The 57,671-nt window shown below is 57.5% G+C and carries 49 protein-coding genes (1 of these 49 cut by a window edge); 31 read left to right on the top strand and 18 right to left on the bottom strand.

Going from position 1 to position 57,671, the window contains the following annotated elements; genetic code table 11:
* Window positions 1-1,043, top strand: the 3' portion of a protein-coding gene (locus O3S85_RS01375) for a phosphoenolpyruvate carboxykinase (GTP) (protein WP_269537242.1). Its footprint begins 769 nt before the window's first position; only the last 1,043 of its 1,812 coding nucleotides appear in the window; the start codon falls outside the window, past its left edge; it ends in the stop codon at window positions 1,041-1,043.
* Between the two features lie 129 nt (window positions 1,044-1,172).
* Here O3S85_RS01375 and O3S85_RS01380 read toward each other — a convergent pair whose 3' ends face one another.
* The 3 genes from O3S85_RS01380 to O3S85_RS01390 all read right to left on the bottom strand — a co-directional run bounded on the left by O3S85_RS01380 (window position 1,173) and on the right by O3S85_RS01390 (window position 4,410).
* Window positions 1,173-2,357 carry a hypothetical protein gene (locus tag O3S85_RS01380; protein WP_269537244.1) on the bottom strand — a complete coding sequence of 395 codons (1,185 nt, stop codon included), beginning with the start codon at window positions 2,355-2,357 and terminating at the stop codon, window positions 1,173-1,175.
* Between the two features lie 555 nt (window positions 2,358-2,912).
* Entirely contained in the window at window positions 2,913-3,467 is a 555-nt protein-coding gene (locus O3S85_RS01385) for an AlkZ-related protein (RefSeq protein ID WP_269537247.1), read from the bottom strand.
* A gap of 106 nt (window positions 3,468-3,573) precedes the next feature.
* The gene (locus O3S85_RS01390) at window positions 3,574-4,410 is read right to left on the bottom strand and encodes a thymidylate synthase (RefSeq protein ID WP_269537250.1); all 837 of its coding nucleotides are present in this window, start codon (window positions 4,408-4,410) and stop codon (window positions 3,574-3,576) included.
* A 138-nt stretch (window positions 4,411-4,548) separates the two neighbouring features.
* On the opposite strand from O3S85_RS01390, the gene O3S85_RS01395 reads away from it, so the two are divergent.
* The 14 genes from O3S85_RS01395 to O3S85_RS01460 all read left to right on the top strand — a co-directional run bounded on the left by O3S85_RS01395 (window position 4,549) and on the right by O3S85_RS01460 (window position 18,900).
* Entirely contained in the window at window positions 4,549-5,268 is a 720-nt protein-coding gene (locus O3S85_RS01395; protein WP_269537251.1) for a hypothetical protein, read from the top strand.
* A gap of 17 nt (window positions 5,269-5,285) precedes the next feature.
* Window positions 5,286-6,320, top strand: a complete 1,035-nt coding sequence (locus O3S85_RS01400; RefSeq protein WP_269537252.1) for a hypothetical protein — start codon at window positions 5,286-5,288, stop codon at window positions 6,318-6,320.
* A gap of 444 nt (window positions 6,321-6,764) precedes the next feature.
* Entirely contained in the window at window positions 6,765-7,418 is a 654-nt protein-coding gene (locus tag O3S85_RS01405) for a cytochrome c3 family protein (RefSeq protein WP_269537255.1), read from the top strand.
* Window positions 7,415-10,909, top strand: coding sequence for a TAT-variant-translocated molybdopterin oxidoreductase (locus O3S85_RS01410; protein ID WP_269537256.1), 3,495 nt, complete (start codon window positions 7,415-7,417; stop codon window positions 10,907-10,909). The genes O3S85_RS01405 and O3S85_RS01410 overlap by 4 nt, the downstream gene beginning before the upstream one ends.
* Window positions 10,910-10,942: 33 nt before the next feature.
* Complete coding sequence (gene nrfD, locus O3S85_RS01415; protein ID WP_269537258.1) at window positions 10,943-12,439, top strand: NrfD/PsrC family molybdoenzyme membrane anchor subunit; 1,497 nt, start codon at window positions 10,943-10,945, stop codon at window positions 12,437-12,439.
* Window positions 12,439-12,975, top strand: a complete 537-nt coding sequence (locus O3S85_RS01420; RefSeq protein WP_269537260.1) for a DUF3341 domain-containing protein — start codon at window positions 12,439-12,441, stop codon at window positions 12,973-12,975. Before nrfD ends, O3S85_RS01420 begins: the two co-directional genes overlap by 1 nt.
* 1 nt (window position 12,976) lies before the next feature.
* The gene (locus tag O3S85_RS01425) at window positions 12,977-13,633 is read left to right on the top strand and encodes a c-type cytochrome (RefSeq protein WP_269537262.1); all 657 of its coding nucleotides are present in this window, start codon (window positions 12,977-12,979) and stop codon (window positions 13,631-13,633) included.
* Window positions 13,630-14,940 (top strand): cation-translocating P-type ATPase, encoded by a 1,311-nt coding sequence (locus O3S85_RS01430; protein ID WP_269537263.1) that lies wholly within the window; start codon window positions 13,630-13,632, stop codon window positions 14,938-14,940. Before O3S85_RS01425 ends, O3S85_RS01430 begins: the two co-directional genes overlap by 4 nt.
* 12 nt (window positions 14,941-14,952) lie before the next feature.
* Window positions 14,953-15,282: a hypothetical protein gene (locus tag O3S85_RS01435; RefSeq protein ID WP_269537265.1), complete on the top strand. Its 330-nt coding sequence runs from the start codon at window positions 14,953-14,955 to the stop codon at window positions 15,280-15,282.
* 36 nt (window positions 15,283-15,318) lie between these two features.
* Entirely contained in the window at window positions 15,319-15,549 is a 231-nt protein-coding gene (locus O3S85_RS01440) for a hypothetical protein (protein WP_269537267.1), read from the top strand.
* A 3-nt stretch (window positions 15,550-15,552) separates the two neighbouring features.
* Window positions 15,553-17,049, top strand: coding sequence for a cbb3-type cytochrome c oxidase subunit I (locus tag O3S85_RS01445; RefSeq protein ID WP_269537270.1), 1,497 nt, complete (start codon window positions 15,553-15,555; stop codon window positions 17,047-17,049).
* Between the two features lie 3 nt (window positions 17,050-17,052).
* On the top strand, window positions 17,053-17,682 hold the full coding sequence (locus O3S85_RS01450) for a cbb3-type cytochrome c oxidase subunit II (RefSeq protein WP_269537272.1): 630 nt from the start codon (window positions 17,053-17,055) through the stop codon (window positions 17,680-17,682).
* Between the two features lie 3 nt (window positions 17,683-17,685).
* Window positions 17,686-18,348, top strand: coding sequence for a c-type cytochrome (locus tag O3S85_RS01455; RefSeq protein ID WP_269537274.1), 663 nt, complete (start codon window positions 17,686-17,688; stop codon window positions 18,346-18,348).
* 93 nt (window positions 18,349-18,441) lie between these two features.
* Complete coding sequence (locus O3S85_RS01460; RefSeq protein WP_269537276.1) at window positions 18,442-18,900, top strand: FxLYD domain-containing protein; 459 nt, start codon at window positions 18,442-18,444, stop codon at window positions 18,898-18,900.
* 85 nt (window positions 18,901-18,985) lie between these two features.
* On the opposite strand, the gene cyoE is transcribed toward O3S85_RS01460, so the two are convergent.
* Both cyoE and O3S85_RS01470 read right to left on the bottom strand, forming a co-directional pair.
* Entirely contained in the window at window positions 18,986-19,918 is a 933-nt protein-coding gene (gene cyoE, locus O3S85_RS01465) for a heme o synthase (RefSeq protein ID WP_269537279.1), read from the bottom strand.
* A complete protein-coding gene (locus O3S85_RS01470; RefSeq protein WP_269537282.1) occupies window positions 19,915-20,955 on the bottom strand; it encodes a COX15/CtaA family protein in 1,041 nt (346 codons plus the stop codon). Before O3S85_RS01470 ends, cyoE begins: the two co-directional genes overlap by 4 nt.
* Before the next feature lie 56 nt (window positions 20,956-21,011).
* Here O3S85_RS01470 and O3S85_RS01475 point away from each other — a divergent pair, with 56 nt between their 5' ends.
* Both O3S85_RS01475 and O3S85_RS01480 read left to right on the top strand, forming a co-directional pair.
* Window positions 21,012-21,845: an SCO family protein gene (locus O3S85_RS01475; protein WP_269537284.1), complete on the top strand. Its 834-nt coding sequence runs from the start codon at window positions 21,012-21,014 to the stop codon at window positions 21,843-21,845.
* Window positions 21,842-22,714 carry a hypothetical protein gene (locus O3S85_RS01480; protein WP_269537287.1) on the top strand — a complete coding sequence of 291 codons (873 nt, stop codon included), beginning with the start codon at window positions 21,842-21,844 and terminating at the stop codon, window positions 22,712-22,714. The genes O3S85_RS01475 and O3S85_RS01480 overlap by 4 nt, the downstream gene beginning before the upstream one ends.
* On the opposite strand, the gene O3S85_RS01485 is transcribed toward O3S85_RS01480, so the two are convergent.
* Both O3S85_RS01485 and O3S85_RS01490 read right to left on the bottom strand, forming a co-directional pair.
* On the bottom strand, window positions 22,711-23,022 hold the full coding sequence (locus tag O3S85_RS01485; RefSeq protein ID WP_269537291.1) for a type II toxin-antitoxin system RelE/ParE family toxin: 312 nt from the start codon (window positions 23,020-23,022) through the stop codon (window positions 22,711-22,713). The genes O3S85_RS01480 and O3S85_RS01485 overlap by 4 nt on opposite strands.
* Window positions 23,022-23,327 carry a plasmid mobilization protein gene (locus tag O3S85_RS01490; RefSeq protein WP_269537294.1) on the bottom strand — a complete coding sequence of 102 codons (306 nt, stop codon included), beginning with the start codon at window positions 23,325-23,327 and terminating at the stop codon, window positions 23,022-23,024. The genes O3S85_RS01485 and O3S85_RS01490 overlap by 1 nt, the downstream gene beginning before the upstream one ends.
* A gap of 46 nt (window positions 23,328-23,373) precedes the next feature.
* Between O3S85_RS01490 and O3S85_RS01495 the strand changes: the two genes are divergently transcribed.
* Entirely contained in the window at window positions 23,374-23,712 is a 339-nt protein-coding gene (locus O3S85_RS01495) for a phasin family protein (RefSeq protein ID WP_269537297.1), read from the top strand.
* Between the two features lie 3 nt (window positions 23,713-23,715).
* Window positions 23,716-25,404 carry an ABC1 kinase family protein gene (locus O3S85_RS01500; RefSeq protein WP_269537299.1) on the top strand — a complete coding sequence of 563 codons (1,689 nt, stop codon included), beginning with the start codon at window positions 23,716-23,718 and terminating at the stop codon, window positions 25,402-25,404.
* A gap of 344 nt (window positions 25,405-25,748) precedes the next feature.
* Here O3S85_RS01500 and O3S85_RS01505 read toward each other — a convergent pair whose 3' ends face one another.
* The 3 genes from O3S85_RS01505 to O3S85_RS01515 all read right to left on the bottom strand — a co-directional run bounded on the left by O3S85_RS01505 (window position 25,749) and on the right by O3S85_RS01515 (window position 28,440).
* Window positions 25,749-26,321 carry a response regulator gene (locus O3S85_RS01505; RefSeq protein ID WP_269537301.1) on the bottom strand — a complete coding sequence of 191 codons (573 nt, stop codon included), beginning with the start codon at window positions 26,319-26,321 and terminating at the stop codon, window positions 25,749-25,751.
* Window positions 26,322-26,448: 127 nt separating this feature from the next.
* The gene (locus O3S85_RS01510) at window positions 26,449-27,693 is read right to left on the bottom strand and encodes a DUF1343 domain-containing protein (protein WP_269537302.1); all 1,245 of its coding nucleotides are present in this window, start codon (window positions 27,691-27,693) and stop codon (window positions 26,449-26,451) included.
* A 6-nt stretch (window positions 27,694-27,699) separates the two neighbouring features.
* Window positions 27,700-28,440: a DUF2062 domain-containing protein gene (locus O3S85_RS01515; RefSeq protein ID WP_269537304.1), complete on the bottom strand. Its 741-nt coding sequence runs from the start codon at window positions 28,438-28,440 to the stop codon at window positions 27,700-27,702.
* Between the two features lie 232 nt (window positions 28,441-28,672).
* Here O3S85_RS01515 and O3S85_RS01520 point away from each other — a divergent pair, with 232 nt between their 5' ends.
* Window positions 28,673-29,878, top strand: a complete 1,206-nt coding sequence (locus tag O3S85_RS01520) for a PEP-CTERM sorting domain-containing protein (protein WP_269537305.1) — start codon at window positions 28,673-28,675, stop codon at window positions 29,876-29,878.
* A 74-nt stretch (window positions 29,879-29,952) separates the two neighbouring features.
* Here O3S85_RS01520 and O3S85_RS01525 read toward each other — a convergent pair whose 3' ends face one another.
* Complete coding sequence (locus O3S85_RS01525; RefSeq protein WP_269537307.1) at window positions 29,953-32,502, bottom strand: DEAD/DEAH box helicase; 2,550 nt, start codon at window positions 32,500-32,502, stop codon at window positions 29,953-29,955.
* A gap of 187 nt (window positions 32,503-32,689) precedes the next feature.
* Between O3S85_RS01525 and O3S85_RS01530 the strand changes: the two genes are divergently transcribed.
* Window positions 32,690-33,430 carry a DUF4339 domain-containing protein gene (locus tag O3S85_RS01530; protein WP_269537310.1) on the top strand — a complete coding sequence of 247 codons (741 nt, stop codon included), beginning with the start codon at window positions 32,690-32,692 and terminating at the stop codon, window positions 33,428-33,430.
* 1 nt (window position 33,431) lies between these two features.
* Here O3S85_RS01530 and O3S85_RS01535 read toward each other — a convergent pair whose 3' ends face one another.
* Both O3S85_RS01535 and O3S85_RS01540 read right to left on the bottom strand, forming a co-directional pair.
* Entirely contained in the window at window positions 33,432-34,178 is a 747-nt protein-coding gene (locus O3S85_RS01535) for a class I SAM-dependent methyltransferase (protein WP_269537313.1), read from the bottom strand.
* Between the two features lie 56 nt (window positions 34,179-34,234).
* On the bottom strand, window positions 34,235-35,206 hold the full coding sequence (locus O3S85_RS01540) for an acetyl-CoA carboxylase carboxyltransferase subunit alpha (protein WP_269537316.1): 972 nt from the start codon (window positions 35,204-35,206) through the stop codon (window positions 34,235-34,237).
* Window positions 35,207-35,662: 456 nt separating this feature from the next.
* Here O3S85_RS01540 and tig point away from each other — a divergent pair, with 456 nt between their 5' ends.
* The 3 genes from tig to clpX all read left to right on the top strand — a co-directional run bounded on the left by tig (window position 35,663) and on the right by clpX (window position 39,033).
* The gene (tig, locus tag O3S85_RS01545) at window positions 35,663-37,006 is read left to right on the top strand and encodes a trigger factor (RefSeq protein WP_269537317.1); all 1,344 of its coding nucleotides are present in this window, start codon (window positions 35,663-35,665) and stop codon (window positions 37,004-37,006) included.
* A gap of 17 nt (window positions 37,007-37,023) precedes the next feature.
* On the top strand, window positions 37,024-37,617 hold the full coding sequence (locus O3S85_RS01550) for an ATP-dependent Clp protease proteolytic subunit (RefSeq protein WP_269537319.1): 594 nt from the start codon (window positions 37,024-37,026) through the stop codon (window positions 37,615-37,617).
* Window positions 37,618-37,692: 75 nt separating this feature from the next.
* Window positions 37,693-39,033 (top strand): ATP-dependent Clp protease ATP-binding subunit ClpX, encoded by a 1,341-nt coding sequence (gene clpX, locus O3S85_RS01555; RefSeq protein WP_269537320.1) that lies wholly within the window; start codon window positions 37,693-37,695, stop codon window positions 39,031-39,033.
* Window positions 39,034-39,081: 48 nt separating this feature from the next.
* On the opposite strand, the gene O3S85_RS01560 is transcribed toward clpX, so the two are convergent.
* The 3 genes from O3S85_RS01560 to O3S85_RS01570 form a co-directional block, all read right to left on the bottom strand.
* A complete protein-coding gene (locus O3S85_RS01560; protein WP_269537321.1) occupies window positions 39,082-41,793 on the bottom strand; it encodes a family 78 glycoside hydrolase catalytic domain in 2,712 nt (903 codons plus the stop codon).
* 130 nt (window positions 41,794-41,923) lie between these two features.
* Window positions 41,924-42,445: a HugZ family pyridoxamine 5'-phosphate oxidase gene (locus tag O3S85_RS01565; RefSeq protein ID WP_269537322.1), complete on the bottom strand. Its 522-nt coding sequence runs from the start codon at window positions 42,443-42,445 to the stop codon at window positions 41,924-41,926.
* Window positions 42,446-42,533: 88 nt separating this feature from the next.
* Complete coding sequence (locus O3S85_RS01570; RefSeq protein ID WP_269537323.1) at window positions 42,534-43,241, bottom strand: pirin family protein; 708 nt, start codon at window positions 43,239-43,241, stop codon at window positions 42,534-42,536.
* Between the two features lie 144 nt (window positions 43,242-43,385).
* Here O3S85_RS01570 and O3S85_RS01575 point away from each other — a divergent pair, with 144 nt between their 5' ends.
* Window positions 43,386-45,902, top strand: coding sequence for an ATPase, T2SS/T4P/T4SS family (locus tag O3S85_RS01575; RefSeq protein ID WP_269537324.1), 2,517 nt, complete (start codon window positions 43,386-43,388; stop codon window positions 45,900-45,902).
* Window positions 45,903-46,080: 178 nt separating this feature from the next.
* On the opposite strand, the gene O3S85_RS01580 is transcribed toward O3S85_RS01575, so the two are convergent.
* The gene (locus O3S85_RS01580; protein ID WP_269537325.1) at window positions 46,081-46,527 is read right to left on the bottom strand and encodes a hypothetical protein; all 447 of its coding nucleotides are present in this window, start codon (window positions 46,525-46,527) and stop codon (window positions 46,081-46,083) included.
* A 265-nt stretch (window positions 46,528-46,792) separates the two neighbouring features.
* Here O3S85_RS01580 and O3S85_RS01585 point away from each other — a divergent pair, with 265 nt between their 5' ends.
* Complete coding sequence (locus tag O3S85_RS01585) at window positions 46,793-47,236, top strand: hypothetical protein (protein WP_269537326.1); 444 nt, start codon at window positions 46,793-46,795, stop codon at window positions 47,234-47,236.
* 286 nt (window positions 47,237-47,522) lie between these two features.
* Here the strand turns inward: O3S85_RS01585 and O3S85_RS01590 are convergent, their stop codons facing one another.
* A complete protein-coding gene (locus O3S85_RS01590) occupies window positions 47,523-48,809 on the bottom strand; it encodes a 3-deoxy-D-manno-octulosonic acid transferase (RefSeq protein ID WP_269537328.1) in 1,287 nt (428 codons plus the stop codon).
* A gap of 325 nt (window positions 48,810-49,134) precedes the next feature.
* Here O3S85_RS01590 and O3S85_RS01595 point away from each other — a divergent pair, with 325 nt between their 5' ends.
* The 5 genes from O3S85_RS01595 to O3S85_RS01615 all read left to right on the top strand — a co-directional run bounded on the left by O3S85_RS01595 (window position 49,135) and on the right by O3S85_RS01615 (window position 57,636).
* Window positions 49,135-51,957: a M16 family metallopeptidase gene (locus O3S85_RS01595; RefSeq protein ID WP_269537329.1), complete on the top strand. Its 2,823-nt coding sequence runs from the start codon at window positions 49,135-49,137 to the stop codon at window positions 51,955-51,957.
* A gap of 54 nt (window positions 51,958-52,011) precedes the next feature.
* Window positions 52,012-54,030 (top strand): heavy metal translocating P-type ATPase, encoded by a 2,019-nt coding sequence (locus O3S85_RS01600; protein ID WP_269537330.1) that lies wholly within the window; start codon window positions 52,012-52,014, stop codon window positions 54,028-54,030.
* 46 nt (window positions 54,031-54,076) lie between these two features.
* Window positions 54,077-54,538 (top strand): hypothetical protein, encoded by a 462-nt coding sequence (locus tag O3S85_RS01605; RefSeq protein WP_269537331.1) that lies wholly within the window; start codon window positions 54,077-54,079, stop codon window positions 54,536-54,538.
* Between the two features lie 122 nt (window positions 54,539-54,660).
* Window positions 54,661-56,076: a Si-specific NAD(P)(+) transhydrogenase gene (gene sthA, locus O3S85_RS01610; RefSeq protein ID WP_269537333.1), complete on the top strand. Its 1,416-nt coding sequence runs from the start codon at window positions 54,661-54,663 to the stop codon at window positions 56,074-56,076.
* A gap of 267 nt (window positions 56,077-56,343) precedes the next feature.
* On the top strand, window positions 56,344-57,636 hold the full coding sequence (locus tag O3S85_RS01615; protein WP_269537334.1) for a PEP-CTERM sorting domain-containing protein: 1,293 nt from the start codon (window positions 56,344-56,346) through the stop codon (window positions 57,634-57,636).
* Window positions 57,637-57,671: the final 35 nt, after the last annotated feature.

Consider the following 57,671-nt stretch of genomic DNA (forward strand, 5'->3'; position numbering starts at 1 on the left):
CGTCCGGCAAAAAGACTTACGTGACCGCGGCCTTCCCGAGCGCCTGCGGCAAGACGAATTTCGCGATGCTCATCCCGCCCGAAGGCATGAGCGATTACAAGGTGACCACGATCGGCGACGATATTGCCTGGCTTAAGCCCGGCCCCGATGGCCGCGTGTATGGCATTAACCCGGAGGCCGGCTTCTTTGGCGTGGCGCCGGGCACCTCGGCCGACACCAACCCGAACGCCATGGCCTCCTGCTCGCGCGACACGATCTTTACCAATGTCGCGCTGACCGATGATGGCGACGTCTGGTGGGAGGGCATGACCAAGGAAGCGCCCAAGCACCTGATCGACTGGAAAGGCAAGGACTGGACGCCGAAAAGCGATCACCCGGCCGCGCACCCGAACAGCCGCTTCACCGCGCCCGCCGCGAACTGCCCGGCTATCGACCCGGATTGGGAAAAGCCCGAAGGCGTGCCGATCAAGGCGATCATCTTCGGCGGTCGCCGCGTTACGGATATTCCGCTCGTCTTCCAGTCCTTCAACTGGAGCCACGGCGTTTACCTGGGTGCCACGATGGGCAGCGAGCGCACCGCCGCCGCCGAGGGCAAGCAGGGCGAACTCCGCCGCGACCCGATGGCGATGCTGCCGTTCTGCGGCTACCACATGGGCGACTACTTCCGCCACTGGTTCAACTTCCAGAAGGGCCTCGACCAGACCCCGCGCATCTTCCACGTCAATTGGTTCCGCCGCGACGAGGATGGCAACTTCCTCTGGCCGGGCTTCGGCGAAAACATGCGCGTGCTCAAGTGGGTCGTCGACCGCTCCAGCGGCCAAAGCTTCGCCCAGGAAACCCCGCTCGGCTGGATGCCCCACTACGACGACATCGACTGGCGCGGCTTCGAATACAGCGAAGAGCAATTCAAGAAGGTCATGGCCTACGACCGCCAGCGCACCAAGATGTCACTCCTCCAGCACGAAGAGCTCTTCCTCCAGCTCTCCGAGCACCTCCCCAAGGAGCTCATCTTCGAGCGCGAGCTGCTGATCAGCAGACTCTAAGCAACGGACTCACCGGATTGCGGAGCTGGTGCTCTGTGGTCCGGTTGGGGGCAGTTGTTGTTGGTATAGTTTAATGATCGATGATGGTCGAGACGTGTCGTTTCGCGTGTTAACAGAGCCATCTTGGAATTAACTCTTTAATTCTCCGTCAAATTGGTCTTTGTATACTCCTCTGGCTATTAGGAGGTTGATTGCACTGCTGACTTTAGTATTCGAGAGTTCCATTGCAGTTGCAATTTGTTTATGAATTCCTTTCGGCCAAGGTTGTGCTGGAAGTCTTCTTTCAATTTCGTCGATGACTTGCTCTGGAAGGTCGCTGGGTTTCCCGGTTGAGACATCAGAGATGTTTTGAAGGCGAATTGTTCCCTTTTTCTTTTCATTTCTTAGATGTCTTTTTAGAAAATATATGGATCTGGGGTTTCCAGAGAAATAATACCTGATACCTTTATCTTGTAATACATCTGAGTCCTTCAAGATATCTGATAAGACAACAAGCTCATCATCGGACCAAAATTGAAAGTCGGCTTGTAGGCATGACGGGATTGAATCGCCTAAAAAAGAAACATCCACAATGTAACGTGAGCGCTCAGTTTTTTTATCTGAGACCGTGACTGAAGATATCAGTTTAAATATTTCATGGTGTAACTTCTCTGCGAATTGCTCTACATCTAGGAGTAGAGTGTCAATGTATTCTTGGGAGACGGATATCTTCCTTTCTTCGGTTTCATAGTCTCGTCGATATTTTGTGTCTGTATTGCCTAGGCGATGAACTAAAATATGGCGCCGATCATGGTATTCTCTCATTATTGAGATACCTGGAGTTATTGATCCGATATCTATGTCGAATCGTTTCTTGTAGTATTTTATAATCTCAGAAAAACCACCATTAGAGAGTTTTCTAGTCTCTTTGCTGATGATTCTATTAAAGATCTTCGCAGGATTATTCAGTGCGATGAGTTCTTCTTGTGAGAATTCGTGAGTGACAGATTTGTCCTTGAATGGTGCCTTTGTGACTAAAAATACGTCTTTGATCAGATCAATAAGATAAACCTCAAGTGCTGAAATGGTTCTGATGAGGATAAGCTCTGTTAGTACTTTGTTGGTTCTTCGTTCGAATTTTCTTTTTCGCCTAAAATGATCTGATTGGATCCATTCGAAGTCTTCATGGTTGCGAAGATTTTTGAACTCAACTTTGTTTTTTCCTCTAAAATTGAGCAATGAGGACGTTAGGGCGTATGAGTCCAGTGTGGCATGATAGAAGGACTTCAGGACTTTTACTTCACGCAAGAAGTTCTGGTAGGAAGCGGTTTTCATTTTGTCTTTGAAATTATTCAAACATATGTTGTAAGGGCAAATTGATAGTATCGCTGTTGAGGAAAATGATATTCTCGACTCGCTTCTAGTAACACTGCCCAAACCCACCTCTTGGTTCTGCCATAACCCTCCCCAGGGTTTAGGTGCGAACTAGCAGGTGGTTGTGAGACAACCCTTACTAGGTTTTGGTCGAAGCGTCGGCGACGCTCCCAGGAAGTGTCGGCGATACTTCGAGCTACAGTCGGCGGCGCTGGGTTGCGCAGTCGGCGATACTTCGCGAGCTCTGGGGGCTTCTGGTGGGCCGACTTTTCATGCTGAAAGTATGCCTTTTTGGTCCGCCTTTGGCGAACCTAAAAGGCGGAGGAAAAAGGAAAAAATTAAAGGAAAAAGGGGTAGGCGGCTGGATTGCTTGGAGGGCTACGCTCCGTCGTAGCTGCCTGCATTTCGCTGGATCGTTGGATTAGCGAATTGAGAAAATGCTGACTCCTCAACTGCGGCTACGACAGAGCGTAGCCCTCAAGTGCAGGCGGGGCAGTTCATGACTGCGGGGCCTTTTTAGGAGTCGGCTTGGAGCTCGGGGTGGGCTTCGACGATGTCGAGGTTGGCTTCGCTGAACGGTATCCAGGTGTCGCCGTCGCATTCCGGGTCCATGGAGCGGGCTATATTCAGACTGCTTTGGAGTTTCTTCAGGGCGGTGTCGAAGCGGCTCTTGGTGGTGTTGAATTCGGCAACGGCGTGTTTGCGCAGCGCGGTGGTGGTCCACGGCTCGATGCGCACGCATTCGTAGATTTGCTGGCAGAGCAGGGGAAGCTCGCTGACGGGCTTGAATGCCTGCGGGTAATGCGTGGTGCGCAGGTATTCGCGCTCCATGAGGACGGCGTCGCCGTTGGGCAGTTTGCCGTAGAATATCTCGTCGGGAAAGGTTTCCGGGATGCGCGTTTTCCAATCCCACACGGCGCTGACTCGCGGGCTCCATCCGCCACCCTTGGGCTTGTCGGCTGAGAGGTCGGTATTGTCCCACAGCGAAGGATGTGGAGACCCCTTGCTGCCAAACACCGTGACCACCTTATGCTTGAGCACAAACTCGGTCGCTTCTTCGAAGGTTTTCATTCTTTTGAGCGTTTCGGTTTTACAGCGTTCATGGCGTCATTTGCGCAATGTGACGGAGCGAAGCGGAGATGGCATAGCAAAATTTCTGGGTGCAGCGGCACGCTGCCTAGACGGCAATCGGGGCTTTGATGCCTTTGTGCGGGTCGTAGCCGATGAGCTCGATGTCGTCGAAGTCGAAGTCTTCGAGCTTGGTGATGGCTGGGTTGAGCTTTACCTGGGGGAGGGGGCGCGGGTCGCGGGCGAGTTGTTTTTCCACCTGCTCGAAGTGGTTCTTGTAGATGTGGAGGTCGCCGAACGTGTGGATGAATTCCTTGGGCTTCAGGCCGGTGATCTGCGCGACCATGCAGGTGAGCAGGGCGTAGGAAGCGATGTTGAACGGGACGCCCAGGAAGAGGTCGGCGCTGCGTTGGTAGAGCTGGCAGCTTAGGCCGCCGTCTTCGGAGACGTAAAACTGGAACAGGGCGTGGCAGGGCGGGAGCGCCATTTTGCCTTCGCGGGCGTTATCCTGCGGCGGGCGTGATTCGTCGGGCAGGTCGGCGGGGTTCCAGGCGCTGACGATGTGGCGGCGGGACTGCGGTTTTTTGCGAAGACCTTCGACGAGCTCGTCGAGCTGGTTGATGCGGCGTCCGTCGGCGGTTTGCCAATCGGTCCACTGCGCGCCGTAGACGCGGCCAAGGCTGCCGGTTTCGTCGGCCCACTCATCCCAGATGGAAACGCCGCGCTCCTGGAGCCACTTGACGTTGGTCTCGCCTCGGAGGAACCAGAGCAGCTCGTAGACGACGGACTTCCAGTGCACGCGCTTGGTGGTGACCATGGGGAAATCCGGCGAGAGCGAATACCGGGCCTGCGCGCCGAAGACGGATCGCGTGCCAACGCCGGTGCGGTCGCCGCGGTCTTCGCCGTTTTCCATTACGTGACGGAGCAGGTCCAAGTAAGTCTTCATGCGCTGCGACTATTTCGGGGCAGGGGCGGGGAGTCAAGTTTGGCGAAGGGGAAGGGGAGATTTGAAAAAGATGTCTAACTACTGACGGCTCAAAAAATCATTTTCAGCGCCGCGCTGATGTGATACTTTAATACGTCTATGAATTTTCCCCGCATCAGTTTGTTCGCGCTTCTTGCATCCGTGGCCCTTGCCGCCGTGGCGGACGCCGCGCCGCGCCGCCTGTCCGACCTTGGCAGCAGCAACAATCTGACGGACAAGAAGTTTGACACCAGCACCGTCGAATCACCGCGCGCAGACGAGATGTTTGGCGCGGACAAGGATAAGATCAATTTCAAGGAATGGCACGGCTCGTACTCCAGTATTGGAGACAAGCGCGTGGACGCCCTGCAGGGGCGTGGCGGCAAGGAGTTTGCCACCAGTGAGCTGAATTACAATAACATCCCTCGCCGCGAGGCCCAGATTTCGTTGGAGTCCGACGAGCGCAAGATGGCCAATGTGCAAAATTGGAACCGCCTGCGCGACAACGTGATGTCGCACAAGTTTAGCGGCACGGATCTGAATACGCCCGATGCGCAGCATTTTTCGGAAATGGTCGACGAGGTGTCCCTGCGCGACGTCAACCGCTACCAATTTTGGCAAAACAAGACCGATGACGGCATCCCGGTGCAAACCGCTGGTGGTGACTCCGGCCCGCAGTTGAGTGCTGAGCAGCGCCGGGTGATGGCCCGCATTAACGGCATGGACGTCGAGGTGAATGATTACCGTCAGCAGGACACCAAAGGTGTGGGTGATATGAAGCAGGCTAGCGCGAAGGGTAACGAAGAGCCCGGCTTTTTTGAATCATTGTTTGACTGGTAGGGCTTGCGCTTAAGGGCATGGCCTCATTGGATGGCGGCGCAATGGCTGACCAGACCACTCCTGTCCATCTGCCGCCCCACGTCGTCTTTCCGGCGAATTGGGTGCATGTCGCGACGCACCGTATCGGGCCGTTCATCACGCGCGTCATCCACCGGCTGCCCGATGGTTCGCTGCACGTGTGGTCCTCGCGCCGTCACCGTAAAAAGCGCGGTGCCACGATCCACGACACCAGCAGTGACTTAACGCGGAGCGCCGAGCACGATCAGGCGGCGAAGGTCAATCAACGCGTGCGCACGGGGAAATTCCACTGGCGGCTCTGGGGCTGGCGTCTGCAAAGCCTGTCCTGGTGGATTGGGCTGATCTTCATCATTGGCTCGATTTGCTTCGTGGTCGGAACGGTGCCAGTGGCGTATCCCGGTGTGTTGGAGTCGTTGGGGCTCGCGCCTTATAATTACGCACTCGTGTGCTTCATTGGGTCGGTCTGGTTTACGATTGGTAGTTACCTGCTCTTACTGGAAGCGTTGAATGCAGACTTCGACGCGACGTTACAGCTGAAGGCGCACGAGCTGGAGCGCTACGTGGAGGGCAAGGTGCCGGACCAGCGCACGCGGCCGATTCGTTGGTTTGGCTTTGCGCCGAACCGGCTGGATTTCTGGATCGCCGCCGTTCAGCTAACCGGCGCGATCACGTTTAATATCAACTGCGGCATGGGGCTGGTCGAGGGGATGAACTGGGTGCTCGCCGATATCCTGGTGTGGACCCCGAGCACCGTTGCCTCGTGTTTCTTTGTTACCGCGAGCTATCTGGGCCTGCTGGAGGTGACTCACCGCAAGTGGGCGTGGCTGTGGTGGGATGTCTCCTGGTGGATTAATTTCTTCAGCCTGCTCGGGTCCTTCGGCTTCCTGATCTCCAGCCTTGTCGGATACTTTGGGCAGGGGCCGGTTACTTTGCCGCAATGGTTCGGCAATTATTTCGCTTTAATGATGGGATCGTGGTTTTTTCTCTTCGGAACTTACCTCATGGTTCCGGAGCTCGTGATCGACGATGATTAAGCCGCCGTCACGGCCAGAAATTACCCAATCCGCTGTAGGCCTTTGTTTTAGGTGGCTAGAGGGCATATCGGCAAAACTTAACTAAAGAGCATCCCTAATGCGGCGGACAACGAACCCTAATGATTGCGAACTAATGAAGGAAAGTGACGTTTTGCACTCATTTTGGGGTTGATTAGAAAAACGAATCCGCGTTCTATGCTTCCTTTCTTGCTCATGGCTGACTCGAATACGCATAGGAAAACCTTTTTGCAGGCCCTTGCCGCGATAGCGGCTGGCTTGTTTCTATTGCCCCGGAACTCGGGCGCAGCCCCCACGCGTGACCTTGCGTCGGCTGAACCCGAACGCGCGCGCTTCCCAGTGGAAGCACGCAAAGCACCTCGCGCCGTTGAGCGCGTGAGTCGCTAGCTCGCGCTAACGTAGAAGACGCAGTTTCCGGTTCAAACAATGGCCAACATCTTCCCAAAGTGGAGCAACACAGCGCCGATCAAGATATTGATTTGCTTGTGTCTCACGGTCGGCACCGTCGTTGCCGGCATAACTTATTACGCAACGCCGAAGTATTTGCGCGTCGGCTATCAGCCGATCCAGCCGGTATCCTTCGAGCACTCGCTGCACGTGGATCAGCTTGGGTTGGATTGTCGTTACTGTCATACTTTTGTGGACCGCTCGGAGCACTCAAATGTTCCCGCTGCTTCCACCTGTATGAATTGCCACAGCCTCATCAAGACGGACAGCCCGAAGCTGGCACCGATCCGCAATAGCTATGAGTCGGGCGAACCAGTGCCGTGGGTGAAGATCCACCGCACGCCGGACTACGTTTACTTTAATCACTCGGTGCACATTAACCGCGGCATCAGCTGCGTGCACTGCCACGGCCAGGTCAATGAAATGGAAGTCGTCTCCCACGAGAAGCCGCTCTCCATGGCCTTCTGCCTCGAGTGTCACCGCAATCCCGAGAACTTTATCCGGCCCATCGATGAAGTTACTAACTTGAACTTCAAATACGATAGCCGCGAGGAACAGATCGAGCAGGGCACCAAGTTCGTGCACGATTGGAAAGTCAACCCGCCGCAGAGCTGTTCCGGATGCCACCGATGAAGCGTAAATTCCATCATCCCGAGCCCACTGAACGCGAGCTGGCCGCGCCAAAATACTGGCGTAGCCCGGGCGAACTGGCGAAAACGCCCGAGTTCCAGGAATGGCTGGAGCGTGAGTTTCCCGAAGGCGCCACCGAGGCCAACGAAACCGACCGCCGCAGCTTCATGAAGCTGATGGGGGCCTCTGCTGGCTTGGCTGGCATTGGTCTGGCCGGTTGCCGCATGCCCACGCGTCACATCATGCCGTATTCCAAGCAGCCCGAGCTGATGGTCCCCGGCGTGCCGATGTATTACACGTCTTCGTATCCGGGTTCGGCGGAAAACATTCCTTTGGTCGTCGAGACCAACGACGCCCGCCCGACCAAGATCGAGGGTAACCCCTCGGACCCCGGTTACGGTGGCGGTTCTGACTCTTATGCGCAGGCCAGCGTGCTGGATCTTTATGATCCGGACCGCGTGCAGAAGTCCTTTAAGAAGGGCGGCCAACCGATCGACCAAGCTGCCGTGCGTTCCATGCTGGCAGGCTTGCAGAAGAACTACGCTGGCAGCGGCAAGGGCCTCGCGATTCTGGCACGCCCGTCCACTTCGGACACCCGCCGCCGTCTGGTTGCTTCGCTCAAGAAGCAGTTCCCGGACGCAATCTGGGCCGAATACGAGCCGGTTGATACCTCCGCGCCGATTCGCGCGATGAACCAGGTGTTCGGCCAACCCGCGCGCCCGTTCTATCAGCTCGACAAGGCCAAGCGCATCCTCGCACTCGACAGTGATTTTCTCTCCACCGAGCCCGGCCAACTGCACTACAGCAAGGGCTTCGGCAAGAGCCGCAAGGTCAAGGATTCCTCCGAGGCCGAGAAGATGAACCGCCTTTATGCGGTTGAGTCCAATTTCTCACTGACCGGCGGCATGGCCGACCACCGCCTCCGTGCGGCTACGGCGCACATCCCGGCCTTCACCGCTGCCTTGGCCGCCGAGCTGATGGCTCAGGGTGGTGGCAGCGCTGAGTTGGTCTCCATGCTCAAGGACAAGGCCAAGGGCATTTCCGGCAACGAGCAATGGATCAAGGAATGCGTCGCCGACCTCGTCGCCCACAAGGGTGAGTCGCTGATCATTGCCGGTCCGCACCTTCCGGAAGAAGTTCACGTTCTCGTTTACGCGATGAACGGACTGCTTGGTGCTGATGGACATACCATTAAGTATATTGAGCAGCCGGAACTCGTCGATGCTGGCATTGCCGACATCGTTAGCGGCCTGAACAACAAGTCCATCGAGACCCTCGTGATTCTCGGCGGCAACCCAGTTTACGATGCGCCGGCGGACCTCAAGTTCGGCGAAGCGCTCAAGAATGCCAAGGAAGTTATCCGCCACGGTTACTACGACGACGAAACGTCCGAGCAGGCAGCCGTGACCATCGCCGCCAACCACTACCTCGAAAGCTGGGGTGACGGTCGCGCGATCTGCGGTAACTACGTGCCGGTCCAGCCGATGATCCTTCCGCTGTTCGAAGGCTTCTCGGAAATCGAAGTTATCGCGCTGATGCAGGGTGTCGACCCGGCAGGCGAGGGCTACGACCTCGTGAAGGAAACCTTTGGGAAGGTAACTGGTAAGTCGGACGTCATTACTTTCGAAAAATGGCTCGCTGAAGGTGTCTGGCTCGACGCCCGCTACCCGGCCGTCAAGGCTTCGGGTGCCGCTGTCAAGGCCGGCCAAATCGTCGCCGGTGCCGCTTTCAAGACTCCGGCTGTTTCCGCTGACGCCCTGGAAGTGCGCATCATCCCGAGCACGCACGCCTACGACGGCAGCTTTAACAACAACGGCTGGCTGATGGAATGCCCGGATCCGATGACCAAGCTCACTTGGGACAACGCGATCCTCATTAGCCCGAAGCTGGCGAAAAAGCACGGCATCGATCCGCAGCAGACGCTGCTCAGCGATCCGCCCGAGCTCCTCAAGAAGCAGGCGATCAAGCCGAATGCGAATGACTTCGTCAGCGGCAAGGAGCAAGCCCGCGTTGGCACGCTCGAAGTGGGCGGCCAGAAGATTACCGGCCCGATCCATGTATTGCCCGGCCTCGCCGACAACACCGTGGTTATCACTCTCGGCTTTGGCCGCAAGAAGACCGGCCGCGTCGGCACCGACGTCCATGCACCCAACGTGGGCAAGGGCATTGGTTTTGACGCCTATCCGCTGACCACCGCTGGCTCGATGGGCTTGGCAACCGGTGTTAAGATTTCCGTAACCAACGACCGCTTCCAACTGGCAAACACGCAGGAGCACTGGTCGATGGAAGGCCGCGCGATTATCCGCGAAGCCAACAACACCGAATACGCGGAAGACCCACACTTCGTCGATCACCTTGGCATGGAGTCGCACTCGCCGCCTATTTACGGCACGGCGCGTAAGGATTCCGTTGCCCAAAAGGCGCTCGAAGTGCCGCGTGGTGGCTCGCTTTACGAAACACCGGCTTTCGACAAGCCCGCGCCAAACGTTGACGTTTGGAACACCGAAGAAGGTCTCAAGCAGTTCAAGCCGCCGCAGCAGTGGGGCATGAACATCGACCTCAACACTTGCACGGCTTGTAATGCTTGCGTCATTGCCTGCCAATCGGAGAACAACATTCCGATCGTCGGCAAGGACCAGGTGCTCCGCGGCCGCGAAATGCACTGGATTCGCCTCGACCGCTACTTTGCGAGCGATCCGAACCTGCCGAATACCGAGCTGCCGGAAGACCCGCAGGTCAACTTCATGAGCATGGCTTGCCAACACTGCGAGCTGGCTCCATGTGAATCCGTTTGCCCGGTTAACGCGACCGTCCACGACGAGCAGGGCCTCAACACAATGGCTTACAACCGCTGCGTTGGCACGCGCTACTGCGCGAACAACTGCCCATATAAGGTCCGTCGTTTCAACTTCTTTGATTACAACAAGCGCGAGCGTGGCAGCCTCTACGCCGGCCCACTTGGCCCGAACAAATATAAGTCCGAGGCCAGCCAGCTGACCCGCATGCAGAAGAATCCGAACGTCACCGTCCGCATGCGCGGCGTGATGGAGAAGTGCACTTACTGCGTGCAGCGCATTGAAATGGCCAAGATCAATCAAAAGAACAAGGCCAAGGACTCTGCTAACACGCACATCCCGGATGGCACCATCAAGGTAGCTTGCCAACAGGTCTGCCCGACCGACGCAATTACCTTCGGCGACATCAGCGACCCGGAAAGCGCCGTTTCGAAGGCCAAGGAATCCGACCGCAATTACTCGGTTCTGGGTTACCTGAACATTCGTCCGCGCACCACCTATCTAGCCAAGCTGCGTAACCCGAATCCGAGGATGCCGAAGGCTGGTAAGCCGCTTTCGCGCAAGGAATACGACTTCAAGAGCGGTCATGGCGCTGACCACGGAGGCGGGCATGATTCCCACGCCGCCGAAGGCCACGACAGCCACGCACCCGCCGCAAACGGCCACGATGACCATGGCCATGACGACCACGCTCATTAATTTAAAACCTAGAACCTTTATACTGACCAAACCATGTCCGATTCCACCGCAGAATTGACCCTCAGCCCCGAGGCCGCGCGCCAGCGCGACGAGGTGCTGGCGAAGGTCAAGCCGGTTGAAGTGCCACGCCCCGAGCTGGTAACCGGCGGTCGCGACTTCCACTGGGTCACCGAAAAGATTTGTGGCATTCCCGAGTCCAAAACACCTACGTGGTGGTGGATTATGTTCGTGATTGCTGCTTCGATGGCGACTTTCACGCTGTTCGGCCTGGTCTGGCTTGTCTCGACCGGTGTCGGTGTTTGGGGTTTGGCCAATCCCGTCAACTGGGGTTGGGCGATCGTGAACTTCGTGTTCTGGATCGGTATCGGCCACGCCGGTACGCTGATTTCGGCGATTCTCTGTCTGCTGCGTCAAAAGTGGCGGACATCGATTAACCGTGCCGCGGAAGCGATGACCATTTTTGCGGTGGTCTGCGCGGGTATCTTCCCACTCTTCCACACGGGCCGCGTTTGGTATGCGGTGATGCCGGGTTACCTGGTGCCTGCGCCAAATAGCAACTGGATTTGGCCGCAGTTTCGCTCCCCGCTGGAATGGGACGTGTTCGCGGTGTCCACTTATGGAACGGTTTCGGTGCTCTTCTGGTATATGGGTTTGATCCCTGACCTCGGCACCATGCGTGACCGCGCGCTCAAGGGCGGTCGCAAGATCAAGGCACTGGCCTACGGTCTCTTCGCCATGGGCTGGCGCAACAGCAACCGCCACTGGCGCAACTACGAGATGGCTTACCTGCTGCTCGCCGGTCTTTCGACCCCGCTCGTGCTGTCCGTTCACACCATCGTTTCGTTTGACTTCGCGGCTTCCAACCTCCCGGGTTGGCACACCACGATTTTCCCGCCATACTTCGTTGCCGGCGCCATTTTCTCCGGCTTCGGCATGGTGCTCACGCTGATGCTGCCGGTGCGCGCGATCTACGGTCTGCACGATCTGATTACGCAATACCACATCGACTGCATGTGTAAGATCATTTTGGCGACTGGCTCCATGGTGGGTTACGCCTACTCGATGGAGTTCTTTATCGCCTGGTATGGCGCAAACAACTTCGAAGTCTTCGCCTTCGTGAACCGCGCCTTCGGTCAATACGCTTGGGCCTACTGGATCATGATCGGCTGTAACGTGATTTCGCCGCAACTCTTCTGGTTCAAGAAGATCCGCGAAAACACCTGGCTGGTCTGGATCATCTGCGGCTTCGTCAACGTCGGTATGTGGTTCGAGCGCTTCGTGATCACGGTGACTTCGCTGGCCAACGACTTCCTGCCGTCGAGCTGGGGTTACTACTCGCCGACCATCGTCGACATCTTCACTTTCTTTGGCACATTTGGACTATTCTCCGTTCTGTTCCTGCTCTTCCTGCGCTTCCTGCCGATGATGCCCATGGGCGAAATCAAGGCTGTTATGAAGCAAGGCGATGGCCACGGCCATGGCTCGGGCACTCAGGGCCAGGGCTATGCTGAGGAAGGAGGCCACCACTAATGAGTAAGACAGGCACATACGGTCTGCTGGCAACGTTCAGCAAGACCCCTGAATTCTTCACCGCCACGGGCAAAGTCCGCGACGCTGGCTTTAAAAAGTGGGATACCTTTACACCGTTCCCGGTGCACGGACTCGACGACCAGATGGGCGTCGGTCGCTCGAAGGTGCCGATTTTTACCCTCTGTGGCGGCCTGTTCGGCTTCTGCCTGGGGATGCTGATCACTTGGTATATGAATGGCTATGACTACCCGCTAATCGTCGGTGGTAAGCCATACTGGAGCCCGGTTTTCCCATTCCCCGTCATGTATGAGCTGACCATTCTCAACGCTGCCTTTGGCACGTTGACGGGCATGTTCGTCATGAACCTTCTCCCACGTCACAACCACCCGCTGTTTGAGTTCGAGGACTTCATTCGCAGTGGTGACGATACATTCTTCATTGTGATCGAAAAGGCGGATCCGCAGTTCGATCTCGATAAAACCAAAGCTTTTTTAACTGAAATCGGGGCCGAAGAGGTCCACGTCGTCGAAGCCTAACATGCGCATATTTCTGGCAGTCTGGTTATTTGTGGTCGTCGCGGTGGTTTCCATTCTTGGATTCCGCGGCGAGAAGTTCCGCAAGCCTCCGATCTGGGTGTTCCAAGACATGGACATTCAGGCCAAGTATTTGCCTCAGGGGCAAAATGAATTCTTCGCCGACGAGCGCAATGACCGCCCGATGGTGCCCGGCGCTGTGCTCCGCGGCTACAACTGGGACGTCAAGGAAGTCTTCGACGGCGACTACCAATTCGCCAAGGCTGAGAATCCCAGTGCGTGGACCGGTCAGACCGACGGCGGCGATTTCGTGAAGGACATTCCGGTCGAAGTTACTTACGACCTCGTTCAGCTTGGTCAGAAGAAATACACGATTTTCTGCCAGCCTTGCCACGGTCGGGTAGGGGACGGTAACGGCATTACCAAGAAATACGGTATGGCCGCCACACCGACTTATCACGACGATCGCTTGCGCGACATGGCCGATGGCGAGATTTTCAATACCATCACCAACGGTAAAAACACCATGATGGGCTATGGCATGAAGCTGAACCCCGAGGAGCGCTGGGCGGTAGTCGCCTATGTGCGCGCCCTCCAACTCGCTCAAAATGCAACTGTGGAAGACGTTCCTGAGCAATATCGAAAGGAGCTTGGACTATGAGCAGCGCTAACGCTTCAACCGCTCCTGCCGGCGTCGCATCTACCTCCGGCGGTAAGAAAGACTTTTCAACCATCGCGCTGATCGTTGGCGTGATTGGTATCGTGATCGCATTGGTCGGTCTCGTGATGGACCTGAGCCACGGCTACGGCCGTGTCGGCCAGAGCTGGCTGATTGGCTTTGGCTTCTGGATGGCCATGCTCATCGGCATGCTGTTTCTGACTCAGATCACCTACCTGTTCGATGCGGGCTGGGCGACGATTGTTCGCCGCCAGTGGGAAAATGCATTTTCCGCATTCCCGTTCATGGCTCTGCTGATTGTTCCCGTAGTGGCCTTGCCGTTCTTTATCGGTGAAAATAGCTCCGGCGCAATCTGGAAGTGGATGGACCCAACCTACCACGTGCCCGGCATCCACGATACCACCGTGGCGCACGACGCGCTCTACATCGCCAAGGCACCTTACCTGAACACGCCGTTCTTTATTATACGCTTGGTGGCTTACTTCCTGGTCTTCTGTGGCCTGGGTGCGCTCTTGCGCAAGCACTCCATTGCGAACGATACCGATGGTGATCCCAAGCACTACGTGGCCTGCCGTAAGATTTCCGCGATTGGCATTTTCCTGACTGCTTTCGCCACGACCTTTATGGCCTTCGACCTGTTCATGAGCTTGAGCTATCACTGGTTCTCGACCATGTTCGGCGTATGGTTTTTCGCCGCTTCGATGCGCGCGGGCTTGGCAGGCACGGTGTTGCTTTGCAACTTTGCCGCCGTCAAGGGCTGGCTCCAGGGGTTCTACAACAAGAACCACAATTACTTCCTGGGCTGCCTTTGCCTCGCCTTCACGGTGTTCTGGGCTTACATCAGCTTCTCGCAATACTTCCTGATCTACAACGCGAACATCCCGGAAGAAACCTTCTGGTTCAACATTCGCGAACTGAATCTCGACGGCTCCAAGAGCACTTGGTGGTGGGTCTCGATGGCCTTGATCTTTGGTCACTTCCTGATCCCATTCCTCGCGTTGCTGCGCTATAAGACCAAGGTGGTTCGCCCAGTCCTGATGGGTGTTTGCACTTGGATCCTGCTCTTCACTTTGCTGGACATGTATTGGAATATCCTGCCCAAGCAAAAGAGCGCCGACAACATTCTCGGCTACGATGTGCAGCAATTCATCCCCAATGGTTGGGACCTCGCGGCCATCGTCGGCTTCGGCGGCATCGTTATCTGGGCCACGCTTCGCAGCGCCGCCAAGAACCTGCCCATCCCGATTCGCGACCCGCGCATCAAAGAATCCCTTAACGCTCACCAGTAATTTTTCGACACCATGAGCGACGACCACGATTTACACGGAGCACCCGAAACCAGCCACTCGAACTTCACGCTGTCCGTCATTGGCGCGTTGGGAACGATGTTGCTCTTTGGGCTGCTTATTTATATCGCTTACTATGTGCCCGCAAGTGACCGCGCGCCCGCTAATGCCGAGCTCGTCGAACAGCGCAAGGCAACCTTGAGCGAATTGAAGGCTGCTGAAACCAGTGCAGCGACCAGCTATAAAATGCTCAACAAGGAAACCGGCCAGGTGCAGATTCCGATTGAGCAGGCAATGCAGCTTGTCGTGCCACAGCTTAACGAATCCGCTAAGGAAACGAAATAACCAGCATTCACTGATTTTGCCCACCGACTTGTCTAGATGTTTGAATGGAACCTATACTTGATGATCATTGCTGCGTTTGGCGGAGTATTCTTCGCCTCGGCAGTATGTGCATTGGTATGGTCCGCCAAGAACGGGCAACTTCGTAACTTTGAACAAGGCTCTCGCGTCGTCTTTGACGAAGATGAGCCAGAGGGCGTGCACACCGATTATTTTCCCGGCGAAGCCGCCGAAGCCGCGCGTAAATTGCGGGAGGCTGAGAAACGCTAAACAATGAGTCCACTTCTTTCATTTTTCAGCAAAATCGATCCACAAGGGGAGACGACCGTTTCGCCCAAGGTCGCGTTGAGCGAGGTGGATCAACAGATGCGCCTGCCCGCGATCATGTTTATCACCTGCGCCATCCTCTGGCTGCTGGTGGGCACGTTATTCGCCATCATTGCATCGTTTAAGCTGCACACCCCGGACTTCCTGGCGAATTGGGAATTCCTTACTTTTGGCCGCGCGCGTTCCGCTCACCTGAATGCCATGGCTTATGGATGGTCCAATAACGCCATTTTTGGTGTTGGGCTCTGGATCATGGCACGTCTGTGCAAGGCGAAGATTCGCTACTCGGGCATGCTGATCTTAGCTGGCATTTTCTGGAATCTCGCCGTTGTCATCGGCATTCTGGGAATCCTAACTGGTGGCCTCACTTCGGTCGAGTGGCTGGAAATGCCGCCGCAGGTCGCTCCGCTGCTCGCGTTTTCTTATGTTTTGATCGGTATGTGGGGCATTTTGATGTTCCGCTTCCGTGAGCGCGGCCACGTTTACGTATCGCAGTGGTATATCCTCGGTGCGCTTTTTTGGTTCCCTTGGTTGTATGTCGTTGCGCAAACGATGATCCTTTTCGAGCCCGCACGTGGCACGATTCAAGCCCTGACCAACTGGTGGTTCGCCCACAACGTTCTCGGCCTCTGGATGACCCCGATGGGCCTCGCCACAATCTACTACCTGATGCCCAAGGTGCTAGGCCGTCCGATTTACAGCTATTATTTGTCGCTGCTCGGTTTCTGGTCTCTGGCGCTGTTTTACAATTGGGCCGGTGTGCACCACTTGATTGGTGGACCGATCCCGGTATGGCTGATCTCCTGCGGTATCGTGGCCAGTGTGATGATGGTGATTCCGGTCGTAGTGACCGCGATTAACCACCATATGACCGCCGTTGGTAACGCCCGCGCTTGCTGGTGCAGCCCGACGATGCGCTTCATCGTGTTCGGCGCAATGAGCTACACGCTGGCGAGCTTCTTTGGCTCGTGGATGGCGCTGCGCGACGTAAACGTCGTGACTCACTTTACCCAGTTCACCGTCGGTCACGCACACCATGGCGTCTATGCCTTCTTTGCGATGACGATGTTTGGCGGTATTTACTTTATGATGCCGCGTCTGTTGGCCCGCGAATGGCCGTCAGCCAAGCTGATCAAGGTGCACTTCTGGTGCTCCGGTCTCGGCATCGGTATCATGGTTGTCGGTCTGCAACTGGGTGGCTGGATTCAGGGGCTCAACCTGAACAACGCCGACATCCCGTTCACCAGTTCCGACCCTGAAGCATTGACGATCATGAAGGCACTCGTGCCTTGGTTGTTCTCGCGTTCGGTCTCCGGCATCTTGCTGACGATTGGCCACTTCGCGTTCTTCGTTAATTTTGCCTGGATGTTGATTGGCCCGCGTGCCGTCCGCTACAAGGAAGGCCCGACACTGCTCGGCAAGATAGAAGGGAAGGGTGCCTAAGCGATGAAAAATCTCCCACTTCTCTTTTTCGGAATCTTCTTCATGCTGGCCTTCTCGTGGTCTGGCCTGATTCTCAGCTCCGTGATTCAATTCGGTGATCTGAAGCCGATTGCCTTGAACGAAGGTGAGACCCCAATGCCGATCGCCCGCGTTGGCGTGGCGCAGCAGGGTAAGGAAATTTACATCAACCAGGGTTGCCTGTATTGCCACTCACAGCAAGTCCGCCGCAAGGGCTTTGGTGCCGACTGGGAACGTGGCTGGGGCGATCGCCAAACCGTGCCGCGTGACTACATTTTGCAGGAGCGCGTTCTGCTTGGCACCAGCCGTACTGGCCCAGACCTGATGACCATTGGTCAACGTCAGCCCAGCGCCGACTGGCACCACCTACACCTTTACAACCCGCAGATCACCTCACCGGGCTCGATCATGCCGCCGTTCCGCTATCTGTACAAAACGCAGAAAATCGGAGACGCACCGTCGCCCAATGCGCTGAATATTCCGGACACTTTTGCCGACGAGCAGCCGCCCGAAGGCTATGAAATCGTCCCGACCGAGCGCGCCGAGCAGCTGGTTGAATACCTGTTGAGCCTCAAGCTCGACTATGAACTTCCCGAATCCCGCTTTGCCCAGTAATACATGAGCGACAAAATGAAAGAACGTCTACCCGGCGACAGCGTCCCCTACGAGGATGACGATATCCACGTCATTCACTCGCAGCTGCTCCGCGAAAAAGACGAACCGAGTGAAGGGTTTTCACCGGTGCCGATGCTGTTGCTCTTCCTCTTTGGCGGATTGGTTTTCTGGAGTGGCGTTTATTTGGCGAACTACGGCGGTGAATTCAAATGGGACGTTTATGATCCCGAGTGGAAGCCCGGTATGACCGCTGCGGTTGCGGAGAAGCCACCTTTGATGGTGACCGGCGAGCGTCTCTTTAAGAACAACTGCCAGGCCTGCCACCAAGCCAACGGTGCCGGCGTTCCCGGTGCGTTCCCGCCACTGGCTGGCTCCAGCTGGGTCGTGGGTGACGAGGCGCGGATCGTCAAGATTCTCCTGCGTGGTCTTTCCGGCCCGATTGAAGTCGAAGGCAATTCTTACAACGGCAACATGCCTTCCTACGGTGAAAACGGTGCTGGCTGGAACGATTATCAGATCGCTTCCGTTGCCACTTACGTTCGCGCTTCGTGGGATAATGGTGCGCCGGAAGTTAGCGAAGAAGCTGTGGCCGCTATTCGTGCTGATACCGCCGGTAAGTCGGGTGCTTGGTCCGGCGAGGAAATCCTTGGCGCGCATCCGCTGTAGGGCTTGAGCTGATTTCAGCGAGCATATCGTCCCGCTGGAATCTTGGTTTGACGAGCTTCGTTGTCGTTGGGCAATATCAGGCCCAACGATATCATGAATACCGAGCGTCTAACAGTCATTCAGCTTGTCCGGATTGGATTCTTTGTGGGATTGGGCTTTTCTGTTCCGCTAACGATTTTCACATACGTCCCGATGTATTTCATGGGAAGCTGGGTCGTCGGCGATTTTGAGGAAGAGTGGGGAGATTTCACTGAGTATGACCCGCAAGAATCCGGCTTGGAGGTGGTCATTGAATCCAACAAAGAGACGGAGGATGGCTGGGTGTTTATTGGGCAACTCGTCAATAATGGGGATCAATCCTGGCAGGGTGTCACCATTCAGATTGAGCTGTTTGATGCTGAGGGCCGTTTTATTGATGAGTCAGACGGATATGTTGAGGGAGCCATTGCACCGGGCACGACGCATCACTTCAAACTTCCGTTCTATGACTACGATCTTGGAAGTGACATTAACTTCTCGGATTTCAAAGCGTCCATCATCGGGGCCTACTGATCAGGAGCACAAACTCCTTGCGTTGCTTGGAGCAGAGTCACTTTAAATTCTCTGCCGAGGCCCGAGTCGGTCCGATATCCCGCTTTTACCCAATGAGCCAGCGGTCGATGACCAAGGCACCGAGCAGGAGTGGCAAATACGCAATCGAAGCGAGGAACATTTTCCGCGAGGCAGGGGTGCGCATATCGTTTTCGGCGCGCCAGAATTTGAATGCCGTCCACGCATAGCCCAGGCCGCAAACGAGGGCCGCAGCACCGTAGAGCAGCCAGCTGGCGTAGCCGAGAATGGCTGGCAGCAGGCTGATGCCGAGTAGGAGAATGCTGTGCCCGAGTGACTGGCGCGCGGCGCATCGGCCACTGGGGTCGTTGACCGTGCTCATCACGAAGCCGCCCTGGGCGTAGTCGTCGCGGTAGAGCCAGGCAATCGCCATGAAGTGTGGGATTTGCCAGCAGAAAAGAATGCCAAAGAGAATCCAGCCCAGCGGGTCGATTTGTCCACTGGCGGCAGCCCAGCCGATGAGTGGGGGCAGGGCACCAGGAATGGCCCCGATCAGGGTGTTCCACGAAGTGATGCGCTTAAGCGGCGTGTAAACGAGCAGGTAGGAAACGAGCGTCGCCACGGTCAGGGCACCAGCGAGTGGGTTGGCCCCGAGCCACACCAGTGTGCTGCCGGAGATCCCGAGGATCAGCCCAAAGGCGAGCGCGGCTTGCGGGCTGACGGCTCCACTGGGCAGTGGGCGGTCTTGGGTGCGGGCCATGCGGCGGTCGACTTCGCGCTCGAGCCATTGGTTGAGCGCGCCAGCGGCACCAGCGGCCAACGAGGTGCCAATGAGCAGCGCAAGAAAGACTCCGGCATCACGTTGAGGGTCGGCGGCCATGTAGCCGACGAGTGCCGTGATTACGGATAAAAGGCTGAGGCGCGGCTTGGTTAGCTCCCAGAATTGGCGTAGGGCGAGGCGTTCTGCCAAGGGCGGGGCGCTAACACGTTCGATGCCGGGCGTGCTGGGCGAAGAACTCATTGGGTTAGTGTCGCAGAGGTCGGTTTGGGGGTGTCGTTAGTTTGATCCAAGCTGAAACTACTATTGGTTAAATCACTGGCCGAGAGGCGCAAGCGGAAAGTTTGGATTGTAGCAGTCCAAACATTTGCTAATAACAACGCGCCTACCAGCATGTGGCTGGAGGCCATCACCGGGTTCTTGTGGGTCAAGACCGTGGCGGCACCAAGAAATATCTGCACCGCGAGCAGCGCGGTGGCGGCGATGATCCAGCCCATCAGCGCCTTGCGGGTATTGGCGCGGCCCCAAAGCATACCGAGGAAGCCCAGCAGCGCAACGCTCGCCACGACCGCCCCGAGCCGATGAAGCCAGTGCAGGGTGACGGGGGTGGTCCACGTAGCCGGGAAAATGCCACCTTCGGGCGTGAGGGGAAAAGTCGGAATCGCGAGCCCGGCACCGGCGTGGCGCATCAGTGCGCCGAGCAAAATCTGCACAATGATCGCGACGGATGCCGCGATGCCCCAGGCGCGGACGGACTTCGCGACCGGCTTTTGCAGGCCGCAGTTTTTCTCTCGCCACCAGCGGGACAGGCGCAGGGTGAGTGTGGCCAGCCAGCAAAGCGTGAACTCTGCCCCGAGAGCGTGAAGGATGCGAAAGGTGTAGCCGACGGCGTTGTTTTCCGCGCCGGTGTTGAGCTGGTCAAACATCACGCGCAGCCCGCCGAGCAGGCCCTGGCCAATGACGAGCGCCAGCAGCCCGTAGGCGAGGCGGCGGGTGGTCCGGTTACCCTCGGAGAAGAAGGCCCACGCCGCCAGCACGATGGACAGGAAGCCCAGCTTGGCACCGAGGAGGCGGTGGCTGTGCTCGGCGCGCATATCGATGTCTTCCCACCAGCCTTCCGGCATGACGGAGGAGTTTGACAGCGGCCAGTCGAGGAACACCATGCCGGCCTGAATGCTCGTGGTGTAGGCACCGGCGTAGAGCAGCAGCAGCGACCAGCCGAGCGCAAACAGCGCGAACCAGAACAGGGCGGGGTGATAACGGTCTTGGCGTTGAGGCATGCGTTGGAATATTCTCAGTTGCTAAACGACGAAATTGCGTAAACTGATAGTTAAGCATGCCCCGATCGCAAACGACAATCTTCTTTCACTTTCTTGCCCTTTTGCTTGGTGCCGCGGCGCTCAACGGGGAAACGGTCAAGGTCACCTCCGCCGATCCCGACGCTCAAACGCTGACCCTCGAAGACGGCCGCACGGTCAACGTTGGCCCTGGTGATGCGCGCATTGGTTACGTGGGCAAACAGATTAAAGGGGAACTCGAGCCGATGACCGATCCGCCGACCCTCTACGCGATCTGGCCGGTGGACCCCGTCAACGACAGCATCGAAAAGTCGGTTAACGAAAAACTGCACAACGACACCATTTTGCAGGGCCGCAAGGCGTTTCGCTCGTTGGGCGACTACCTGCCGGACTTTGCACTGTATGATCAGAACGGCGAGATGGTCCGCAAGAATACCTTTCGCGGCAAGAATGTCGTTTATAACTTCATCTTCACGCGCTGCCAGATGCCAAAAATGTGCCCGGCGACGACTGCGCGCACGCTCAAGCTGCAGAAGATGCTCGACGCATCGGACCTCAAGGACGCGCACCTGGTCACCATCACTTTCGATCCGGAGTACGACACGCCGGGCATTCTCAACGAGTATGCTGTCCAGCGTGGCGCGCACTTTGATAATTACTCGCTGCTTACCGGCGACCCCGATGCCATTGAGGACCTGATGAAGCAGTTCGGCATCCTGACGATCGCCGAGGACGGCACGATCAACCACACCATGGCCACCATCATGACGGACGGCAATGGCATGGTCGTTTACCGCAAGGAGGGCTCCATGTGGTCGCCGCAGGATTTCTTTGACCGCCTCTCCGAACGTGAGAAAGGCCAGGGCTCATGAAGCGCGTTGTCCAGTGTGCGCTGATTACGGCGGCGGCAGCAGGGCTATTTGTAGGGCTGCGTTCTTTGCCCGATACCGAGTGCGGCTTCCTGCACTACGACCCGCCCGTGGTCGATGGCGATGGCATCGAATACTGCGGCGACGATCAACCGGTTTTTATCGAGGTGGGTTCGCTTCAGTATCCCGTCGACTTCAAGATCAAACCTGACCGCCAGGAGATTACCACCGGTGAGTCGGTCAAGGTCGTGCTCGAAGTCAGTGCCAAGGGCGGCGATCCGCTATCGCCAATGGACCTCGCCATTACGCACACTGAGCTGATGCACGTGCTGGTGGTCGACCCGTCGCGCGAAGACTATCACCACGTCCATCCCGAGCCGATTGGCGAGTCGGGGCAGTGGGAGTTTACTTTTACGCCAAACCGGCCCGGTGCCTATCAGGTGTTTGCCGAGTTTGTGCCCAACCGCACGAAGCAAGTGGTAATCGCCAGTGGTAACATCGACGTGCAAGGCGAGGCGACCACCAAGACACCGGAGGCCTTGCCATCGGGCTACGTGGCGGAGCTGGTTGTGGAGCCCAAGACACCGGCCACGAACCAGGAGTCGCGGTTGCAGTTAAAGCTTTCCCGCGCCGATGGGGAGGCAGCCGTTTTGGAACCCGTCATGGGGGCCTATGCGCACTTGGTGGCGTTCGACGAAACGGTGTCGGGCTTTGCCCACCTGCACCCGAAATACACCGGTCGCGAAAAGGACGTCGCGCCCCAATTGGAATTTGTGCTCAACACCCACATCCCCGGCGACTACCGCATCTGGGCACAGGTCAAGGTGGATGGGCAAGAGCGCTTCATGCCGTTCAATGTGCGCGTGAATTAACCTTCCAGACGATCGGTGAGTCGGCTCAGCATGTCCATTCGCTCATGCAAAATGGCGACAATGCTGGCAGGGGCCCTTGAGTGCTCCAAATAAAACACGAAGTGGTGCTGACACCGCACTACGTGAAGCTCAGGAAAGCTTTTGGAGAAAGACTTTGCGACCACTCGTTGGTTGGCTATTTCAACGAAGCAGGCCTCCAGTCGGGCCACATATTTTTCTGTCTGCTCATCACCCCAAGTGTCCAAGGTGTAGCGGATGATCGACACTAAGTCTGCATCTGCTTGCCGGGTCAGCCGGTAGCCGACCATCAGTTAGGCGAGCGCACCGCTTGTAGGATGTCCTGTGGAGAACGCGTGGAAAACTGGCCGGTTCGCGCTTCTTCGATACGGGGTGCTAGAAACTCTTCCAATACTGCCATCGCCTGATTGGCAGAGGTATCTTCTGCCAATGCACGATCCAACACAAATTGTTGGACGCTTTTGCCGGACTGGGCCGCGACTGCCTGAATTTTTTGATGCTCTTCTGGTGTCACGTCGATGGAGATCCTATTCATCTTGTTTTGAAGATAGGATTTTTGCGGGAGAATGTCAACTCGGTCGAAGGCTCCAGACACTCAAACATCGGCGTGAATTAAACGCCACAAAAGAGCGAATTGATTTGTGTCTTGGCGCTTACTGGATTTACGTGATTACGCCATGATAGAGCTAATTAAAAAGAGTATGCTAGCCGGGGTGGGTGCCGCCGTGGTCTCCAAGGAAAGCGCCGAGAAAGCCCTGAGCGGTCTTGTTGAAAAGGGTAAGATTTCCACCAGCGAAGCCAGGGAAGTCGCCGATAAAATCGTGGAGGAAGGCCGCGCTGAATACGAAAAGGCGCGCACCGAAATGGAAGGCTGGTTCGAGGACATGCTCCGCAAGGGCAAAGTCGCCACGCAGTCCGATGTTGCAAAACTCGAAGCGCGCGTTGCCGCGTTGGAAGCCGCGCAAAAGACTGCCGAATAAGCTTTGGCCAGTCCCCTCAAGACGCTTGATCTGTTCAGCAACGTCGCCCGTGGCAGAGAGATTGTCACGGTGCTGGCTAGCCACGGCTTTGGCGATATGCTGGATGCGGTCCGCATTCCGAAAGGGTGGATCGAAAAGATCGTGCCCCCGACGGACCCCAACCTCAATGTCTGGCAGCGTCTGCGTCTGGTACTAGAGGATTTGGGGCCGACGTTTGTGAAGTTCGGGCAGGTGCTGAGCACCCGCCCGGACGTCTTGCCGGAGGGGCTGATTACTGAGTTTAAAAACCTGCGCAGCCAGGTAAAGCCGATCTCATTTGAGCTGATCGAGCCGATGCTTTGCGCCGAGCTCGGCTGCGGCAATTACACCGAGTTTTTCGACGACTTCGATACAAACCCGGTCGCCGCTGGCTCCATTGGGCAGGTTTATAAAGCCCGTCTGAAGGACACGGATGAGTGGGTTGCGGTCAAGGTGCAGCGTCCCAATATTAAGAAGGCGATCAAGGCCGATATCGAGATCATTGGCTGGCTGGTGAGGATGCTTCACGACCGCGTCGAAGAGCTGCAGCCGTACGATTTACCGGCGATCGTCGAATCGACTGGCAAAGGAATTCTCCAAGAACTCGATTTTACGATCGAGGCCAACAATGCCGCGCTTTTTTCCGCGCTCAATCCCTACGAGGAGGTTTTTGCGCCCAAGGTCTATGACCAGTTTGCCCACGAGCGTGTAACTGTGTTTGAGTGGGTGGAGGGCCGCCCGCCGTGGGACCCCGCCATCCCGGAAGACGTCCGCATCAAACTGGCCAAGGCTGGCGGCAAGAGCGTCTTTCAGCAGATTGTGATGAGTGGGTTTTTCCATGCCGACCCGCATGGCGGAAACTTAATCGTGACGGATGACGGTCGCCTCTGCTTCATCGACTGGGGATTGGCTGGTCAACTGACCCGCGAGATGCGTTATTTTCTCGCTGACCTTTTTAGCGCGATTGCCAAGAGCGATCCGGAAAAGGTCTGCCGCGTGGCGATGCTGATGGCGCAGGGCAAAACCCGCATCGATCAAACCCGCCTGGAGCAGGAGGTCGGCTTTGTGCTGCGGCAGTACCGCTCGAAGTTCGATCAAAACGAAGCTATCGGCAAAATCGTGATCGACCTGCTGTTTGTCTTCGGCTCGAACGGCATCCAACTCGCGCGCGATTATTCACTGCTCGCCAAGGCGATTATTTCCATTGAAGAAGTTGGGCAGACGCTCGACCCGAAGTTCGACATCCGCGAAGTTGGCAAGCCATTCCTGCGCAAGCTGGAGTGGGAGCGTTGGAACCCACAGACCGTCACCGCGCGGCTTTGGTGGAACATCCAGGGGCACTTGCACAAGCTCCGTGAACTGCCCGGCGACATCCAGCGTTTCTTCCGACATCTTGAAGACGGGGAGATTAAGGTCACCATGAAACACGAGGGGCTGAACGATGTCGGCGACGTGTTTGACATGGGCGTCAACCGTCTGACGATGGCGATTATTACCGCAGCCATCCTGCTGGCGTCCTCCATTGTGATTGGAACGACTGCTCCCAAGGACGCCTCCATGACCGAACTTTACGGCAACACCATCACCGCGCTAGCCGCCTTCGGCTTCAAGCTCAGCATCCTCTTCGGCGTCTGGGTCATCTACGACATCATCCGCCACGGCCGCCACAAATAGCAGCGTCCCCGCCTGGACTGAGCCTGCCGAAGTCCTTGAACCAGAGGGATTTGCACATTGTGAAAATGGCAGACAGGCAAGGGTGGTGTCCGTATACGTAATGAGCGATATGGAGTGCGCCAGCCCTCTGGCGCTTTAGCATTTTCGGATCGAGAAAATCAATTCATACGCAGTCATGCGATTTTCCGTGCGCATTCGTACGCCAACAAAATTTTGAAAGCGCCAGAGGGCTGGCGCACTCCATATCCAACAAACCGCTCAGCAAAAACGAGTTCCTTTAACGTGCGCTGCCCCACAGCCCATTTGCACAATGTGCAAATCTATGGATGCAACCGCAGGTTGCCTTAGGAGCGGGCGAAGAGGCGCGTGAGGCCTTTTTTCTTTTTGGGGGCTTCGTCGGGGGAACCGGGTGGCGGGGGCATGCCTTCGGGGCGTGCGTTAGCCGGGGTTGGTTCGGAAATTTCGTGTTCCTGGCCGCTTTCATCGCTGATGCCAAGCAGGCCGCCGGCTTTCTTGGGCGCAGCATCAGGGACGGGTATCGGTGGCGCGGTTTTTTTGCGCCGTTTGTCGGGGTTGAGGAACGGACGCACCACCTGATCGAGCAGGATGGGCTTTTTGAGCACTTCGATGCCGCACATTTGCAGCTGGTTGTATTCGGAGCGCAAAATGGCGGGGGTCAGCACAACGACATGTAGCTCGGGGTCGGCCGCTTTGGCTCCCATGATGAAGTTCATGCCATCGGACTCATCGGCCTTATGGTCGGCGATGAAGAGGTCGATTGGTGCCTCCTTGTTTTGGAGGGCAGTTTTGCAATCTTCCAGCGTGCGGGCTGGCACGACATTGTGACGCAGCTTCTCGAGTTTTTTGGTAACATTTTCGAGAACGGCGTCAGAATCATCCCAATAAAGAATCTTCACAATTATCAAATGTTAGCACCATCTTGCCCTAAATCAAGTGGACTTTTGCCCCTTGCGGGTATTTACAACTCAATTACAAGGTGAATGCCCTAATGGAACTAAGTGTTTCCCGAATAAAGGGTTAGCGCTATTGGTAAAGCCAATAGGCCCGGCTTTGGCGCTGAAACTCCTCGGCCTGCTGTTTCCAGCGCTCTAAAAACATCTCTACGCGGGCGTTCGCGCCCCGTGTCTGGAGCTCTTCCAGCCAGGCGGGGTCGCCCATATGAATGAGGAATCCGCGCCGCTGGTCGCCGATGTTGACAAAGGGATTTTCCGGGCTCCATTGGCAGGCTAGCCGCATCATGTAGAAGCTGATCGCACACGGGTCGAGACGGTCCCAATCGGTGACGGTCAAATACACGCCGGGAAACTTTTTGCCGGACGCATTTTCCCCCTCCGTCACCTGAAAGCCGAGTCCGGGGATTTGGTAGGCTTCCATGACGCGCTTGACCAGCTCCGGCGAGCGGCCTGGGTAGTAGATCATGCGGAAATTATACTGCGTGCCGACACCGTGACCCCACTTGCCCACGTAGGCACCGAGCCCGGTCATCGAGTAGCCCATTGCGGCGGACAGGTCGGGGATCGCAGGGGAGGTGGCCACCCATTTGAGACCGGTTTGCGGCCAAAGCATGTCGCGATGCCAGCCCTTCATCGGGACGACCATCAGACGGCCGCGGCGGCGAACATCCTCGCTCACGCCGAGTACGCCGGGCTTCTTTTTGCACATGACGGCCAGTTCGCCAATCGTCATGCCGTAAACGTAGGGCACCTCGAATTCGCCAACGTAAGACATCCACTCGGGGTCAAGGCCAGGGCCGTCGACCTTGAGCCCGCCGAGGGGGTTGGGCCGGTCGAGCACCATGACGTCGATGCCTTGCTCAAAGCAGGCGGCCATGGCGTATTTCATCGCGCTGATGTAGGTGTAGCTGCGCACACCGAGGTCCTGCAAATCGATGACTAACACATCCAGCCCGGCCAACATCTCGGGCGAAGGCTTGCGGTACTCGCCGTAGAGCGAATAAGCGGGCAGGCCGGTGGGGCCGTGGGTGGCGTGGCCGACTTTTTCATTGGCCTGCGCCTTGCCGTCGATGCCGTGCTCCGGGCCAAACAAGGCCACGAGGTTGACCTGCGGTGCTTTCTGCAAGACGAGCCAGGACGGGCGGCCGTATTTATCGACGCCAGCGGGGTGGCTCAGCAGCCCCACACGTTTGCCCTGTAGCTTGTCAAAACCGCTCTGGCGTAGGGTGTCGATGCCGAGGTCGATCATGGGCGCAGCGTGAGCGAGCGAAAAGGTGGCGAACAGTATCAGGAGCGTCAGCAGGCGCGAGCGCATACAAAGTCAGGAGTTTTTTGGTTGGATATTTTTCAAGTTCTTGGCGTTCTTCAGCGCCTCGGCTTCGCGCAGACGGACCTTGTGGTATTGGGTCCGCAGGTCAAACATCTTGGCGCTGGCGCGACGTGCGGTGAACTGGTAGGCGAGGCTCAGGAAAAAGCCAATAAAATACCCAATAATCGCGCCGCCAACGAAGGTCGCCTTGAAGCCCAGGCCGACGATTTCGGGCAGCGTCATCCCGGTCTCATCGGCGAGCGTTTCCATGGAATTATTCATCGTGCTGGGCCCGACAATGCTCAGGAAGGCGTCCTTGAGGTTGTGCGCGATTAGCACTGCAAAATCGTAAACTGAGTCCCCGGGTATCTCGAAACCGAACATGCTGAAAACCAACAGACCCACGTAGCATCCAGCCAAATAGAGTGGCCCGGCGGTAATGGGATTCGTCACGAACTGCGTGGCCACCATGACCATCAAATTACTGCGAAAGACTATGGCCAACAGGAAGGCCGTCGGCACCTGGATGCCGTAGATGGGCAGCATCGAGAGGATGCACCCAATGTAAATCGCCGGTACGACGTCTTCCCGGCGAAAAGACCACAAATACGAACGCTTGCGGGCGGCTCCGGCAAACCAGCCGAGCACCGGGTAGCGGTGGATTGTAGCACGGCGGGGCAGGGGGCGCAGCCAACGCTTGGCGCGCCGGATGCGTTTAAAATATTCGTGCCTATGTTTTTCGTCCGCCGTCACAGGGTATTGGGAAAGGGAACACTCTGAAGCGGTTCCCTCAATATTGACAACACTTCTATGTGCTCGGGTCAATTAATTCGCAAAGGGCTGCGCAGAGAATCGCCTTTGATTTTTATCGTAAGATAAATATTCGACTTAATTTATCTATCAATTTAGGCCCTTTTTCTTGCCACATAACGAGTTTTGTGCAAAATCAAGGGTATTCTAACCCCTTAAATACCCTTACCCCCTTATGAAAAAACCGCTTCCCGTTTCGGCAGTTATTTTGTCCTTATCGACAATTTCTCTCAGCGCCATACCCTTTACCTGGGAAGGCGATGATCCGACAAATCCCACTTGGTTTGGCGTGGGTGCCAACTGGTTGGAAGGCTCGGTCCCGAACTTCAACAACTACTATGTGCTGCCCAGTGGTGCGGCCTCGAAAACCATCGAGATGGTCAACGGCTCAGGGGCCAGCCTTTTTCGCACCGGAGTGCAGGGGGTCAACTTCGAGGATGCCGGTTGGGTGATCCAGGACACCGTGGGCGATGGCTCGGGCGGCTGGCGCTATGACTTCAATGGCAGTTCGGGGTCGATCGGCACCCAGCCCTACGGAATCAACTCATCCGGTGTCGGTGTGAACGAAATTCGGGCCCGTTTCCAGATTTCGAGCACCAACAATGCCGACACGGGGCAGCCGATCCGCCCAATCACGGTCAACAGCGGCAACACACTGCTGTTTTCCGGCGAATATGTAGATGGGCAGGCATGGACGCTGCAGGGCGGCGGGACGATGGTCGTTAACAACACCAACGACAACCGTGGGAACAGCTTTAATGCAGGCCTGGGCCTGAACGATGCGACCACCTTGCTCAACCGTGGCACGATGCAGATTGCGTCTTCGTCGCTTTCGCTGACCGATGGTACCATCGGCGGAGACGGTACTTTCTATGGGCGCATGGACGCCACGATTACCTTTGATGGCACGACGCTCGCGCCCGGGGGAGATGGCAGCATCGCGGGTGGCGGTGAAGCTGGCGATCTGACCTGGATGTCCGGCTCCGCAGGCTCTTTAACCCGGGTTGCCATTGGTGCGACCGGCACGTTTGAGGCCTACATCGGTCCCGGCGGCGCAGCGGACAACGCCCGCCTCGTCCTCGACCTTGATGGCGGCACCTTCAACATCGTCTCCGGTGCCACGCTGAACATCGTGGGTTCGACGATTCAAGACGGCACCTATGAGATCATTGTGGATGGTGATGACACGGCCGACTTCACCGGCACGTTCAGCTCGATCCTCTTTAACGGCGCGGCAGCGGATCCGGAGAACTTCAGCGTCAACTACGGCCTCGATTCAATCACGGTTGATGTGTCCGGAATGGTCCCTGAGCCACAGACCTACGCATTGCTGGCCGGCCTCGGTTGCTTTGCCTTGGTGATGGTTCGCCGCCGCCGGTAATTGAGAATCAACGCACTTCTTTGACTCCGGTTGCCTGCAAGCGCCGGAGTTTTTTTTGTGATCTGCGACACTGGCTAAACCGCCATCGTGCCCTCAAAACGCGTACGCTGCGCGGGCGTGAGCGGCGGTAGCTCGGCGAGGCGGATGATGCCGAAGTGGCTTAGGACGTATTGGCGAGCGAGCTCCTTGAAGTCCATCCAGCGGTCCCAATAAAAATCGGGTGCGAAGGCAATGTGGTTCAAGATGCTGCGCCATTCGAGGTTCGCACGCTCGATGTCGCCGGGGCGCAGTTCGTCGCCCAGGTAGCGGTGGGCGGTCTCCGGGGCGTCCTTGAGTGCGGCGATTACCTCAGATGCGCCGTTGCCATAGCCGGGTGGCAGCCCGCCCTCCAGATAGCCCGGTGCGGTGAGGCCGCGGTAGGTCAGGCGGGAGAGGTTGCCCAGGCGGCCGCTGGTGTTGTCAAAGTGCTCGAAGCGGTGCCCGGCGCGCAGGTTGGCTACGTCGAAAAGCAGGTCGCCGAGGTCGTAGGATTCGTCTTCCAACGCGGCGGCGATCGCGAGGCCTTCACCGTGGTTGAAAAAGCTGAAGATGACGCCGCGCCGTGTGGGGCGGCGGTGGTCGTCGATCAGGCCAAGCTGTAGCCAGATCTCGGCCGCCGTGCTCTTGGCGACGGTAGGATCATCCCCGGCGATCTGGGCAAAAGTCGGAAAGGCGGGTGGGACGACTTCGCGCTGCGGCGGGTTGATCAATGCATCGCCGTTGGAGTCGACGCGGGCAAAAACCATGGCTCGTCCGTAGTCGAGGCGAGCCGTTATGGTGTCTCCCTGCGGGACCATTTCCACGAGACGCCCACCTTGCGTGAGGTAGGGCAGCAGCGGCGCGTAAACCTCCTCCAGCCGCTCCAGTGAACAGAGACGGGTGGGGGTGCGGTCGTCCGGGCAGTTTTTGAGAAAGTGGTCCTTGAGCGCGCGGTGGAACCACTTAACCAGCGACACGCGGCCCTTGCGCTCCTCGGTGGGGAAGGTGGCCAGCGGCACCTGGCGGCCATAGCGGCGGCGACCCTTGGCCTTGAGGCGGCAGAGGTTGCCCACCTGCACGCCCTGGAGGGATTCCGGTGCTTCGAGCGCGGGCTTCCAGTCGCCATCCACGTAGAGCATCGCCTCTTCGAGGGGGACTTTGCTGGGTGCCCTGAGGCGCTCCCATTCGCCGAGGGCGTTGCGCATTTCCTTGATTTTCTTGGTGGTCGGCTCGCGGAAATTAAACTCACCCAGTGCATTCTCGAAGACCTCGCCGGACTTGGTGCGCGACAGCTCGTCGGCGGGTATGGCGCGCCGCTGGGCAACGAGTTGAGCACCCGGCTGGGCCTTCTTGCCGGGGGGGGGCAGACGGCGCAGACCGAGGCGCAGGCGGTTCTCGGTAAAGAGGCGCTCGGCGAGCTCGTCGGCGGCTTGGACGGGGTCGTTGCCCGCTTTGTCGGCCTCATGCATGACGGCTAGAAAGCTCGGCCAGTCGACGGTCGATGCGCGCTTGAGGCTCAGCGGGCGGGCCTCGGCCATGCGGGGCTTACCCGGGGCGACGAGCACGAAGCCCTTGTCGTCCAGGCCCCGGCGGCCAGCGCGGCCAAACATCTGCATCAGCTCGTCCGGGCGGACCTGGAATGTCCGGCCGCTGTGTTTGTATTCACGCTCGGTGACGAGCACACTGCGCATGGAAAAGTTAATCCCGGCGGCCAGACCTGTCGTTGCGACGATTACGCGGAGCTGCCCGGCCTTGGCCAGCGGCTCGATCAGGCCGGCGCGCTGCCGGTAGTTGAGCCCGCTGTGGTGAAACGCGATGCGGTTGCGCAGGAGTTTGGCCAGGTCGTCCCCGGCAATCTCGCGCTGCTCATGGGTCAGCTCCAGCCACTCGGGCAGGGGGAGGGCGGCGCTGAGCTTGGCGGCGAGGTTTTCGGCCTCCCGGCGCTGCGGGGCAAAGACCAGGATCGGGCCAAAGTCTTCTGCCAGCGCGCGGGCAATCATCCGTGGCCAAAAGCCACGCACGCTGTTGGGCACGTTGTCGGGGAGGGATTGGAGCAGCACTTCGTCCTGCGGGACGGGGCGCTGGGTGTGCTCGACGAGGACAGCGTCACGGCCAATCGACTGCAGCCAGCCGACGAGTTTTTCCGGGTTGGCCACGCTGCCGGAGAGCATCAGCAGCTGGGTGCCGGGGGGTGCCAGGGCGATGGCGAGCTCGTAGTTAATGCCGCGACGGGCGTCGCCGAGCATCTGGTATTCGTCAATGACGAGCAGGCCTGGGCCCTTGCCCCGAAGAAATTTCGCTTTCTGCGTCTCCAGCGTGGCGACGACGAGTGGGGCATCGAGCTTGTCGGCAACGTCACCCGTGCACAGGCCAACATTCCACCCTTTGGCACGCCATTCGTACAGCTTGTCGTTGGCGAGCGCTCGGGTGGGCACCGTGTAGATTGCCTGACTTCGCAGCCCGCGCTCCACCAGGAGCTCGAAGATGTAGGTTTTGCCTGCCCCAGTGGGTGCATTGACGACGACGTCGCGCCCGGCCACGAGGTGATTTACCGCATCTTGCTGCCAAATATCGGGAATCCGTAGATTATTAGGGATACCTTCCACTCTTAGGATCGAGTTAAACGGTTTCGCGCGGTAAAAGCAAACCCAACTTACCAAATGCCCGGCGCAGAGGATGGCCTCGGTCTAGATTTCATGCAGCGATCAGGCTTGGCGGGTGAAGGGGTCGTTAAAATATTACTTTCTGCCAGCCCATGCTTTACATCGGATGCCCATGTCTCATAGTGGCGGCATGAGCTGGTACTACGTTCACAATGGCGAGACGGTCGGGCCCGTTACGCAGGAGGAATTTGATGAATTGCGCTACTCGGGCGTGCTGAACGACCAGACGATGGTCTGGCAGGATGGCTGGACGGAATGGATGCCGCTTGGGCAGGCCAACTTGGCCCCGGTAGCTTCTCCCGCCGCGCCTGCTGCTGGCCTGAAGCTTGGCCAAAAGCGAGCGCCGATGGAGTCCTACCAGCAGCCGACCGTGGAAGCCTCGCACGCGCAGGAGGTGCCGGTGAATACGGAAGAGATCGCTGCAGGCATCCCCCTGGAGTTTGAAGAAGACGCCGCGCAATTCGTCAGCGGTGCCCGCTGGTTTTACTGGATCGCAGCGTTCTCGGTAATTAACTCCGTGATCGCGTTTTTCCAAGGCGGCGTTTACTTCGTCATCGGGCTGGCCTACACGCAGATTGTTGATCTCATTGCCTTTTCACTTGAGCCGGAAATCGGGAACATTGCGCTGATTGTGGGCCTGGTGATCAACCTGGTCATATCCGGCGTCTTTGCGCTGTTTGGCTTGTTTTCGCTCAAGGGAATACGTGCCCTGATGGTCTGCGGTATCGGCCTGTATGTTATTGATGGCCTGATATTTCTGCTTTCGGCGGATTGGCTGTCCGTCGCCTTCCACGGCTATGCAAGCTTCTGCCTGATCCGCGGTTTCATCTCGCTGAACACGCTGAAAAAGGCCGGCGTCAAGGTGGCGTAGCTCAGCTCTTTTTCCGGGCGGACATGATCAGCGTGCGGCTGGTCATGACGTTCCAGGAGTGATGCTGGGCGGCGAGTTCGTCGCTGATTGCGGAGATCGAGCGCCCCTTGCGGTCGCGGCGTTTCTTGGCGCTGGCGGTGGCCCACTTGGCGATGGGCGCGGCCAGCCAATAGAAGGCAGCGGAAAATTTCTGGGTTTTGCCCGGGTAGTGCTTCACGTTTTCAAAGCCGTTGTCGAGCAGCGACAGCGCGAGGTGGAAGAATGTGATCGGCGAAATGTGGCGCATCCAGGCGTCTTTGCCCATGTCTTCCTTGGTCGAAAGCGCATCGTAAAACAGGAAGAGTCCGCGCGTCATGAAGATGCATCGCGAGCGCAGGCTGAGCATGTTGGGCACGGAGACGAAAAAGATGCCGCCGGGCTTGAGAATACGCTCAATTTCCTGAACGGCGTGGTGGTAATTTTCGATGTGCTCGAAGGCCTCGGTGCACGTGACGACGTCGAAGGTGTTGTCCTCGAAGGGTAGGGTATCGCTGTTGAGATTAGCGGTTTTGCCCGGGATATCGCCCAGATCGGGCATGAGCTCGAAATCGCACGCCTCGGATTGCATGTGGGGGCGCTCCTTGTTCAGGCGGCGGATGAGGTGACCCCAACCGGCGGAAACGTCGAGGTGACGGCGTGGTGTGTCGTCCAATTCGCCCAAAATAGCCTGGGCAACGTAGTCAACGATCATCGGTGGTTCAGAAGACATGGCAGCAGGAAATCAACTGTGAAACTGGCTTAACCGGGCCGGGTGCGGTGCTCTAATTAGGCACCGACTTCGGTAAACTGACCCATTGCGCGGAACTTCGCGTAACGGCCGTCGAGGAGGGCCTTGGTGGACTTCTTCTTGAGCTTGGCGAGGTTCGCTTCGAGTGCGGCCTTCAGGTTTTGCGCAGCCGTTTCGGGGTCCACATGGGCACCGCCAAGCGGCTCGGCAACGATTTCATCGACGACGCCGAGATCGACGAGTTTATCGGCCGTGATCTTGAGAGCTTCCGCCGCGCGGGGGGCATGGACGCGGTCTTTCCAAAGAATCGCGGCGCAGCCTTCCGGCGAAATGACCGAATAGTAGGCGTTGTCCAAAATCAGAATATGGTCTGCCACAGCAATGCCAAGCGCGCCGCCGGAACCGCCTTCACCGATAACGGTGGCAATGATCGGTACGGTCAGGGCGCTCATTTCGCGAATATTGACGGCGATGGCCTCGGCCACGTGACGCTCTTCCGCGCCAATGCCCGGGTAGGCACCGGGGGTGTCAATCAGGGCGATGATCGGCATCTGGAACTTCTCGGCCATCTCCATGAGGCGCAGGGCCTTGCGGTAGCCTTCCGGATTGGGGCAACCGAAGTTGCGCTTCAGGTTTTCCCGAGTGGAGCGGCCCTTTTGTTGAGCGATGATCATGACGGGCTCACCGTTGAGGAAGGCCGGGCCGCCAATGATGGCCTGGTCGTCCATGTAGCGGCGGTCGCCATGGAGCTCTTGAAAGTCTTCGAATATGGCTTCGATGTAGTCCAGCGAGTAGGGGCGCTGCGGGTGGCGCGCGAGCTGGATCTTCTGCCACGGGGTGAGGCTGGCGTGGATGCGTTTGCGCGTGTCCTCAATTTTACCTTTGATGGCCTTGATCTCGTCGGTCACGTCGAGGTTGCTCTCTTCGGACATGCGTTGGAGATTCTCGAGCTGCACTTGTAGCTCGTGGATTGGCTTTTCAAAATCGAGGGTGTGCTTCGGTTTTTCCATAGCGTATAAACCGGTCACTATCTGGGGGCATGCGCGGCAGGTCAAATCCAAAGGTAGGTGTTTGAAACGTCTTTATGGCGTTGGCTGCGTGGACTCATTTTCCATGTATGCGCATTTTGTAACCACGAAGGACACGAAGCGCACGAAGGCCAATGATGCGTTAATAACTCACGCCAAGACCCAAAGACCCCAAGAATGCATTCCTAAAAAAGTAAAACTTTGGATCCTCGGGCCTTGGCGTGAGCTATTAACGCATAACTGGCCTTCGTGCGCTTCGTGTCCTTCGTGGTTAAAAAATCGTCTGCTCAGTCCCCGGGCGAAACTTTCAATCAGTGCTTGATCTTGGCGTCAGCATTCGTTTGGCTGAAAGGCTTTTTACCGCGGAAATCCGCACGACTGCCTTTGGGCCGTTCCTTCGGGGCGGCCTTTCATTAACACCGAAACCACCCAATCCACGTGAAAGTTACCGTCGAAGACGTCAACGATACGCGCAAGAAAGTCCACGTCAGCATCGATGCTGACGAAATTGCCGCTGAATCCAAGAGCCTGCTGGGCCAGTTCGCCAAGAACGCCAAGCTGCCGGGCTTCCGCCCGGGCAAAGCCCCAGTGAACCTCATTCAGGGCAAATTCAAGAACGAGATCAAGAGCGAGCTCAACCGCAAGTTGACCGGCGATGCCTACCAGCAGGGCGTTAAGGAATCCGGTTTGGACGTGTATGCTGTTGTGGAAATGGACGGCGGCGACATTGAGCCCGGTGCACCCGGTGCCGAGCTTTCCTTCACTTTTGACATCCGCCCGACCTTCGAACTGCCCGAGTATAAGGGCGTCGACATTTCCGTGCCGAAGGCTGAGGTGACCGAAGACGAGTTCCGCCAGACCAAGGACTACATCCTCAACCAGCGCGCCGAGTACAACGTGTGCGAAAAAGCCGCCGAGAAGGGCGACTACGTTAAGGTGTCCTATGAAGGCAAAATCGGCGATGAACTCATTGCGGACATCGTCGAGGACAAGAAAATTTACGGCACTCAGACCAACACCTGGGAGCAAGCCGGTGACGAGCATTCACCCGGCGTGCGCGCAGTGGTGGACGCCCTCGTCGGCATGTCCGCAGGCGACAAGAAGGACGTCGAGCAGAGCTTTGCCGAAGATTTCGAAGTCGAGGCCCTGCAAGGCAAGACGGCCACTTATTCGCTCGAAGTGCACGAAGTGCGCGAGAAGAAGCTCCCCGAAATGGACGAAGAGTTCCTGAAGGGCTTCCAGGTCGAAACCGTTGAAGCCTGGGAAGAGCGCATCAAGCAGGACATCAAGAATCAGAAGCTCCAGCAGGCCCATGGCGAAAAGCGCAACCAACTGATCGAGCACCTGACCGGCCTGATCGACATCAAACTGCCGGAAAGCGCTATTAATAATGAGCGCGAGGCGATCCTCCGCCAGCACGTGCAGCAGGCCATGCAGCAAGGTGCCAGCGAAGAACAGCTCGAAGAGCACAAGGAGTCCCTCTTTGCGCAGGCTGGTGATGCCGCCGTCAAGCGTGTGAAGACTCAGATCGTCCTTGGCCGCATTGCTGAAGCCGAGAAAATCAATGTCGAAAACGAAGACTTGCAGCGCGCAATCATGAACCAGGCGATGCAGACCCGCACCCAGCCGGACAAGATCGTGAAGGAGCTTCAGAAGAATCAAGATCAGCTTCGTGAGCTGCAACGCGCAGTTCTTTTTGAGAAGACACTTGATTTTCTGATCGAACAGGCGAACGTTACGGAAGTCGAACCAGAGGCCGAGGCAGCAACCGCTGAAGCCTAAGTTATAGATTTCCCATCATGAGCTATATAATTCCATTTGTAACGGAGCGCGACGGCCGCGGTGAGCGCCGTGACGATATTTACAGCCGCTTGCTGCGGGACCGTATCATCTTTCTCGGCACGCCGATTTATGATGAGGTCGCTAACGCCGTGGTCGCTCAATTGCTCTTCCTGCAGATGGAGGATCCGAAAAAGGATATCCACCTCTACATCAATTCGCCGGGTGGCAGCGTCACCGCAGGCATGGCGATCTATGATACGATCAACTTCATGCACTGCGATGTCGTCACCTATTGCGTGGGCATGGCCGCCAGCATGGGCACCGTCCTGTTGGCCGCCGGCACGAAGGGTAAGCGATACTCGCTGCCCAACAGCCGCGTGATGATCCACCAGCCTACTGGTGGTGCCACTGGCCAGACCTCGGACATCTCCATTGCCGCCAAGGAAATCCTCCGCTGGCGCAATACGATCAACGATATTCTGGCCAAGCATACCGGCAATTCCGCAGAGCAGATCAACCAGGATAGCGACCGCGATTATTACATGACCGCGGACGAAGCCTGCGAGTATGGCATCGTTGACCAGGTAATTAAGCAAAAGCCCAAGGAATAATTGGGCAAATTCGCATCTCAGGCTTTGTATCTTGCCTGATCAGTCGATAAATAGTAGCGTAACGAACTTTTTCCCATGGCTAAGTCCACCAAAATGACCTTCTGCTCCTTCTGCGGCAAATCGCAGAATGAAGTCCGCAAAATGATTGCGGGCCCGGCGGGGGTCTATATCTGCGATTCCTGTGTTAATGTCTGTAAGACGATCATTGACAGAGAGTTGCGGGACGAGCCTGCGAAGGGAACGCCAGCGCCTAGTAACGACTTCGCCGTCAAGTTGGTCAAGCCGTCTGAGATCAAGGCCGGCCTTGACCTTCATATTGTCGGCCAGGAGCACGCGAAAAAGGTTCTCTCGGTTGCCGTTTACAATCACTACAAGCGCCTCCAAAACGAGGAGCAGAGTGAGGATGACGCAATTGCTGAGTTCAGCGAAGTTTCGATTGAAAAGAGCAACGTCCTGCTGGTCGGTCCCACCGGTTCGGGTAAGACTTTGCTCGCCCGCACGCTGGCCGAGATGCTGGAAGTGCCGTTTGCCATTGCCGATGCCACCACGCTGACCGAAGCCGGTTACGTGGGCGAAGACGTGGAAAACATCGTCCTGCGCTTGCTCCAGTCCGCAAATTTCGACGTGAAAAACGCCGAACGCGGCATCATCTACGTCGACGAAATCGACAAGATCGGTCGCAAGACGGACAATGTTTCCATCACGCGCGATGTGTCGGGTGAAGGTGTGCAGCAAGCGTTGCTCAAAATCATTGAAGGCACCGTCTGCAATGTGCCGCCGCAGGGTGGCCGCAAGCACCCGAACCAGGAATACATTCAGGTTAACACTGCGAATATCCTCTTCGTTTGTGGTGGCGCATTCGTGGGCCTCGACAAGCTGATCTCCGACCGCGCCGGCAAGAAGGTGCTCGGGTTTGATTTGACTGGTGAGCGTGCCCACGTGCCACAGCGTGACGAAGTGATGCGCGAAGTTCAGCCGGAGGACTTGGTGAAGTTCGGCATGATCCCGGAATTTATCGGTCGTTTGCCGATTGTATCCGTGCTCAACGAGCTCACCCAGGAAGACTTGGAGTATATCCTGACCGAGCCGAAGAACGCGATGGTCAAGCAATACTCGAAGCTCTTGGCAATGGAAGGCGTCAAGCTGCGCTTCTCCCGTGACGCGATCAGCGCGCTAGCCGAGAAGGCCTTGGAGCTCAAGACCGGTGCCCGTGCCCTGCGCTCAATCATGGAAAAGCTGATGCTCGACGTGATGTATGAGATTCCGCAGGACCGCAATATCGAGGAATGCCTCGTGACCGCGGCCACCGTGCGCCATGGCCACCGTCCGCAGCTCAAGCGCCGTGAAGAAAGCGCGGCGAAAGAGGAGTCCGAGTCAACCTCATCCGACTCGTCGACGAATAACGACGCTGCCTAAGGCATTTTCAGACGCTGAGTCACAGCGTCTGAAAAACCGTGTTCCGCTTTAAGGTAGCTTGCAGCGGAATTTGTAGTTTCCTGCGCCGACTTCGACGACCCGATAGCCGCTGGCGTCGGATTCAGTGCTCGGCACTTCCGCGTCGTCTTCGGTAATGCTGGCGGCGTCCGCAGTTGGCAGGTGGATTTCCGCGCTGGCGTTGCCAGGGATTTCCACCTCGAGTTGGAACGTATCGCCCTCGATCTTCCAATCGCTGCGGATCGAGCCGCGCACGCATTCATGGGTCGCACCGGCGTAGGTGAGACCACCGCCAACACGCGGGCGGATGCGGATTTTGCCAAATGCCACGTCGAGCAGCTCAATGCCGGCCATGTCGGAGAAGAGCCATTCGCAAACGGCCCCATAGGCATAGTGCGCGTAGCTGTTCATGTTGGGATCGCCGGGGCCGTCCTCGTCGTGGTAGCCATTCCAGCGTTCCCAGATCGAGGTCGCGCCGTGAGCGATTTCGTAGCCCCAGCTTGGATAGTCCTCTTTGAGCAGCAGCTCGTAGCAGAGCTCGGTTTGGCCAAAGCGCGATAGCACCGGCAGCAGATACGGCAGGCCGACGAAGCCTGTGCTCAGATGGGTGTCGCGGCTGCGAATGTCAGCTACTAGGTGCTCAACGGCCTTGGCGCGATGTGCTTCGTCGAGCAGGTCGAAATGCAGGGCAAGCAGGTAGCCCGTTTGGCTGTCGCTCTCAATGCTGCGGCCGACGATGCGGCCATCTTCGGTTAAAAACTCACGCTGGAAATCGGTGCGAATGGCGTCCCACTCTTCGGAAAATTTCTCGGCATCCTCGGTCTTGCTAAGGATGTAGGCGGCGTTGCAGCACAGTCGTGTGCTCTCGGCGTAAAAAGCGGTGCGGATGATTTCCCCGGCGGTTTTGGCTTCGACGTTCAACCAGTCGCCAAACAGGGTCGGGGAGATGACGCCTTTGCCCTCGGGTAAATTATCATACTGATAGCCGTACCGCACCTTGCGGCCGGGGACCGTGGTGCGGCGGTAAAAATCAACATAGCGCGTCATCATTCCGTAGTGGCGCTCAAGAACACGGCGGTCACCGTAGCACTTGTAAATCGTCATCGGGCAGATGGTGGTCGCGTCGCCCCAGGCGGCTTCGGCCGTGCCGCGGTTGGGGGAGTTGATCAGCTTTTTGTCGCGACCGCGGCTGCCCGTTGGGGCCACCATCGGCGCACGGCCATCGGGCTCGCAGGCGTCCTCGAGGTCAACGAGCCACTTGTCAAAAAACGCCGACACATCATGGAAGGCAATCGCAGTGCGGAGGTAGGCTTGGGCATCACCCGTCCAGCCGAGGCGCTCGTCGCGCTGCGGGCAATCCGTCGGGACTTCCAGGTAGTTCGAGCGCTGAGTCCAGACGGCGTTACTGGCCAGCTTTTCGAGCATCGGGTTACTGCAGCGCAGTTGGCCGGCCTCGGGGCAATCACTGCCCACGAAGATGCCGGTCAAAACATCTTCGGGCGGTTCACCGGGGAAGCCGCTCAGCTCAACGTATTGGAAGCCGTGAAAGCTAAATTTCGGTGCCCAGGTCTCGTCCGCCTCGCCGGAGGCCACGTAGAGATCGGTCGCCAGCGCGGTGCGGAGATTGTCGACGTAGATTTCCTTGTCTGGAGTGAGCACCTCAGCGAAGCGCAGCCGCAGCGTCGTGCCAGCGGGCACGTTGAGCTTTAGCCGGGCGTAGCCGGAAAAATTCTGTCCGAGGTCAAAGATCCATTTACCGGGGCAGGGCTGCCAGCGGTTAACGGGCTTAAACTCCTTCAACTCGCGGACGGGGACGCCGACGTGGCGCTCGATCAATTCGTCGCCCACGGGTTGCGCTTTGACGTCATACCAGCGCTTTGTGGATTCATAGCCGGGCTGGCTCCAGTCGCCGAGGGTCAGATTGGCGTCGTAGCTTTCGCCATCGAGCAGGCTGGCGCTGAGGGTCGGGCCCGCCGCGCTTTTCCAACTGTCATCGGTGACGACCCACTCCACGCTGCCATCCGGGCGCTCGATACGCAGCATGGCGAGCAGTTGAATCACGCCACCCCAGATACCGTGGAGGCTTTCCCAGGTCATTTTGCCGCGATACCAGCCCTCGGCCAAGATTGCGCCGATGGCATTGTCACCGGATTTCAGCAGCGCGGTAACATCGAAGCAATGGCTGGGCTGGCGAACGCTGTAATCCGTCCAACCCGGCAGTAGTTTGCAGTCGGTGATGGGCTGGCCGTTGATTTCAATATCGGCCAGGCCGCGGGCAGTCAGGTAAAGGCGGGCGTCAGCGATCTCGCCTTTTATGGCGAACTCTTTGCGCAGGTGTGGGCAGGCGCTGAGCGACGACTGAAAATGGGAAATCCACTGGGCGCGCTTCCACTCCTCGCAGTCGAGGATGCCCATGGCAAAGCTCGCCGGTTCGCTCCAGCCGGAGGCGGCGTCTTCGGCATCCCAGAGTTGGACGCGCCATTGGTAGCGGCCATGAGCGGCGAGGGGTTCGCCGGAATAGTGGATGTGCAGTTGGTCGCCGCCAGAGGTTTTGCCGGTGTCCCAGACGCAGTCTTCGTCAAAGGCCTGGCCTTGCGGGGCGACTTGTATTTGCCACGCCGATTGCGCGGCGTTGCGCGTTAGAGCCTGGACTTGCCAGCTAAAGGAAGCCTGGCCGTCTTCGAGGCCGAGGGGGGCATTTTTATGGGCACAGCGGAGTTTTACGGGGGCGATGGAGCTCATAGGGGGAATTCGTTCGAGGGTTCGAAGGTTTGAAGGTTTGGAAGTTCAAACAGATATAACGTGTAATGATCAAGCTCTACCTGAACAAACTTTCCAACCTTCTAACTTTCGATCCTCCGAACGCCCCGTCTTAACCGTGGCCCTTGGAGCCGCTGGCTGCGCGTTGCTCCAGTTGGTCCCAGTTGTCACCGGTCACGCGGAAGGCGGCGGCAAAGCCGAGCACCACGCGGCCGCTGGTCGGCTTGAGGCGGATCATGTGGAAGTCCTTCATGCCGGCGAGCATGTCGATCATCTGGCCGAACTTGGCGCGGAAGGCGTCGAGCTGCGTTTGGCAGTCTTCGCTGTCGCGGGGAAGTTCTTCCGGCTGGACGGTGAAGGTCGCGCGGCGGCGGGCAAAGATCTGCTTCGCCTTGGCTTCGTCTTCGATCAGCATAACGCTGGCGTTGCCGCCCTTGCGCAGGTTGATCGTGTGGCGAGCCATCTCGCTGACGAACACGTAAAAATTGCCCTGAGCGTCGCGCACGTGCGGCACGTAGGAAGCCTCGGGGGTTGGCGATTCGCCACCGGAGGCAAGGATCAGGGTTTGCGTTTCTTCGAGCAGCTGGGCGTAGTCGGCCTCGGCTGCGGCAATAGCGTCTTCAGTTACTGGCATAGCCGCTGATCGTGACGCTTTTTGCCGCATTGAAAAGATGAAAACGAGTTTCTGTCTCGATTTTCTACCGCCGAGGGACTGGCCGGGCTTATTTTAAGTCAAACAAGAGCCCTTCGATGGCTTCGTTGGCCGTGATGGTCAATGCTCCGGAAGCCTCTGTAGCAAAGGCGTCGCCAGGATTCAGGGTGGCGTCGCCGAGCTGCGCCTGGCCGGATATCAACTGGAACCACGCGCCGCGACCCGGAGCGACCTCATGAGACAGGGACTCACCCGCTGCCAGCTTGACGCGATAAACATAGGCGTCCTGGTGGATGACGGCAGAGTCCTCGCGACCATCTGGCGAGATCAGCAGTGACTTGGCGGCGTCTCTCCGGGACTCCCAATCCGAGTAGCTGGGGGTGAGCCCGCGCTGCGCCGGCTGAATCCAGATTTGCAGCAGGTGCAACGGGTTTTCGCTGGAGGGATTGAACTCCGAATGCGTGATGCCGGTGCCCGCGCTCATTAGCTGGACGTCGCCGGGGCGCAAGGTGCGCTCGTTGCCCATGCTGTCCTTGTGCGCCATCTCGCCCTGAAGCACGTAGGAGAAGATTTCCATGTCGCGGTGCGGGTGCGTGGGGAAGCCGCCGCCCGGGGCGACGATGTCTTGGTTGATCACGCGCAACGAGCGAAAGCCCATGAACGCGGGGTCGTAATAACTGGCAAACGAAAACGTGTGCCATGACTTCAGCCAACCGTGGTCGGCGTGACCGCGCTGCTGAGAGCGACGGATGTGGGTGTTGCTGGAGGTGTGTTGCATGTTATGTTTGTCTCGATATCAAGATAAACCTTGCAGCTTATTTTTCAAGGGTAAGTGTGCGATTCTACTAGGGCGGCGGCTCAATTAACCGATTGCCATGTTTGATCCGAGGGTTACAATCCATTGAAATTATATTTTCCTGCTATGGCTGACACTGAACTCTCTGCACCGCTTCGTCGTACCCTGCTGCTTAAAATTATCTCCAATAAGGAGCCACAACCAGAGGATGTTGATGACATCATCGAACTGACCTCGAGCAAGATCGTTGAGCTACTTCAGGCGCAGTCGATGACTTTCTACCTCGTGCAGGGGAACAAAATTCGCTTTAAGCACGTTTACTACTCGCCTTCGCTTTGGGGTGATAACCAAGCCAAGGCCAAAGATTTTGCCGAAAAGGAAGTGAAGCTCAAGGAGCTGGAGCTACCGGTAGGCACTGGTATCGTGGGTAAGGTGATTGAGCGCGGTGAACCAGCGTTTTTCTCGCTGTCCAAGGAGAACACGCGGCCGATGTTCAACATGGCCAAGGACACCGGCTTCGACGTCAATTCGATGGTCACCGTGCCACTGATCGGCAGTAAGTGCATTGGCGCGATCCAGGTGCTCAACAAAGAGCCTGATGCGATCCACCCGGAGTTCCGCCGCGACGATTTAAAGGTCCTTGAGGAAGTCGCCGAATACACGGCACCGCTCATCCAGCGCCTCATCGACCCGAAGTATGAGATGCCGGATGAGAAGCTCGCGATGTATATTGCGAAGTTTACCGACTCCCATCTGGTGCTGGATAAGGCCGAACTGGAGATCGACGAAAAGCTACTCGAAGTCGTTGGCGAGGACATCATTAAAAAGACGGGCGTGGTCCCGACCAAAAAGCTGACCCCGACCAGTGTCGCCGCGGTCATGGTCAACCCCTACGACTACAACTCCCGCGAGGAGTTTGAGCGGGTTTCCGAGCTGCACTTGGAAGAGGTCATGGTCGCCCCGGAGTCGTTGATCAATTCCCTGTTGGGTGAGTATTTCCAGTCGGCAGCTGCGCCGGAGATGAGAGCCTCGGACGACGAGGAAATTTCCGGTCTGGTGGACGTCATCGGTGCCGAGATGGAGTCGGGGGCCGAAGCCGGCGGCGGCAAGGATCTGGAAGACGAAGACTCCGCGCCGATCATTACTTTGGCCAACCGCATTGTCGAAGACGCCTACGTCCTCGGCGCGTCGGACATCCACGTGGAGCCGCAGGAAAACGACCTGATTGTCCGCTACCGTATTGACGGCGTTTGCCAGGAAAAGCTGCGCCTGCCCAAGCAGGTGGCCGGCGCCTTGAGCGCGCGCTACAAGATCATGTCGGAGCTCGATATTGCCGAAAAACGCCTCCCGCAGGACGGCCGTATCGTCTTTAAGAAATATACGAAGAAGAACATCGATATCGACCTGCGCGTGGCCACCGGCCCGATGAACTTTGGCGAGAAGATCGTCATGCGTATTCTCGACAAGACCAAGAGCGCCTTGCCGATCACCGCGCTGGGTTTCTCGGAGTATAATTTGTCCAAATACCGCGACTGTATCCGCCAGCCTTACGGGATGATCCTGCACTGCGGGCCGACCGGTTCCGGTAAGTCGATGACGCTGTTCTCCGCCTTGCGCGAAATTGCCACGCCGGACATCAACATCCAGACCGCGGAAGACCCGATCGAATACACCATCCCGGGCATCAACCAGATGCAGATGCACAAGCAGATCGGGCTGACCTTTGCCCGCGCGCTGCGTGCTTACTTGCGTATGGACCCGGACATCATTCTGGTGGGGGAAATTCGTGACCAGGAAACAGCGGAAATCGCCGTCGAAGCCGCGCTTACCGGTCACTTGCTGCTCTCCACGCTCCATACCAACGATGCGCCATCCACGGTCGCGCGTTTCACGGACATGGAGATCGAGCCGTTCATGATTTCCGCCTCGCTGCTCGTCGTCTGCGCCCAGCGTCTGATGCGCCGCGTCTGCAAAAGCTGTAAGGAGGAATACATGCCCGAGGGCAACGAATTGGAAATCCTCAAGCGGGCGATGCCAGACTGGGAGCCGCACCCGATTTTCCGCGCCTCCGAAGGCGGTTGTAAAGCCTGTGGCGGCAATGGCATGAAAGGCCGCGTCGGCATCCACGAACTCATGCAAAACAGTGATGAGCTGGTTCGCGCGATCAATGAAGGCCGCGAGACGGCTGACCTGAAGCGCATCGCCATGGCCACCGGCATGTATACGCTTCACCAGGACTCGATGCTGAAGGTCACCGAGGGCGTCACGACGATTCTGGAAGGCGTGGGCACCGTGCCGCCTGATATTACCGCCGCGGATGCCGAGATCGCCCAAAAGCAGCAGGAAAAGCACCATCAGGATGAGGAGCGCATGAAGGAGCAGGAGGCAATGGACATTCGCAAGAAGGCCCAGGCAGCCGAAGAGGGCGCTAAGCCCAAGCCAAAGACTCCGGCCGAAGACGACGAAGAAATGGCCGCCCTCAAGAAGCTTGCCGAGTCCGCCGCCGCCTCCACCGACGAAGACATCATGTCGGACATGGGCATGTCGCTGGACGATGACGACCTCAGCGAAGAGCCCAGCCCGAACAAGTCCTCGACCTCTGACGACGACGACGACCTCGATAGCTTCTTGCCGAAGGGGTAATGGCGAGCAGCAAGAAACGACGTTCTTTGGTTTGGGCATTCGTAATTTTTGTCACAGTTAGCGTTGCGTTAACTTTCGAAGTTGCCGAAGAATTCTATTCAAACGCTGAAGTTGACGTTCTGCTCGATGATACAAATCTCGATCTATTGACGGACGAAGGGAGAAATCTCGAAGACTTTCAGACACAGGTAAAGATGTTGAGGGAGGGCACATTTCCTTTCGAGGAGTTAGAGGAAGCCCCAACAACTTCCGTCTCATTTGAGGTGAAGACGCCATCTCTGCAATCGGTAGAGAAGAGCAGGCCAACTGAAGCAACTGAGCCAAAATAGCGTTTCCCTACGCTGTGTTTTGCAAAAGCCCCATGCTTCTTTTCCGAAAAGCCTACTGGGGCTTTTTCAAAAAGCAGCATGCTATGTTTTGAAAAAGCCACTACTGTTGTTTCCTCAACACAACCACTGTTGTTGCTGCAACATAGCCTGTTGTGTTGGGGCAACATAGCTACTGTTGTTTTGCAAACACCCGAGGGGGCTTTTTTCAAACGCCGCAAGAAGCCATGTGTCCAAGCATGAATCGGCGCGGACTCCGAACAGGCTCGCACCCAACCCAATGCGCTGGATGTATCCATGGCAAGCTGATCTTCATATTCCGTTCGGGTGTCAACAGAGGGGTATCTAAATGTATATCCGCATTTACGTGGGCAATTATCAACATCGCACCAAAAGTTACGAACTGAAATACCAGCGACCACTAAAGCAGAACTACTCGTAATACGCTGAGACCTTGACGAACAAGACCATTACAGCCACTCTCAAGTTATGAAATACACCAATAACACTCCCAGTTCGTAAGTTTTAGGTGTGATCAATAATTCTGTTCTGCAGAAGAAAACCATGAGCCCTCCAAGTAGAATTTCTATCAATCACGATGAATACGCGGCGAAGCATATAGGTTGTTTGCCAGACGGTAGACAATTCTTCCTAACCAGCCCATTTGAGCCAGCATGGAAAGATAGAAAAGGTGGTGAATACATTGCACTCTATCTCTGGGACGAACTCGGCAATTTCCTTGAAGCCAAGGTTGAGGGCCTCGGGCCACGCTCAGAATTGGATATGGAACATGCGAGGGCCTCTTACTACGAGATTTTGGATAGTTTAGGGCAAATCGAATTTAAGAGAATTAATGTCGCACCATTTTCAATCGAACGTTTCGGAGTCGAGTTCGGTTTAGTTCTACGAGAACCCGAAGAAGATGGAGATGCTTGGGCAGTCGAAGCACAACCAGGCAACTACATGGCATTCTTTGAACCCTGGGATAGTGGATACTACGACACTTAGAACGAAAGAAGGCAGATCTACTCGGAGTAGGTGACAAAAAATGCTGGCGCATTTTCGCCACCTATCCTCAACGATCAATCCTTCGCAAGGAGTTGTCCGATTGCATCATGATTGCGCTGGCCTACCACCGTCGAAAGCATCTTCTAAACCTCGGTGTCGAAATCGAGACGGCCAATCGATAACCGCAGAGTACGCTTGGGATCGCACTAACTTTAAGCTGCGGCTTATCTGGCATTCACTGGATTTCTTCGCGCCTTTGCGTCTTCGAGTAAGATTCACTTCAAGGCTATTTGCCCAACTTTCCAACCAGCGCGTCCACTACGCGATTCGCAGCACCGCGGTTGTTGGTGTGCCAGCGTTGGGCGCAGGTGGTCATGGTTTGGCGTTGAGCGGGGTCGCGGAGCAGGGTGAGTAACTGGTGGCGGGCGTCGGCGGCGTCGGTGGCGCGGATGGCGGCGGCTTCGGCCTGGAGGGATTGGCAGACGCGGCGGAAGTTGCCCATGCCCGGGCCGTAGACAATGGGCAGGCCGAGCGCGGCGGCTTCGATGGGAGTCTGGCCTTCGGTGTGCGGCGGCAGGCTTTTGCCGATGAAGGCCACGTCCGCGGCCTGGCTCAGCATGGCGAGCTCGCCCGTGGTGTCACCCACATAGATGTCCAGCGCGCCGTCGGCCTTTTCCTCAGTGCGGAAGGCAAAGCGAAAGGGAAATTGCTCCAGATCGCGGCGGATTTCCTTACGGCGCTCGGCGTGGCGGGGGATGATCAGCAGGTGGATATTGGGGTTGTCTTTGCGGGCGTCGAGGAGGGTCTGCGCAAGCATGACTTCCTCGCCCGGCCAGGTGGACGAGCCGAGCAGCACGAGCGCGTTTTCGGGGAAGCCCAGCTCGGTGCGGAGGGCGCGGCGCTCGGCGGCGTCGAGGATGGGCTTTACCTGGACATCGAACTTGATGTTGCCCGTGGTTTCGAGGCGGTCGGTGGGGACCCCCAGTTCGCGGAAGCGGTCGGCGTCCTGCGTGGAGCCGGCGTAAACTTGATCAATCTGCGCGAAGAGCCACTGGGCCAGCCCGCCGACTTTCTGGTAACGGCGGAAGGAGCGGTCGGACATGCGGCCGTTGACGAGGATGGCCGGCACGTTGCGCTTTCTTGCCTGATGCAGGTGTTCGGGCCAGAGATCGCCCTCCATCAGCACCGCGAGATCGGGCTGAATGCGGTCCCACGTGCGGGCGGAAAAGGGCAGCCAGTCAATGGGGAAAATGCCGTTTGCCAGACAACTGTCGCGGTAGTGTTCGCGGGCGAGGGCATAGCCGGTGCTGGTGGTCGTGGTCAGGACGATTTCGATATCCGCGCGCTCGTTGAGGCCATCAATCACGGGCTGGATGGCACGGATTTCCCCCACGCTCACGGCCTGAACCCAGATGCGCTTGACGCCCGGCTTGCGCGGGGGCAGCGGGTCGATCCTCCCAAACCGGTGGCGCAGGTCCTTCCCGTAGCCGCCGCGCTTGAGCATCCGCGCGCCGTAGTAGGGCAGGGCGAGCAGCAGCAGAAAGGGAAATAGAATGCGGTAAAGGACGATCATTGCGGCGTTAAATATCATCTATAATCGAGCGGACTACCCGTGACGCATTTTTAAATAACCACGAAGGACACGAAGGGCACAAAGCTTTTTAAAGCTATAATTTTCTCACGATCATGATCCGCAGACTTGCGAGTCGTTCTCCGGCGATAACATCTGACCTTCGTGTTCTTCGTGGTTTAAATATGCAGTATGGGATGAGTATTGTAGCCATTTTGCGGGCCCATTACTCAAAAAGGGGAACTTGATAACGTGCTGGGCGTCAAAGGAAACACAAACTTTTTGGCCTTGGCTTGCGAGCAGGCCTTGTGCGTGAATATCCTTATCCATGAGATTCGTTTCAAAACCCTTCCTCAGCCTTTTACTTTGCCTCCCCTTGGTCTGTGCGATTGCCCAGGCAAAAGACAGCGCTTCCCCGGGCTTGCCGGCGGATTCATCCGTCACGTTTGGCGCGCTGGATAATGGCCTGCACTACGCGATCATGCCCAACAACGAGCCGCCCGGCCGCGTAAGCCTGCGCCTGCTCGTAGAGGCTGGTTCGCTGCAAGAGGCGGAGAGCCAGCGCGGCGTTGCACACTTCTTGGAGCACATGGCCTTCAACGGCTCCGAGCACTACCCACCCGGCGAGCTAATCGAATACCTGCAACGCCTGGGCATGAGCTTTGGTGCCGACACCAACGCCCACACCGGCTTCGACGAAACCGTTTACAAGCTGGAGCTGCCGGAGAACAACCCTGAGCTTTTCCACGAGGGCATGCAGGTGCTGCGCGATTACGCGGGCGGCCTGCTACTGCGTGAGCAGGAGATCGAGCAAGAGCGTGGCGTGATCCTCAGCGAAAAGCGCGACCGCGACTCCGTTGGCTACCGCACGTTTGTTGCCTACTGGGAGTTTCTGTTTCCCGAGGCGCGCATGCCCGAGCGCCTGCCGATCGGCTTGGAAGAGGTCATTAAAAACGCCCCGCGCGATGAATTTGTTTCGTTTTACCAGACCTGGTACCGCCCGGAAAATATGGCGGTGATCATCGTGGGCGATGTCGACGTGGCCAAGACCGAGGCGACGATTAAAGACATGTTTGCCAATATGAAAAACCCGGACGCGCCGATGCCAGAGATCGATATGGGCGCGCTGACCCGCCCCCAACTGGCGACGAAACTACACTCCGAGCCCGAAGCGCCGTCGACCGAAGTTTCCCTAATGACTCTGCGCGAATATCACGGCGAGCCGGACAGCCGTGAGGTGCGCGTCCGCGACATGATTACCGCGGCGGCGAATCGCATTGTGACCCGCCGACTGGAGATCCTCGCCAAGCAGGAGGGCGCACCGTTCACCACGGGCAATGCCTTCTTCTGGGACTACCTGGACTTTTTCGAGATCGGCGGCATCGAGTTGACCTGCAAGCCTGAGCAATGGCAGGACGCCGTTGCCGTGATTGAGCAGGAGCTGCGCCGCGCCCTGGAGTTTGGCTTCACGGAGGCGGAAGTGGCCGAAGTAAAGGCCAAGATTATCAATGACTACGAGGAAGCCGTGAAGGCCGCGCCGACCCGCAAATCACGCGATCTCTCGGCTAGCATCGTTAGCAGCATGTCGCGGGATTACGTGTTTACCTCGCCGGAGACCGACCTCTCCATCGCGCAGGAGGCCATGGCACAACTGACGCCAGATTCCGCGCAGGCCGCCTTTGACAAAGTCTGGGATGGCGGTGGCCGGTTCCTCTTCGTCAGCGGAAATCTGGAGCTGGAAAACGGCGACGCCGAGCTGGCCAAAGCCTTTACTGCGAGCGCCGCGACGGGGGTAACCGCGCCCGAAGTGGGCGAGGCATTGACATGGCCTTACACGAACTTTGGCGAACCCGGCAAAGTCGTGGAAAAGAAGTTTATTGAAGACCTCGGCATTTGGCAGGTGACCTTTGAAAATAACGTCCGCTTCAACTTCAAGCAGACCGATTTTGAGGCGAATTCGGTATCGGTCGTCGCCCGCTTTGGCGGGGGTGAGCTGGCCATGAGCGCCGACCAAAAAGGCATCGCGACCTTTGCGAACATGGCGTTCTCCGCCGGGGGGCTGGAAGCGCTCTCGGTCGACGAGATGGAGCGCGTGCTCGCCGGGCAAAGCGTGGGTGGCTCTTTCTCCGTGGGCGAAGAGTTTTTCACCCTCGCCGGTGGCACTACGCCCAAGGATTTGGAGCGCGAGCTCGAGCTGCTCGCCGCTTACTTGACCGCGCCTGGCTACCGGGAGGAGGCTGCGCGGCAGGCCCGGAAGGCCTACGACGAAATGGCGATCCAGGTCGAGCGAACCGTAGAGGGCGTCTGGGGCAATCAGGTGGCCAAATACATTGCGGGTGATAACTTCCGCTTTGGCTTTCCATCGGAGAGTGACTTTGCATCGCAAAGTATGGACAAGCTTAAAGCTTGGCTCACCCCTGCGCTGACCAGCGCCTACCTCGAGGTGAGCATTGTTGGCGATGTGGATTTCGAGACCGCGCTGCCGCTGGTGCAAAAGACGGTCGGTGCCTTGCCTCAGCGCAGCGCCGAGCAGGATCTCTACAAATCCGAGCGCAAGGGCGTGGCTTTCCCACAGGAAACGCAGGAGCAGGTCTTCACGTTTGAGTCGGACATTCCACGCGCGCTGGCTTCAGTCTATTGGCCGACCACGGACTTCTGGGACATCAAGCGCACGCGTCGCCTCAACGTGCTGGCGAGTATCTTTCGTGACCGCTTGCGCCTGGAAGTGCGCGAGAAACTTGGCGAAGGCTACAGCCCCTACGCGCGCAACAGCTCCAGCGAAATTTACGACGACTACGGCTATATGTTTGGCCTGAATTTTGCCGACCCGAATAAGGTGGAAACCGTCGTGAGCATCATCCGCGATCTGGGCGTAAACCTGGGCGAGGGCAACATCACCGAAGACGAGCTGCAACGCGCCGTGCTGCCGATGCAAAAATACGTCGAGGAATACGTCCGCAAAAACAGCTATTGGCTGCAGCGCGTGTTGGCCGGATCTACGGTTTACCCGCAGCAGCTTGACTGGGCGCGGACACTGGCCTCCGACTACGAAGCGATCACGCTGGACGAAGTCAACGGACTGGCCAAGGAATACCTCGGTGCCGGGCCAGGCTTGCCTATTGTGATCAAGCCTGCGGACAAGCCGGAGTAATTCGGCAACGGGAGATTGCCAAGGCTAACCTTTGCGTGTTGCGTGGTGGATTCGATGGCCGACGATTTGCCCAACAGCTGTTGCCATACCGATGCCTCGCCCGGGGTGACGGAGGATGAGCGCGCCTGGACGATGACGTGGCTCAAGGTCGGCGTTGCCGCCGTGATGGCCGGGCAGGGGATGATCTTTGGCCTCGGCCTGAACACCTCGGAGACGCCGCTCACGCAGGAGCAGCCGATCTATTGGGTGCTGCACATGGGGCTGCTGATCTCGGCGCTGGTTGTGATCGCGCTGCTCGCACCGCCGCTCTTGCAGAACGCGTGGCAGGCCATGCGCGAAAAGCGCATCACCGTAGAGGCCTTGTTTTTAATCAGTGCGCTAGGGGCGCTCGGGGCCTCGCTGACGGCGACACTGACCGGCGAAGGCTCGGTCTATTATGAAGTCGTCGCCATCGTGCTCGCGATTTACACCGTCGGTAAAACGCTCGGCTCGCGTTCCCGCGAGCGTGCCTTGGACGCCGTTCGCGAGCTGCGTGACGCGTTTGACTTTGCGTATTTGCAAACCTGCTGTGGGCAGCGTCGCCGCGTGCCCGTGGCCGAGCTGGCCAATGACTCCGAGGTGTCCGTTGCGCCCGGCGAGCCGGTGCCGGTCGATGGCGTGATCCGCTCCGGGGTGGGGGACATTACCGACACCGCCGTGACGGGAGAACTCGCGCCAACGCGCCGACAACCGGGTGATCAGGTCTGGGCCGGTTCGTATTCGGTGGACGGCACATTCGTGATCGAGCCGCGCGCACTGACCGGTGAGCGGCGGATCGACGCCGTGCTCGAAGCCGTGGAGCAGGCGCGCCTCAAGCCATCCGAATTGCAGCTGCAGGCCGATCGCTTGATGCGTTGGTTTGTGCCGAGTGTGATTGCGATTGCGGCTGTGACTTTTCTGGCGTGGGCCATGATCGGCCCATGGACGACGGCTCTCTTTAACGCGATGGCCGTGCTGCTGGTGGCCTGCCCGTGCGCGCTGGGGCTGGCGACACCCATTGCGGTGTGGAGCCAGTTGCTACAGTTTTCCCGCTTGGGCTTGACGGTGCGGACCGGCGATTTTGGCGACCAACTGGCGCAGGCGGATCGCATTGTCTTTGATAAAACAGGCACGCTCAGCTTTGAGTCCCTGCGCGTGGAAGACATGGAGGTCGCACCAAGCTTTGCATCGCAAAGTAATGAGCTGCTTGCCGCAGTCCGCGCCGTAGAGAGCCTGAGTCCGCATCCCGTAGCGCGCGCCTTGGCGCAGATCGAAGTCGAGGCAATCGACATCGAGCCGCTGGAGGTCACGCAGCATCCGGGCCATGGCGTCGAAGCCGTGGTGCGTTTGCTTTCCGGTCGCGAAGCAAGGCTCCGCATCGGCAGTCGGGACTTTGTTGAGCAAAGTTTATCCGGCAATGTGCTGACCCGCACGCGCACGCTGGGGAGCAAACGCGAAGTGCTGGCCAGCCTGGATGGCGAGTTCGCTGCTGCCTTTGATCTAAGTGAGCAACTGCGTCCCGACCTCGAGCCCGCTTTGCGCGCCTTGCAAGAGCAGGGCGTGACGCTGTCGATTCTAACCGGTGACCCGAAGCCCGCGCAACGCGAGCTCGCGGGCGTGGCGGTGGAGTGCGGGCTGACGCCGGCCGATAAATTGGATCGCGTAACCGCCTGGCAGGCCAGTGGCGAGCGTGTGGTCTTCGTCGGTGACGGCCTGAACGACGCGGCTGCGATGAGCCATGCCGATGCATCAATCGCCATGGGGCAGGGGGCTGACTTGAGCCGCGCGGCATCGCCCGCCGTGCTGATGGGCGACTCGCTGATGCCGATTGCACGCGGGTTAACTTTGTCTCGCAAAGTTCGCCGCGCGGTGCGGGGTAACCTGCTCTTTGCTGGCGCGTATAATTTCCTGGGAATGGGGCTGGCCGCGGGCGGGATTTTGCACCCGGTGGTGGCCGCGCTGTTGATGTTGTTTTCGAGCGTGGGTGTCTCGGTTCGCGCGGCCAGAAGCGCACGCATGGAGACCCCACAGGGCGGGACGGGCGTCGCACAATAGGCATTGCGCCGACGCTGTCGTGTGATATGTTTGAGCCTTTACTTTCATGAGCCAACTCCAGCCCAAGACCGACGATACGCCAGCAACCGAAGAAGCGACCCCAGTCGACACCACACCGTGGATCGGCGTTGATCTCGACGGCACCCTAGCAAAGTTTGCCTCCTGGCGCGGCATTGGTCACATCGGCAAGCCAATCCCCGACATGATGGCGCGTGTGCGCCGCTGGCGCGAAGAGGGCCGCAAGGTGAAAATTTTTACGGCCCGCGCCGCGCACGAGGAATACCTGCCGCCAATCCGCAAATGGCTGAAAAAGCACAAGCTTGCGGACATGGAAATTACCAACGAGCTTGACCCCTACGTGATTGAAATTTGGGACGACCGCGCGATCCAGGTCATGACGAACACGGGGCAGATTTATCGTCACGCATCGGTGACGGCCCGGCCCAAAGCTCCGCTGCTGGAGGAGGCGTTTCCACACGAGAAGCGTCCAAAACTGAGCTTCATGTGAATTTGAAGCGAATGGGCTCTATGGAAATGGGCCTGTGACATCGCGTTGCCGAAAGAAATCTGCGGTTTGCGTGAACTTGCGCTTCCCATGGGGTGGGGATGTGCTATACGGTTTGCTCAGCCATGAAGCACTATGACTTGATTGTGATCGGATCGGGCCCCGCTGGGGAAAAAGCCGCGGTGAAAGCCGCCTACCACGGCAAGAGCGTTGCAGTGGTCGAAAAAGAGTCCATGCTGGGAGGCGCGGGCACGAATACCGGCACGCTGCCCTCCAAGACCTTGAAGGAGACGGCTTTGTATTACTCCGGCCGCAATGAAAGCGGGTTGTGGGGCGTCGATAAGGAGCTAAAGCACGCCGCCAATGCCGAGGATTTTTTCTTCCGCAAGAACGAGGTGCAGGACTCGCAGGAGCTCGGCATTGAGAAGAATTTTCTGCTCCACAATATCGATGTTTACAAGGGCAAGGGCTCGGTGATTACGCCAAACCGCGTCCAAGTCTTCGGCGAGGACGATGCGCTGATCGAGGCCGACAATATCCTGATCGCGACTGGCTCTTACCCGTTCCACCCGCCGGGCATCCCATTTGACGGTAAGTTCGTGCACGACTCGGACACGATTCTGAACATTAAAGGCATCCCGAAGTCGATGGTCATTGTTGGAGCCGGCGTTATTGGCTGCGAATACGCGACGATTTTTGGCATCATGGGCGTCAAGGTGAAGCTGGTGAACAGCCACCCGGACATCCTGAGCTTCCTCGACCCGGAAATTCGCGACCTGCTCGTCGAAAGCATGAAGACGGATAACATCGAGTTCATCTTCAACCAGCGCATTGACGAGGTGACGATTTTGCCGGATGAGCACGAATTTAACGTCCACGCCAAGCTTTCAGATGGTGATCCAATCCAGGCGGACATGTTCCTCTACGCGGCTGGTCGCTCCGGTCAATGCGCGGGTATCGGCCTGGAAGAGGTCGGTGTGGAAATTGGCCAGCGCGGCAATATTGTCGTCGATAAAGAGTACCGCACCGCCGTGCCGAGCATTTACGCCGTGGGCGACGTGATCGGCTTCCCCGCACTCGCCAGCACAGGCATGGACCAGGGCCGTGTAGTCGTGTCCCATATGTTTGGCTTCGCGGACCAGCTTCAGCTCACCGAGCACTTCCCGTATGGTATTTACACGATACCTGAAGTAAGTGTTTACGGTCTGACCGAAGCGGAGGCTAAGGACAAAGGCCACGAAGTCGTCATCGGCCGCGCTCGCTACGTGGACATGCCCCGCGGCAAAATCATGGGTGTGAAAAAAGGCGTCTTGAAGCTCGTCGCCGACCGCGAAACTCAGGTCATTCTCGGCGTGCATATTTTCGGCAAAATTGCGACAGAACTAGTCCACTACGGCATGGCCTTGGTCGATAACAAAGCCACGCTGGAGGTGGTCATTAACCGCGTTTACAACATGCCAACTCTCCACGAGCTCTACAAATACGCGGGCTACAACGCACTCATCGAGGGCCACTACCTCGACGCCCCAGCCGGCCACTAAAGGCCGACTGCCATTCAAATTTATAGACTCCGCGCTATACCAATTATAGCGCGGAGTTTTTGTATGTGGATGCGGCAAGGCTGGAGGAAGCTAAGGAGATGGATTTACCAACCGCTTCGCAGGGTTTTCGTCATTTGTATGTCCACATAGATGTCATTGCGCAACAGTTTGAGCAATGGTGAGTTTGCTCAATCTCGTTGTCTATCTATGAATGGACGTCATAGATTAAATTCTTCCACCAAAACAACCCCTAAACCTTATAGAATTATGAAAAACTACTCACCCCTCGCGTTGAATCGCTACGCAGTTATCGCCACCGGCGCTTTGCTCCTTATTGCCAACGTCAGCTCCGCTGTTGACCTGACTTGGAATCTCCCCGGCGATGGTAACTGGAACACGACCGATTTGAATTGGGACAATGGCGGCTCCAGCGTTGCCTGGTCTGATGGCAACGCCGCCATTTTCGATGGTTTTGCCGCCTCGGCGGATGTGACTTTGCAAAACGACATTGTTGCCACGAACCTCACGCGCACCAGTGTGAATGGTGATCAGATTTTGCGCCTTTATGACTTCTCCATCGATGTGTCGCAGGTGACGATTGTTGGCACGGGTGACATCGACTTGTTCTCCACGCTAACCGGCGATCACGACTTTACGCTGACTTCCGATAACAACGGTGGTCGACTGAACATCAAGACCGCAGCGAGCTACACTGGCGACACCTTCTTGCAAAATAACGCCTATTTCCTGTCCGACGGCGTTAGCAACGCATTGCCCGTGACCACGACTTTGAACATGACGACGAACACCACGTTCCGCATGCTCAATGTCAATCAGGAGCTGGCTGGTTTGGAAGGCCGCGGCACGATTCGCAGCTCGAACGCCACGCTAACTATCAACACCAAGACTGGCGCGGTGAATAATTTCAATGCGACGATTCAGGACAACATGAACCTCGTCGTAACTGGTGATGGCTCACAGCGTCTTTTCAGCACGCTGAACTACACTGGAACCACGACGGTTTCAGGTGGCACGCTCATTCTCGGCAACAACCTAAACAACTCTTCCGCTGTCATCGTAAATGGCGGTGATTTGCAGAACGATGCTGGTGAAAGCATTACACTCGGTTCGGGTAACTTTTCGATGAGCTCTGGCTCGATCACTCCTGGAGGCGTAGGTGCAGCTGGCACGCTCAATGTCGCAACTAATCAAAACTTCACCGTTACCGGTGGCACGCTAAACTTTGATGTGGGCACGGATATGGACCAAATTCTGGGTTCCGGTTCGGGCATCTACAGCATTGAAGGTGCGACCATTGCACTCAGCCTTGGTGCTGGTTTTGACTACGAGAATAGCTACGAGCTGATCGGCGGTTTCGCCAGCGGCACGTTCGGTGATGTAACCGTGACGGGCTATGACACGGCAAACTACGTTGCCAACCTAGACAACTCCGGAGGCGCTTTAAACCTGAGTTTCGCAGCGATTCCAGAACCGTCGGAGATTGCATTGATCCTTGGTGGTCTTATGGGGGTGCTCGCTTTCATCAAGCGTCGTCGCTAAGTCGGATTCATTCTGACCAATAGTTATATAGGGGC

The sequence above is a fragment of the Cerasicoccus sp. TK19100 genome, from assembly GCF_027257155.1.
GTDB lineage: Bacteria > Verrucomicrobiota > Verrucomicrobiia > Opitutales > Cerasicoccaceae > Cerasicoccus > Cerasicoccus fimbriatus.

Coding starts and splice junctions, on each gene's coding strand:
- O3S85_RS01480 (WP_269537287.1), top strand. CDS start 21,842: ATGAAGCGCGTTGTCCAGTGTGCGCTGATTACGGCGGCGGCAGCAGGG.
- O3S85_RS01590 (WP_269537328.1), bottom strand. CDS start 48,809: ATGATCGTCCTTTACCGCATTCTATTTCCCTTTCTGCTGCTGCTCGCC.
- O3S85_RS01410 (WP_269537256.1), top strand. CDS start 7,415: ATGAAGCGTAAATTCCATCATCCCGAGCCCACTGAACGCGAGCTGGCC.
- O3S85_RS01565 (WP_269537322.1), bottom strand. CDS start 42,445: ATGCCAGTAACTGAAGACGCTATTGCCGCAGCCGAGGCCGACTACGCC.
- sthA (WP_269537333.1), top strand. CDS start 54,661: ATGAAGCACTATGACTTGATTGTGATCGGATCGGGCCCCGCTGGGGAA.
- O3S85_RS01560 (WP_269537321.1), bottom strand. CDS start 41,793: ATGAGCTCCATCGCCCCCGTAAAACTCCGCTGTGCCCATAAAAATGCC.
- nrfD (WP_269537258.1), top strand. CDS start 10,943: ATGTCCGATTCCACCGCAGAATTGACCCTCAGCCCCGAGGCCGCGCGC.
- O3S85_RS01535 (WP_269537313.1), bottom strand. CDS start 34,178: ATGTCTTCTGAACCACCGATGATCGTTGACTACGTTGCCCAGGCTATT.
- O3S85_RS01450 (WP_269537272.1), top strand. CDS start 17,053: ATGAAAAATCTCCCACTTCTCTTTTTCGGAATCTTCTTCATGCTGGCC.
- O3S85_RS01605 (WP_269537331.1), top strand. CDS start 54,077: ATGAGCCAACTCCAGCCCAAGACCGACGATACGCCAGCAACCGAAGAA.
- O3S85_RS01550 (WP_269537319.1), top strand. CDS start 37,024: ATGAGCTATATAATTCCATTTGTAACGGAGCGCGACGGCCGCGGTGAG.
- O3S85_RS01425 (WP_269537262.1), top strand. CDS start 12,977: ATGCGCATATTTCTGGCAGTCTGGTTATTTGTGGTCGTCGCGGTGGTT.
- O3S85_RS01575 (WP_269537324.1), top strand. CDS start 43,386: ATGGCTGACACTGAACTCTCTGCACCGCTTCGTCGTACCCTGCTGCTT.
- O3S85_RS01580 (WP_269537325.1), bottom strand. CDS start 46,527: ATGGATACATCCAGCGCATTGGGTTGGGTGCGAGCCTGTTCGGAGTCC.
- O3S85_RS01540 (WP_269537316.1), bottom strand. CDS start 35,206: ATGGAAAAACCGAAGCACACCCTCGATTTTGAAAAGCCAATCCACGAG.
- O3S85_RS01485 (WP_269537291.1), bottom strand. CDS start 23,022: ATGGTCGGCTACCGGCTGACCCGGCAAGCAGATGCAGACTTAGTGTCG.
- O3S85_RS01430 (WP_269537263.1), top strand. CDS start 13,630: ATGAGCAGCGCTAACGCTTCAACCGCTCCTGCCGGCGTCGCATCTACC.
- O3S85_RS01400 (WP_269537252.1), top strand. CDS start 5,286: ATGGCCTCATTGGATGGCGGCGCAATGGCTGACCAGACCACTCCTGTC.
- O3S85_RS01385 (WP_269537247.1), bottom strand. CDS start 3,467: ATGAAAACCTTCGAAGAAGCGACCGAGTTTGTGCTCAAGCATAAGGTG.
- O3S85_RS01445 (WP_269537270.1), top strand. CDS start 15,553: ATGAGTCCACTTCTTTCATTTTTCAGCAAAATCGATCCACAAGGGGAG.
- O3S85_RS01520 (WP_269537305.1), top strand. CDS start 28,673: ATGAAAAAACCGCTTCCCGTTTCGGCAGTTATTTTGTCCTTATCGACA.
- O3S85_RS01395 (WP_269537251.1), top strand. CDS start 4,549: ATGAATTTTCCCCGCATCAGTTTGTTCGCGCTTCTTGCATCCGTGGCC.
- O3S85_RS01420 (WP_269537260.1), top strand. CDS start 12,439: ATGAGTAAGACAGGCACATACGGTCTGCTGGCAACGTTCAGCAAGACC.
- O3S85_RS01390 (WP_269537250.1), bottom strand. CDS start 4,410: ATGAAGACTTACTTGGACCTGCTCCGTCACGTAATGGAAAACGGCGAA.
- O3S85_RS01435 (WP_269537265.1), top strand. CDS start 14,953: ATGAGCGACGACCACGATTTACACGGAGCACCCGAAACCAGCCACTCG.
- O3S85_RS01440 (WP_269537267.1), top strand. CDS start 15,319: ATGTTTGAATGGAACCTATACTTGATGATCATTGCTGCGTTTGGCGGA.
- O3S85_RS01510 (WP_269537302.1), bottom strand. CDS start 27,693: ATGCGCTCGCGCCTGCTGACGCTCCTGATACTGTTCGCCACCTTTTCG.
- O3S85_RS01615 (WP_269537334.1), top strand. CDS start 56,344: ATGAAAAACTACTCACCCCTCGCGTTGAATCGCTACGCAGTTATCGCC.
- clpX (WP_269537320.1), top strand. CDS start 37,693: ATGGCTAAGTCCACCAAAATGACCTTCTGCTCCTTCTGCGGCAAATCG.
- O3S85_RS01570 (WP_269537323.1), bottom strand. CDS start 43,241: ATGCAACACACCTCCAGCAACACCCACATCCGTCGCTCTCAGCAGCGC.
- O3S85_RS01595 (WP_269537329.1), top strand. CDS start 49,135: ATGAGATTCGTTTCAAAACCCTTCCTCAGCCTTTTACTTTGCCTCCCC.
- O3S85_RS01455 (WP_269537274.1), top strand. CDS start 17,686: ATGAGCGACAAAATGAAAGAACGTCTACCCGGCGACAGCGTCCCCTAC.
- O3S85_RS01585 (WP_269537326.1), top strand. CDS start 46,793: ATGAGCCCTCCAAGTAGAATTTCTATCAATCACGATGAATACGCGGCG.
- O3S85_RS01405 (WP_269537255.1), top strand. CDS start 6,765: ATGGCCAACATCTTCCCAAAGTGGAGCAACACAGCGCCGATCAAGATA.
- O3S85_RS01380 (WP_269537244.1), bottom strand. CDS start 2,357: ATGAAAACCGCTTCCTACCAGAACTTCTTGCGTGAAGTAAAAGTCCTG.
- O3S85_RS01530 (WP_269537310.1), top strand. CDS start 32,690: ATGAGCTGGTACTACGTTCACAATGGCGAGACGGTCGGGCCCGTTACG.
- cyoE (WP_269537279.1), bottom strand. CDS start 19,918: ATGAGTTCTTCGCCCAGCACGCCCGGCATCGAACGTGTTAGCGCCCCG.
- O3S85_RS01470 (WP_269537282.1), bottom strand. CDS start 20,955: ATGCCTCAACGCCAAGACCGTTATCACCCCGCCCTGTTCTGGTTCGCG.
- O3S85_RS01600 (WP_269537330.1), top strand. CDS start 52,012: ATGGCCGACGATTTGCCCAACAGCTGTTGCCATACCGATGCCTCGCCC.
- O3S85_RS01460 (WP_269537276.1), top strand. CDS start 18,442: ATGAATACCGAGCGTCTAACAGTCATTCAGCTTGTCCGGATTGGATTC.
- O3S85_RS01475 (WP_269537284.1), top strand. CDS start 21,012: ATGCCCCGATCGCAAACGACAATCTTCTTTCACTTTCTTGCCCTTTTG.